Raw genomic sequence first — 55,668 nt, forward strand, 5'->3', positions numbered from 1 at the left:
GCGTCATTGATGTGGCTAATCGTTCCCTGCTTGTTGAGTTCTTCCTGAACCAACGTCATGGCGGGCTGGATAACCTCATCCATAAAGCGTTTCACAAGAGAACGCTTAGGCAGATAAGCAATATTACGCAACCTTCTCTGCCAGGGAATAGGGTTACGTGCAGCCGTCGGAGCTATAGTTGCCATGCTCAGGCTTTCACGCTTTGTCAAATCCCGTCTCAGGGCTTTTAACAGTCCGTATATGGATACCAGTAAGATCACTGAGAAGGGTAATGCACTCGCGATTGTCACCGTTTGCAGTGCGCTTAGCCCACCCGCAATCAGAAGTGCAATTGCAACAATCCCCATGAGCGACGCCCAGAAGATGCGTTGCCAGACGGGTGTGTTTGCCACTCCACCTGATGCCAGAGTATCCACAACCATTGCCCCGGAGTCAGCAGACGTGACAAAGAAGACGATGACCATCGCCATTGCAATGAATGACAGCACGGAGGAGAACGGGAAATGCTCCAGGAAATTAAACAGGGCCAGCGCAACATCCTGCTGAACGGTATTGGCGAGGTCAGTCGCCCCCTGGTTCATAATGAGATAGATTGCGCTGTTACCAAACACCGTCATCCACATGAGCGTAAAGCCGGCGGGAACAAACAGCACGCCGGTAACAAACTCGCGAATGGTTCGACCGCGAGAGACCCTTGCGATGAACATCCCCACAAACGGCGACCATGAAAGCCACCATCCCCAGTACAATAATGTCCAGCCCCCCAGCCAGTTGCTCGACTTAGGTTCATATGCGTAAAGGTTGAAGGTTTTACTCACCAGCTCCGAAAGATAACCGCCCGTATTTTCCACAAATGACTTCAGCAAAAGCACGGTTGGTCCCAGACACAGGACCAGCGCCAGCAGCAGCACCGCCAGGCCCAGGTTGAGCTCAGAAAGAATGCGTATTCCCTTGTCCAGGCCGGACACCACCGAAATCGTCGCTAACCCCGTGATGACAACGATCAGAATGACCTGCACCGTTTCATTGATGGGCACCCCGAAAAGATGGTTCAAACCAGCATTCACCTGCAAAACACCGTACCCCAGCGATGTCGCAACGCCAAAGACCGTGCCGATAACGGCGAAAATATCTACCGCATGGCCTATAGGCCCATATATGCGATCGCCAATAATGGGATAGAGTGCGGAACGCAGCGTTAAAGGCAGACCGTGACGGTAACTGAAAAAGGCCAGGATCAACGCCACGATGGCATAGATTGCCCATGCATGCAGGCCCCAGTGGAAGAACGTCAGGCGCATTGCTTCCTTCGCTGCCGCAACTGTCTCTGGGGTGCCAACGGGAGGTGAAAGATAATGCATCACCGGTTCAGCAACGCCAAAGAACATCAGGCCGATCCCCATCCCTGCCGAGAAAAGCATCGCAAACCAGGAGTGATAGCTGAAATCAGGTTGCGCATGGTCTGGACCCAGCTTGATATCACCGTAGCGCGAAAGTCCCAGGAAGGTGACGCTCAGTAAAATGAGGGCCACCGCAAGGATGTAGAACCAGCTGGCATTCGTGAAGATTTGTTGCTGTAGAAGTTTAAAATTTTTGTCGGCGATATCCGGGAATACAGCGGCAAAGGCGACAAGAAGGAAAATTAACAAAGCAGATGTAAAGAATACCGCTTTGTTAATCTGGCTTTTGGACTGCTTTGGGATTGTATCATTTTCACTCATAATTATTCATTCCATTAACTTAGATCCACTTAAGATGACAGGCATTGCCTCTCATAGAGTAGCAAAAACTAGCAGTAAATGGGGCATATAATCAGAAGTCATGTTGTGGTTATATTCTCATATGCTTTCTCCGATTTGGTCTGCTGTAATACTCTCTCATCATAATTGTAAGACTGAGGCACGTAGAAAGACTTAAATCAGCTTAGATACAGGAAATTTTTTATATAGCGTGCAAACTGCCACGTCATAAATTATTGCTACCTGCTTTCTTTCAACACCATTTGAAATGAGCCGCCCGGCCTGTGCCTTTGTTCAGCAGTTAACTTCGGACGCCTGCCGCCGATTCGCCCCTTTTCCCTCGCAACCGCCAAACCCGCCCGAGTGCGTTCCACTATCAACTCCCTCTCCATTTCTGCTAGAGCTGACATAATATGAAAAATGAAACGCCCCATCGGACTTGAGGTGTCAATGCTGCCAGTTAGGCTCTTGAAGTGAATACCCCGCAGACGGAGTTCGTCAACCAGTAGCACCAGATTTCGCATGCTTCGCCCGAGGCGATCCAGCTTCCAGACCACCAGCGTGTCCCCCTCATTCAGTGCCTTGAGAAGTTTTTTGAGTGCTGGCCTGTTTGCCACTGTTCCGCTCATTTTTTCTTCGAAAATATGCTCACATCCTGCGCGTTCGAGCGCCTGTCGCTGAAGATCTGTATTTTGGTCATTTGTTGACACCCTGACATAGCCAATTTGCATATTTTTCACCCAATTATTTTTGCAAAAAAATCAGGTGACGGTATCGGCATGGTTGCCAGAGGGCAATCTATAAAACGTCGGTTTAGGAAGTAGCGCGACAAAGGACGTTGGAACGGCTGCCGGGAACATCATGCAAGTGGGGGCTTTTGGAGTTGGAACATACCAGACTCCAAGGCCAAATGATGCAAACTCATCGTTTATCAGTGATGCTGACGGTAACACCAGTTGGGCTCCTGCCAATGGCTGTGGCTACCAAAGCTCTTATAACACTCAGCGCATAGCGCAAATGTGGGTTACCACTGGCGGAGCTGGCTATTGCCGTTTTCTGTTAAACACGAATCCTCAAACTGCAAAAACAGATGCTCCGTGGACGGTATTTCAGTCAGCGGGAACATCGGATATTAACTTTAAGAAAGTGACCGGGGATCTGGATCTAAACGAATCGCTGTCAAACATCAAGGCAATGGATTTTAAGACCTTCTACTACCTTGCTGATGAAGAGAAAGCCATTCGCCGCGGCGTTATTGCTCAGGAGCTGGAAAAGATAGATCCGCAATATGTTCACTCGGCTGAGGCGTCGGGGAAAATGACGCTCGACCTCAATCCTCTGGTGCTCGATGCGCTGGCGGCGATCAAAGCCCTGACAATCCGTGTCAGGGCTTTGGAAGAACAGGCTGTCACTAAGGTTTCAGTTAAGTAAGCTATAACGCGGATCGGGTCTTGAGTTCGGTAAGCTCACTCTCAATGCTTTTTATCCGGTTGGCCAGCTCCTTCATGGCCTCAACATACAGGGCGCTCATGGCACTGTAATCTACGGTTTTGAGATCGTTAATCTCCTCTCCATTCTGCATTGTGCCGGTGCCGCCTGAACTTACCGCAACAGGAAGAACACGCTCCAGTTCCTGGGCTATGATACCTGCGCTGCGTATAGACTCCGATTCTGTGAGATGAATGCCGAACGTGTAGCCCGTCAGTGAGCATATCTTCTTCAGAGCATTGCTGACGGGCTCTTTGTCAAATTTAACTCGTTCATCTGAAGTCTGATTTACACTAACGCAGGTAAATCTGCCATCAGCTCCGAATGTGAAGCTATAGCCATTTGCCCCACCATTATCATTATTATCAGGTCTTAGGCGCATTGAACCATCCTTGCCAGCATAGATAACCCCGCGTGATGAATTCCCTCCGGCACCGTAAAACCACACATGGGCGTTCTGCGTATCGCTGGAAGCCCATACGTTTGATGATGTGACCGCTCTCAGTGAGCCGCCTGCGTTAATGCTGCCTGAGGCCGTTATACTGTTCTGGCAAGTGAGAGGGTTTCTAAACTCGAAACTGTCTCCGATGAAAGTGTATTTTCCAGCATAAAACGTGAAATCGCCTTTCCCCATTCCTCCATCAGAATTCCCACCGCAAAGAATGCGTGCGTCGTAGTCGTTGGTGCCAAGAAAATGAAAATCAATGAAGCTTGCAGAAGAAGCTTTCTTTGCTCCAATTTCGAGGCTTCCTAAGTTAGCTGTGTCGCTACTTCCCAAACCGACCTTTATTCACCTTCATCCGTAGTCATTGCCAGTTCTGTGGCCCTGAGTTTTTGGTTGTACAAAGAATCGGCAGGCATCTCGACACGGACGGACAAAAACTGGTCATGGGGGATATCGACCGGATCGCCATTGTTGATACCCAGCAGTTCGTTCCTGGCGAACGCTGGCGCGTCAGGATACGTGCGGTGAAAGGTTTTCACCAGCACCGAGCCGTCAGCGTTAACCTCATAATCCAGCCAGATAAGCGGCTGCTTGTTACGGTCTGCAGGAATGTCAAAACCGCCATCGATTCCGCCCCAGGCTGCGTCAGAGTTCAACCCTTCACACCCTTCGATAAGATACTGCCCGACGTCCAGACGGATGACCTTTATGCCTTCGGATTCATCATTGGTTTGGTATGCACCATCCGAAAATACTTTCACCACGGGCGATGCTGCTTTCAGTGTTCCATCGCTGGCCCTCGTGGTATTGCCCGTGGTGTACGCCTCCTGATATGACCAGGACGAGCCACCGTAATACGAAAACCACGTCCGCCTTAGAATGTAGGCCTGATGAATACGGGTTGGTCGGCTGCCCCGATTGACGACTATAGACGTAATACCGGTATTTGCAGTTAACCCGAGCTGGGTCTGTCCGTCATTTTGATGGGAGGAGAAACAGGTCGGTGTAAATGCGTCCATAGCGTCCAACAGTGGGCCGTCTCCGTTGATAGTTCCAAGCCCAAATGCGCCCACTTGCATGATGTTCCCGGCAGCCGTTCCGACGTCCTTTGTCGCACTACTTCCTAAACCGAGGTTTGTGCGACTGCCTTCTGCAGTGGTTGCCCCGGTCCCGCCGTCAGCGATTGCAAGCGCACCGTTGCTCCCTTTCTGGGCTAGTTTACCGATGCCGGGGATGGTTACTGGCGTGCCGTTGATGGTTACGGTGATGCTCTGATTTGCCGATGTGGTGGCGAACGTCTCCCACGCACCGATATTCTCGTCATAGTCTTTAATGAGCTGTGACATGGCCTGCGCCAGACCGTCGACCGAGATATTGTCAGATACCAGAATGCCGTATTTCTGGCCGCTCAGCGCCGGGGAAGCAGCAGGCGTAACCGTCATTGACGTGGCGCTGTTCACGGATGAAATCTGAAACATCTGGACCGGGTTAGACATGACGATAATCGTCTGGCCAGCGCGTACCTGGCTGGCCGGTGCCGTCCAGTTTGTGCCAGTGCCGGTTGCGGTATTTCCGTTAATAGCGATAGTGCCAGTGTTATAAAGCATGAACTACCTCACGATAATAACGATCGTTTGAAACGATCAATCATGTAAAATTGATCGCTCATATCAATCTGACTATTTTTTAAACTCTAATAAAATGGATATTCCCGCATTTACAGGAATGTAGAAATGAAACGATTATTTGCTGCAGTATTTTTGCTGCTGGCTGGATGTTCCAGTAAACACACAGACAACGCATTCAGAATGGACTATCCGGTTGAAGCTGCCCGTTTATCATTGGGCGGTGATATTCACGTGAATATTGACTGCGCAACACGGGAAATGACGGTTATTTCTGACAGTAGCAATGGAATATTTAGCCGACATGTAAATAAACGGCTCAGTAATATTTGCTATAAAAAAACCGATAAACTTGATGTTGTTTATCGCTTCAACGCAGCGAAAGGGGTGAGACAAAATATGATTGCCACTCAGTACCCTCGCGTTCCCCCTGAGTCAAATACCGACAAACTGAGCAATGGGGATTCGTAATCCCCTGCCCTGAAATGTCTGGCTCCAGCTGCGCTGGTTTTTTGAAATGTACCGCCCCTGCAGCTGTGAGCCCGTCCATTTGAGCACTATCCCTGAATAGCCCGTAACGGTTCCATCATCGCTGAGATTGCCAGGGCAGTTATTTACCAGAATCCAGGGGTTAAAGCTCAGGCTCACGGAAAGCGTATTGTTCTGCAGATCATAGTTCGCCGGCACATCGAAGAACCCGACAACACGTGGCATTTTCGATGCGGAAGCTGCGCTCCATATGAGACTCCCTCCGCTGTCAAATACGTCAAGATAACCGCTCTGCATTCCAATATTACGTGCAGTCCGGATCATACTCCCCGCATTATCTTCAAGCAGGTCTGCACCCGGCATACCGTACCTGTTTGTGCCCAACTTCAGCCATCGCAATCTGCCGTCATTCCAGAATTGCTGCGGTGTAAAACCCAGCGTGCTGCCATTACCAAACGGGCTATCTAACTGGTAATACCCCTTACTCTCAACAGCTCCGAGTGTCCGCTGGTCATAAAAAAGGGTGGACCTGTTTTGTGAGTCCACCAGCAGTTTACCATCGCTGTTATAAACTTCGAATCCGCTCATTGAAAGTTATAAACCTCCACATTGAGTGTTATCGCAGGGCTTCCGGTTGTCGGCAAATAATAAGCAGTAAAACCGCCGTTATATGCGCGGCAGTGGTATTCATTGACCGTAGCGCCAGTAGACACAATCGAAATAAATGAGCCGTCCTGTGTTATTCCCCCGAAAGAAACGTTTTTCGACGTCTCCCCCGCAGCAAAAGTTACAGAGGTGCTTCCGATATACCGGATCGCATAATCGCTTAAATCAACTGCAACCCGCCCTGCACTATCCCAGCACTGCAAACCCTGTGGCATTACCATAACCCCATTCTGACGCGCAGCACATTGTTGCTGTCGTAGATGCGAATGAGAGTGCTGGTTATCAGCATCCTCCCGCCCCCGGCCACGCCGTTGATTTCGAACGTCCCTCCCTTATCAAGCTTCCAGCCTGCAGATCCAGCCACATAATTATTCGACTGGATATAGTTGCCGATTTTGGCATTCTCAATGGTGCCGTCCTGAATGAAACTGGCCCGAATGAATGTCTGCCCGTTCTGGATCACGAACGGCAAAGCCACACTGTTACCGGCTGCCGTGGTGACGGCGAAGCGATCAGCCAGGAAGATAACCTGCGACTGCATGCCGGATGGCGTATTCTCAACGCCGATCCCCATCCCCGCGGCGTAATACTGCCCGTTGCTGGATAACCCGACCTTAATGCTGTACATCGCCTTCAGGTCGCCGTTGACGTTCGCAATGGCCTGCGCATTGGTGGTGATCGCAGAAGTGTGGCCATTAACGGTCGCCGTGATGCTGTTTACCTGCGTGGCCATAGCCTGCTGGTAATCCGAGAACGTCTGATCCAGGTCGTTGATGGATGCTTTGTTGCCGTTAACGTCCGTCTGCAGGCTCAGCAGCGAGCGCGCCGTTGCTTCCTTCTCGTTAACGACAACCTCGTCAATACGGTCCAGCTGAGCGCTGTTACCGGCGACCGTTGCGGATAACCGTTTGCGTGTGGCCACCTGCGCCAGCCCGTTCTGGATAATAGCAATGGCTGAGTTCTTGACCCCGCCCGTCATGCCGTCCATAGACACACTGATGCTGTCGATTCGCTGGCCCAGCGCGGTATCAGCCGTCGCAACGGTCTGCTCAAGCTCTGAGAGAGAAGACGACACTTCACCGACCGTGCTCGAAAGCTCATTAACGCTAGTCTGAACCTTCCCTACGTCCTGGGCATTTTTGGCGATATTCTTCGCCTGCAGCTCCAGTTCGTCGTTGGCCTGTTTTATGTCATCAACCATGCCAGCAATTTTTTCATTTCTGTCGACGGCATTCTCAACGACATCCTTCAGTAAACCTGTTTCCTCCATCTCCTTGAGAATGGAATCGGTGATATCAGATACGTCCGTGCTCGACTGACCAAATACCCACTCGGTCCAGTCGCTCTGATTGCCGAGGCGATCAACGAGCCTTGCCCGGTACCAGAACGATTTTCCGGCGAGCAGCCCCATTTGCTGGTAGGACGATGAGGGATAAGGCACGTCTGCCAGCAGTAACGGAGAATCACCGTTAGCCGTGGCGCTGTAGTGCATTTCTGTCTTCTGCGTGTCCTGCGCTCCGGATGGAAATCCCCAGGAAATGCCGATCCCAAACACCAAAGGCTGTGTAGTGAGATTCACGGGCATCGGCGGTTTTCCGACCTTACCCGTAAGCTCTGTCTCTGCTGACGTTGCCCAGAGGGATGCGATATCGAGCGCGTTAACCGCGCGGATTCGGACCACGTAGCGCCCGGAGTAAATTCCATCAACCTCAAAGCGCGTGTTGCCGGTGCGCGGAACGTTAATCCAGTCACCGTTGTTCTGACGCCACTGCGCCTCATAGGCAACGGCATTTTTGACGGTATCCCACGTAACAACCATCGTGGTGATACCTATCCCCTGTTCAACGCGGTAAACACTGGAGAGCGTGATATTTTCCGGCATTCCCTGACCGCGTGGCGGCACAACGCTGACGGGCCTGTCTTCAATCACCGCGCCGTCATCAACGCGCGGAAACTTGTTCGGATTGTAAGGCAGACCGTTAATGGTGACCGTGTTATCCGAATTAACCATAAGCCGCTTAACGCGGAACAGCTGAATGGCTAAATCAGGCTGGTCAAGCACCCAGGCTGATTCAGCATTTGGGGTAACGCTGTACGCTGTCTCAACGGTCACTGCGCGTCCGGAGACGCTTTTCACCTTCCTGCCTTCGGATTTGCCGGTGGGAAGGTTAACGATAAGCGTGTCCCCCGCTTTCGCAGTGGTAATACGGTCAAGCGTGACTTTCGTTCCGGAAGCTGCGGCTACGCGACCGCCGTTCTCACGACCGGACAGCGGGGCGTTACTGATGCCGATCACCTTGCCTATACGCGGGATGCGCCCTTCCATCCCTGTTTTAAACTCCACGCCATTGTCATCGCGGTTGGTTTCAATAGCGTAAAGCCCGTGCCGCTGCGCTTCCGATTCCCGCGTACACCCGATGCGGGACAGCTCTATGGTGTTAAAGCCGAACCGGTTAGAGACTTCCGGCACCCAGGCGCTGGCCTGATCGTCCTGATAGCCGTTGGCCGGATTGCTGTAGGTGACGATTGCTGACGAGTAGTTCGTCTTTTCCGATGTGCTGGAGAAGTTAAACGCGCCCACGATATTCGACTTGTTGAACACAAAGTCGGGGTCCAGCTCGCGGGGCATATCGGCGTCAACAGACAGAAGATTGTTGGACCAGCTGATCATCCCCCGGAAGATGTTCGCCAAATCCATCAGCACGGTCCATGCATCGGTACGCTGGGAAATGTACAAATCGCAGAGGTACCGCGCCTCTTTCCCGCCTGCTCCGTCCGAAACCTGCGCATCGCAGTACTGTGCAATCTGGTACAGGGTCCATTTATCAACTAAATCAGCCGTGATCCGTTTTCCCAGACCGTATCGCTTGTTCAGCACCAGATCGTAAAAAATCCAGGCGGGGTTGTTAGTCCATGCCCACTTAAAGGTTCCATCCCAGGTGCCGCTGTAGGCACGGGTAACAGGATCGTAGTTCGCCGGTACGCGGACGATTATCCCCTTCATTTCCACGGTGACGTTTGGCGTTCTGCCGTCAAACAGCTTCGAATCAAACTGAATGAACAGCAGCGACGTGTGCGGATAGCGCAGCTTGGCATCGACAATATCGGTCATTGATTCAATGCGCGAAGTATCCGCATGCCGACCATCAGTGGTATTTTCCGTCAGGCGTCGGACGCGGATTTGCCAGCCGGATGCCGCTGCCGGCAGGTCAATTCGATAGCTCCGCTCATACCCGGCTGCGGCAATGCCGTCCGCCTCATCCGTGCCGTATTCAACGTAGGAACCGCCATCGGTTGAAATATCGATAGCGAACGCTATCCGGTAGCCATCCTTCCCGCCGCTGTCACGCAGTTTATAAACCCCGTTCGGAAATTTAAGCCGCAGGCGCACTGCAGAAAGCTGGGTGTTGTTAATGGATTTAACCCACGGCGTCCCGTATTTCAGCTCCGTTCCGACGCTGATTTCATTCTCTACTGCCGGGAAGCCAGCAATATAATCCTGATCCACGGTGCCGCTGCGCCACTCCCACGTCACGCCAGGAAAATTTTCATTGCCAGCATCATCAAGCAGTGGTGTGCCATCGAGATAAATATCTTTACCGGTAAAGTCTCCTGCAGCTTCCCCCTCGGTCAGCGCCAGCAGAATTTTCATGTACGCTACGGAGGCGATCTCGGTCCCCCGATTGCCGCCTTTATCACCGCCGCCACCGCCCCCTTTCGAACCCCTGATTACTGCCATATGCAAACTCCGGGCAAAAAAAATCCCGCCTGAGCGGGAAAATTAAACATGTCGCGAGATAAGCGTTATTGCTGTTCTTCTGCATAGATGCCGCCGCTGATAAGAACACCGGCAACAAGACGCTTACCGAAGAGAAGATTGACGCCATTTCCCGCTGCAGACTGGTTGATTGGGGAGCCAAACGAATAGCTTTTCCGGGTGTCTCCGGAGTCCATCGTCATGCCCTGTGTGCCGCTGGGCGTGAGCATCTGGACAACGCCCCCAAGCGCCATTGCCGCCCCCATTTTGTAGAGGAACGGCGAGGCCACTGCAGCTGGCGTAAAGCTCAGTGCAAAACCCACCGCTACAAGCACCGCACCGAATATGGTCTGGAACACCCCTGCCTTTTTACTGCCGATAATGACCGGCGCAATCCTGATAACGTCATGCACACCGTTCAGGCGCAGCTCTTCTGCAGGCACGTTGCGGGAGCCGTTAAACACGCTGTAGGTCACGCCGCGTCCTTCACTCGTATCGAGCCAGCGCTCAAAGCCGGGGAGCATGATACAAAGCGCCCTGATAGCCTCCCGCACCGAAGAAACGGAAAGGCGGTGCTCACGTCCAAATAAAGTGCCGAGCTTGCCATAGAGCCGCACAAGCACGATTTTCTCAACTGTGTTCATCGCCATTCTGGTACCTCAGTGTCAATATTGTTCTCTCGCGCCACATGCCGCCGTAGGGAACGACTTCGCTCAGTTTGCCGTACATGTGGTGCAGCATTTTCCCGTCGCCCAGATAGATGCCTGCATGGTTGATTACTTCTGCCTTGTACTGCATCAGGATCACATCCCCTACCTGCAGCTGGTCGGCGTGAGAATAAAATCCCGCTTCGGCATAGTGTTTTACGTAAAGGTTTTCGCCGCGCGTCCACCAGTTGTCGTCACGGTGAAAATCAGTCAATTCGATGCCCCGCTCCTGCTGATACCAGTCCCGGATGAGCCCGTAGCAATCCCAGCTGCCGTGTATAAAGGGCCGCTTGAGAATCGGCGGTGTATCTGCCGGTGTGGTCACCGTGTACTCACCGCCTGGCCACGACATGATCACCCAGGGCAATCCGGAGTCATGGCACGACTTCAGGTCGTCGGAGGAAGCGTGCGGCCCCGCATCCGGATGTGAATGAACGATGGCCAGCACCTCCCCCATATCCTCCGCATCGGCCCAGGCCTGCGCAGATATCATGAAGTGCTCAGAGGGATTTTCGTGTGAATTACTGCAGGGGATGTACCTGCGCTGGCGCGTGGCGCGAATAATCAGGCCACAGCATTCATGGGGATAGGCTGCAGCAGCGTGTTTTTCAATGGCGCTAATAAGTCGCTGGCTCAGCATGATTAAATCCTCGTGATCGCAATCGCCGGAAAGCCGCCAAACGGCAGTTGCTCATCTTCACCCCAGCGCAGCTTGCAACCTGCGACCGTTCCGGAGCAGACGTCATCTGCAGGGTTATCAACCGGGTTGCCGAACTTGTCGAAATACTTCGTGCCGGTGTAACCACAGTCCGCACCCCGATACTGGCCCTGCAGGCACCAGGCGCACCGGCTGGTCATTTGTCTGGCCGGAACCTTCTGTCCGGTCACGTCAACAGGCGAGCTCAGCTTGAACTGGACGTCCGTTTCGTTATCTGCCGTTTTGCTGTCGATGTAAAACACCTCCAGCTGCTCGGCAGTCGGATCGGCTTGTGAGTTCCCGTCTGGGAAATTACTGGCATCGAGGTAATGTGCATACGTTCGGTGGATGGTGACCTTTGCCTGCTTCATATCCTGAAAAAGGTGGCACAGCGCGGAGATCGAACCGTCCAGATTACCAACGGATAATTTTGGCGACACCGGCGTTCCGTCACCGTTGGCTTCAATATCCTCAATCTGGCATGGCCAGAGATCGTATCTGATGCCCTGCCAGTAAATCGGCTTACCCGTTAGCTTCGATTCATCATCACCGGCAGCAAGGACTTCTTCTTCTGTGTACGCTACTGCGTGGTTGTGGAAATAGAGAACATCGGCACCGAAGGCGGTGCCGTCAACTTCGAACAGGGTGATCTGATTGCCGGGCTCGAGTTTTTGATCGTCAGCAGTAATGCTCATAGCTTCCTCACGTACAGGACACTACACCAATAAAAAACCCCGTAATCCGGGGTTTAATATGAATGGATGAATAATTAATTGGTTAGCTTTGCACTATTGGCTCGGCCCGATATGCCGTCGCAAATGTGACTGTAATTGTCATTCGTGCAAAATCAAGAGCCGTGACCTTCAGTTGCGATGCGCGGTAGAGACCAAGTTCACCCAACGGGTTGGTCCATTTGAATGCTTTGACTTCGCCATGCTCGCGCAAAAACTTCAGCACCGGCTTCATATCCTCATTCATACCGGTGAACGTTAATGGCCATAACTGCGTCTCCGGGTTAATACCCTCTCCGGTTACCGCCTCATAGCCATCGCCGTATTGTACGCTGCTGGTTCGGTACTTAAAGTCTCCCGCGGGGCCATTACGCGGAGACCAGGTAAACGTCTGCAATGCCATCAGGCCGTCCTCATTTTGGTGTCAATCATGCCTCCGTTGGCCAGTTCGCGATCAAGCGTTTCAATAACAAACTGCTTGAGTCGGGCTTTGGTCTCGCTGGTCAGAAGCTCCTGACTTTTTGAGGAAGGTTCCTGACCCGCGCCGCCCTGCTGAATGACCTGCAGCGGAATAGTTAAAGAAAAATGGACGTTGCCCTGGCCAGCAGAGGGCTGCGAATACGAATCTCCGGATGGTTTTGCCACGCCACCACCGACCAGCCCACCTTCGGCGTAGCCGTTGCCGTAAGTAAGCTGATTCAGGAAACTGAGCATGCCAGGCTTCTTGACCACAGATTGCGGAACCACCCATTCGCCACGGTGTACCACACCGGCGACGTCATGCTTGCCGCCGTCGCCGGTATAACCCCCGTCAGCCCAACCGAACCAGCTGCTCACACCCAGCGCTGAAGCACCGGATTTGATAGCGTTCAGCATCAGCATCTTCGTGATCATCTTGCCAATATCGTCGATAACGGATACGGCCAGCGATTTGAACTCTCCCTTTCCCTTCAACGCAACATTCCAGAGGGCAGTACCTATGCCATCCATCGCGTTTATGGCAATGTCACGAACCTGGGTGAACTGGTTTTCAGCGTTAACTCGCCAGTCCGTCAGCCCTTTTTTCATCCCGTCAAACGATGACCCTTCTACCTGCTTTTTCCGCTCTGCGCCGCTACGGACAATCTCTAACTGTTTCTGCTCTTCGTCCCTCAGCACCTCAGTTTGTTTCCGGTACAGTTCGGAACTGTGATCGGCAATCGTTTTATCCTGCTCTTCCCGCAGCTTTGCAAAGCGCTCCCGGACCTGCTGCTCGGCAACCATCTGGTTATATGCATCGGAGCTCATGGTCATCTGGGCGACACTGTTCGCATATTCCTGCTGCAGCTGCAGCGTTGAGCGGTAAAGCTCCTGGTTCTGCTCCTGAATCTGAAGGCCGAGTTTGCGCTGCTGGTTGGCTTTATCCAGGCTGGCGTTAATTTCCAGCTGGTGACGCAGCTCCGTTTCCTGCGCCAGAATGCTGCGCTGGCCAGCGGTCAGGATACGCTTCTCCTTGAGGTCAGCGATTTCCTGGTTGAACTGCGCCAGTTTCTTTTCCGACTGCGTCAGCGTCTCGGTCTGTTCGTTCTGGGACCGCAGCGCGGCCTCTTCCTGGCGAAGCTGATTCAGCCGCGTGGTCGCAGCATCGTCGCTGTACGCCTTCTCGCGGGATTTTTTCTGCTCAGCATACATTTTGTCGATGCCGCGCATTGCCTGCGTGTATTCAGCCGTTCCTTTGGTGAAATTGGCATTAACAAGCGCAACGGCATCGGCCCGCTCTTTTTCACGCGATGTCCCGGCTTTTAGCAGCCCTGAAAGCGTGTTTTCGTCTTTCAGACGCTTCGAAATTTCTTCACGCTGCTTTTTCTGCGCCTGATATTGCTTTTCCGCCTTTTCACGCTGCTTTATTGCCGGGTCAGGAGTGGTATCGAGATCAACACCTGCACCGGCAGCCATCGCTTGCGCGGTGGCGATGTGCGCGTCTCCCATCGTTTTGAACGCATCTGCGACAAAATCTTTCAGCGATTTCCACGCGCTTTTCAGCCCACCTACGTTCGATTCCTGCTCCTTGAGTTTGGTATCAAGGTCATTCATCGCCGCCTGCTGCAGCAGCGCCGTTGCTTCAGAGGTTTTCCCCTGGCGCTCGAGCGTGACTATCTGGTCTATCATGCTGCCGTTGAGCAAAATTCCCTGGTCGGTCAGCTTTTGAAGCGCCTGCAGCGGATCGCCTTTCAGGCTCGACAGCAGCGACACGAGATCGTCGGAGCTCTGCCCGATTTCCTCCATTCGCGTGCCGAGGCTGGCGACCTGCTCCAGCATATTACCGCCGAAACCCGCCGACACGGATGCCGTAACCGCCTTTACGGCGCGATCTGAATCACCGAGGCTGGAGGTCAGGTTCTGCAGATACATCACCGACATAACGGACTGCTGTCCGGATTTCTGTAACGCCTGCGTATACCCCTTAATGACCGCTTCGCTGTTGGAGTAGGCCGAGTAAATCGCAGTCACCGCACCGGCGACGGCAATAACGGCCAGCCCGACAGGACCGCCGACCATCGCCATTGCGCCGCGCATCAGGCCCGCGCTGGCTGCAGCGGCTCGCTGGCCAAGAGATAACTCCTGGCTGGCCACGGCGAGCTGGCGCGTTGAGGTGGCCAGCTGCTGCTTACCGGCAGACTCGGCGATATCAGCTGCCAGCACCGTTTTCGTCGCTTCTGCAAGACTCCCCTTCGCCTTCGCTTCAGCAAGATTCGCCTCCTGAATGGTTCTGGCGTTTTTAACGTGCTCGGCCTCATAGCTGACGGCCAGCCCGTACTGCTTGTTCACCTCTGCCTGTTTGGCAAAATGCTCATCGAGCGCAAAGGCGCGCTCTCGGTCGGCACGGGCGGCTTCAATGGTCTTAACCGCGATGTTCTGCTTCTCGATAGCTTCAGCACGCAGCTGCCTGGCGTTCTCTATCGAGCCCTGCGCGGCGCTTATCTGCGCCTGGGTAAACTCAATCTGGGCCTGTCGCTGTGATTTCAGGCCCGTAATACTGTTATCCAGCGCGGTGCTCATACCCTCGCTGAGGGCCGAAACCAGCGCCGTGGTGATAGAACTTCCGGCAACCGTGCTGCCAGCTGAAATGTTGGCCAGCAGACCGCGCATTTCATCCAGCCCGGTCAGCCGTTTGTCGACCGTTTTGCCAAGCTTGTTAAAGTCGGCGTCCAGCCCGGTAATCCCCTTGCCCAGCCCTTCAAACGACTGCCGGGTTTTCTGATTGTCCGTCTGGACTTTCCTGTTAAATTGCTGGGCGCTGCTGTCCGCCGTTCGCATAGCATCAGCAAACTGTGATTTAAAGCTGGCGGAGTTGAGATGCAGCGCGACAGCCAACGACGCAACGTCAGCAGCCATGTCCTAATATCCTGAAGCAGTCAGCGAACTGCTGGTCGCTTTCAGATTGCGCAGCAGTCACCGGAGGAGAATGCACCGGCGCTGACGTTTCGGCCTCCGTTCTCAGGAGTTCGAAATAGGCCTGCCAGTGGGTCAGTATATTCGCCGGAAGTTCGGCTATTTTGCGGGGGTCCGGCTCGTCCCATCGGTCTGCCAGGATGAACAGCAGCCTGAGATGGGACGAGTCGGTTAGTTTTTTGTGGCTTCCTCCAGCGTGCCGTAAGAATGGCGCTGAACGAGTGTGACCGCGTCGAGAAGATCGGCGTTCGCGTGGGCGGCCATCAGCTGGTCTGCAGTGGGCAGTTCGCTGGCTTTTGGCTTGCTGCCGTCTTCATTGACCAGCGCCGCCAGAAACAGGTTGACCCCCATCGCGGACAACTCTCGCGACGGAAGCCTGGCCTGGCGTCCGGCTTCAACTTTGTCGTTATAGTCATCCAGCTCGGCGCTGGTCAGGCGGCGAAGATACACCTTCTGGCCGAGGAGCGTTTTTTCAACGGTGGTATTCAGTGGGTTGATAAGGGATTTGTAGTTCATGTTTTTTATCCTGTTTCATCAGTAAAAAGCCCCGCGACCGGCGCGGGGAAATAGAAGGTTACTCGCCGCCACCGGCTGGCTGCTCAACGGACCATTTAACGCTGTTCTGCTTGCCGTAGACCTCAACCTGCAGCACTTTGCCTTTCGGCGTGTCAACGGCCTGCAGGCTCCAGCCAGCCAGCACCAGTTCGACTTCTGAAATGCGCTTGTTGGGGAACTTCATGAAGAAGACCACCGTTTTTTTCGCATCGGCGTCACTCAGCAGCGCTTCCTGCACGGTATCGGAAGGATCGTCAATGAAGACGAGCGTTTTATCCTCGCCCTCGCCCATGTCGGCCATGTATTTCGGCTCTGTGTCGATGAGGCGCGTCACTTCGAGGAAGGTGCCTTTTTTCCCCGTGGCACCAATCCCCATCGCGCTCTGCAGAAGCGCGGCGGTAGCAATGGTCGCGCCTTTCTGACCGTAGCGAACCTCGGTACCCGCAGGGAGCACCGCGTACTCTGACGGCGATTTGATTTCTTGATCTGCCATTTACTCTCTCCTGATTGCTAACGCCCTTCGAGCCCCAGCCGGATTTCTGCGGCCAGCACTTTAAGGATTTTTTGAACGTTGTAGTCCATCGCCGGACGAATGAAGGGGGCGGCAACCTGTTTGACGGTACCGAACTCCTGCGCCAGCGCTTTCATGTGGTGAATTTTGCTGGGACCGACGCGCAGCGTAACGATGGTGTTATAGCGCGAGGTCTCTGCCACGTTGGTGCTGCGAATTTTGATGGAGTCGCGCATGTGCGGCCCGATGCTTTCCTCATCAAAACCGGCGTGCTGCCGCATGTCCTGCTCGACAACAGCAAGCGCGGCGCGTCCGGCATCGCGCAGGAGTTTCACCCCCACTTTTTTGTCGATGCTTTCCAGCAGCCGATCAAACTCCTTCCCGGTGGGGAATTTAATGTCCATCTGCATGGCATTTACTCCGGAACGGTGAAGATGAAGTCGCGAACCAGCCGGTACTGGATGCGGTTGTTGGGAAACGTGGTTTTCCCCTGCTGTATGCCTCCGCGCTCAACGTACTGGACGGGCTGACCTTCCAGCTGGCCATGAACAATTTCCTTCCATTCAGCCCAGAGCGCACCGTCGAACTGAAGCAGCGACGTGTACCTGTCGACAACATAAAGCGAAATCTGTATCCGGACCTCGGACAGCCCGGTCCGCCTCAGTCCGTCACCGACCTGCGGGTCGGAAATACGCTGGAACGTCGCGCCTTCCTGCACCGTATCCGGAAGCAGCAGCGGGTACGTATCCAGCCCGGTAATCCGCTCGACGGCGGTTTTAATTGCTGACTCGATCATGGCGTGAATCCGCCTCTCCGGTGATGATTATCCGATCCGTCAGGCGCTCGACGTTGCGAACGGTATATACCCGGTCCGCTGTCGATACCTTCCAGTCCACGTCAACCTTGCGCGGGTACAGCGTGAAGAGGCACGTTTCGACGACCTGCTGCTGGTCCAGCGTCCGGACCTTCCGCCCGGAGACCAGCTCCTTTATGGACCAGGCCTTTCCGGCGCTCACCTCACGGGCCGGAAGCGTCTCGCCGAGCTCCCCGCGTTCTGTTTCCATATAGCTAAGTGTTATCCGGCAGTTCAGCTCGCCGGGGCGCAGGGGGGCACTCATACGGTATGCTCCATTAGCGGGAACAGCAGGTACTCAACGCCCAAATCGGACGGCGAACCTTCTGCCGTGCCGGTGGGATTCAGATACCACTGCGAGACCATCATCTTCGCGGCCAGCTTGATATCTTCATCAATGATGTAACCCGTCTCACCGTCAGGCAGTGCGTCAAGCTGCGCCTGGTTCTCTACCAGCCTGCAGTAGTAGCTGCGCTCGATGCTGCGCTGAGCCGCGTCAATCAGGCTGGTCAGCAGGCTGTCGTGCTCATCAAAATCCAGCTCGAGGCGCAGCTGGGTTTTGGCTTCAGCCAATGTCAGTATCATGCGCGTCATCGTCCTTATTCGGTTGAAGGGCGCGTTCTGCATCTTTTGCCCAGACGGCGATATTTCGGTCCACCATGTCCTGAGCGACGGCGCTGTCAAAGCAGGCCACATCGCCACGGCTGTAGCGGCTGAACGGACCAAGGAACGTCACCGCGACGCGCCCGTTTTGTACCGAAGCGACTTTTCCAGTCAGTTTTGACATACGTTCCTCTGGGGTTTCGTCCTGTTTCGCATCATCACCTGATTCCGTATCGTCGCCGTCCGGACCGGGTTCGGTACCATCACCGGCATCGCCTGCAGAACCGGTGTTAACGTCTGGTGCCGGTGCCGAAGTATCAGCCGCCGCTGCGGTCGTTACTGCAGGCTCAGCGTTGGTGTCGGTGGCGGTATCGTCTTTCTGAGTGTTTTTGATTTTAGGAGCCATGATGTTCACCTGTAAAAAAGCCCGCACGGGGCGGGCTGTTAATCACGATTGTCGGAATATTACCAGGTAACGCCGGTACCCAGCGCCAGGCCTTCAATATGGCGGAAGCCGATATCGTGCTCCATGATGACGCGGATCAGGGACTGGTTACGCGCGAACGCGGAAACGGTGTTCCCGTCTGCATCGATGTAGGTCGCCTCGCGGGAGAAATCGACCACCATTGCGCCGTCTTCGCCAATCAGGACATCGTTGAAGTCAGCAAAGTAAATCTCAGACTCCTTGCCGCCCGTGCCCAGGTTCGCCGGAATAGCCGAGGTGCGCTCAATCGGATAGCCTTTCAGGTTACCCACTGCCATTTCCGGATACACCTTGTTGCCGTTCCCGTCGCGCAGGCCGAACAGCTTCATGTAGGTGCGGTTGGACATACCCCAGCCGCACTTCAACATGTTGCTGTTACCGTCCATCGCCATGAGGATCAGCGCATCAAGGTAGGTATCGATGGTCTGCAGGTTCACTTCTTCGTCCGCCACCCATGGGAGCGTGCGGCTACCCGCTGTGGCCACCGCTTTCATCCCTTTCGGGGTGTCGTTGGTGCCGTCGTCACGGAGAAACGCCTTATCTTCGCGGGTGGAGATGCCGCTGATGATATCGCCCAGCACCAGCTGCTCGACGTTGAATCCGGCGCGACCAATCAGCTGGTTGGAAAGCGGCACCATGGTGATCAGCGTTTTGGCGTTCAGTTTGACGTCATCAAAGGTCGCACCGCTCGCCTTCACATCCTTGCCTTCACCGACATAGCTTGCCGTTGAGCCGCTGGCCAGTCGCGGGATCGCCAGGTTACCGTTCGGCAGCGGGATGCTTCGCGCCCCGAGCTTACGCACGATGGTGCGGTCGCGCAGGAGCTCAATCACCTCGTTCTGCATGTTCTGCGGAACGAGCGCGCCGCCTGAATTGGCTGCGGTCGTGATAGCCATCGACAGCCCCTGATCGTTCAGGTCTTCCGCAGCGAACGAAGCGGCCTGCTGCAGATCGCCCTTACCCGCCGCGATGGCCATCACCATGCGGGTCATGCCAGCGCCTTTGTACTGAGCCGGTTCGGCTTTCACCTGCACCGCCGGTGCGTTACGACCGTTTTGCGCAGCCTTCACCGGAATTGCCGTGGTGGCAGCGAGGCGTTCTGCCGCTTCCAGACGCTCAATGGACGCCGAAAGCTCATCAAACTGAGCCTGCAGGTCAGTGAATTGCTCCAGCTGCTCCGCGCTCAGCGTGCCGCCGTTCATTTCAATCTGTGCCAGGGCCTGAACCTGAGTGTTAATACCCGCACGCTGGCGACGCAGTTCTTCGATTTTGTTCATCGTTTTTCTCTCTTTTACGCATAAAAAAAGCAGCCATCTGGCTGCTTACGGTGACGCTTCGCGTCGGGTTACATACGGGCCTGCTGATCCATAACAGCAGCACGTAACTGGATACTGGATTGCTGGGGCGAGGGTTTGTATTTCGCGGCAATCGCGTTGATGGCTGACTGAGGATCGGACATCTCATCTGCCAGCCCTGCCGCTATGGCGTTCTGCCCGAAATACAGCGCGGCCTGGGTGCCGATAACGGCGTCGATATCTATGCCGCGATACTGCGCGACGGAGGACGTGAACGTCTGGTATGCGCCGTCGATCATCGCCTGTATCTGGGACGTGGCCAGCTCCGTCAGCGGTTCATGTGGAGAGCCGTTGTTCTTGTTATCGCCGCGCGAGAACGTGGTAAATTTCAGCCCCACGCTCTCCTCCCATTTCGATGCTTCCATGTGCTCCAGGATGACCCCGATGGAGCCCACGCCGCTGGTTTCGCTGACGATAATTTTGCTGCAGGCCGACGCGATAAAGTACGCCGCAGAGAACGCGCTGAAGTTCACGATGGCCGTAATGGGCTTCACGCTGCGCGACTGATAAATGTAGTCAGCCAGCTCCTTACAGCCCGATACCGCGCCGCCGCCCGAGTTAATATCGAGCACGATTTCTTTAATGCCCGGGTCGTTCAGAAGGGAAGCCAGCTTGCCGCGAATACGCTCGTAGCTGTTCAGCTCCGTACACATATTCACGATCTGTCCACGCCGGGGGACCAGAATGCCGTGGACAGGAATAACGCCCACGCCGCCGCCGCTTTGCTGAGGTTCATTCGTTTCCTGTGACTCATCCGGCCCCAGGGCCATTTCCAGCGGGGCCACATTCATGCCCTGCAGGCGGGGAACCAGGATCGACTTCACCGAGTCCATGATTTGCCGCGTGGCGTAGTGAGGCACCCCGAACACCTGGTCAGCCAGGTGCGGCAGGTTGATTAATTTCGACATTGTGTATACCTGTGAGAGCCTGATAATCAGGTTTTATGCAGTTCGCTGCAGGATTGCGCTGATTTCGCTTATCTGCGCGGGGGTGGCTTTATCCAGCCCGTGAACGGTGCTGGTATCGACCATATTCAGCGGCGTCAGATACTTGTCGCCGCCCTCTACCGGGGCCATGTTCTCCATGCGCCGGATATCGTTTACCGACAGCCAGCCCCACTGGCGGCCCAGCGCGTAGGACTCGTAACGCGATTTCTGATCGCCGCGTAGTAGCGACGAGACGTTGAACTCGATGTAAAAGTCGCGACGCTCGCTGGGTAACAACAAATCGCGCATCATCGCCGCTTCATGGCGCTTCAGCCAGGCCAGCAGCGTGTACATCACGTACTGAAGCCCCTGGTGCTCGATGTTGTTGTTGGTCGATTTGTCGAGAAGTTGAATCATGTGCGGCGGGATTTTGTAAAGCCGACACACCTCGTTTACCGTCCACTGGCGCGACTGCAGCAGCTGCGCTTTTTCGTTGTCCTGCGACAGCTGCTTATAGCTCATGCCCTCCTGCAGCAACGCCACGCTGAAGGCGTTTCGCACACCGGAATACCGGTCCGTCCATTTGGCCAGAAGCTTGTCAATTGACGCCTGGCTCTTGATGGCTCCCGCCTCTTTGGGGCGCTCAATCACACCGGACATCGTGGTGCCACGGGCGAACACCTGCGCGGCGTGCTGCTCAACAGCCATGCCCAGCCCTAGAACGTCCGCGTTCGTCTGAATCGGTGAGGTGCCGATGTACCCGTCGAGCGAGAAATACTTGATGTGGTGCATCATGCGCATCGGCACCGTTTCACCCAGCTCAGGCAGCTCGTAATACGGCATCCCGTCCGGCCCTTTCAGGACGATGACCTTTTTGGGGTTAATCGGTATCAGTTCAGCGATATCGCCGTTGCCGTGCCGGTCAATCAGGGAATAGCTGTTCCCCTCAAGCCCCAGCACGCCCTGCTGCTGTTCGTAATACTCAAAGCTGGTGTCCTTTCTGTTCGGCTGGGAGTGGATTACATCGTACAGGGGATGATCCGTTGCCCTGCGCCGACCGCCTTTTTCGTCGCGCTGATAAAGCTCGACGGGCAGCTGGGCGATGGATTCGGCAAGGAGCGTTACGCAGGCGCGTATGGCCCCAATCCCCATTGCCGTTTCCGGCGTAACCAGCATGCCCGATGAGCTCTTGCTGGCGCTGACGCTCCCGAGAACCGTTGTCCAGTTACTCCCTCCCGGACGCGACCTGCCCCGGAAGAACTGAGGAATGAACATCAGTTACCCCCTGGAGAATCATTCGCAGGCGCAGCGGCTCTGGCAGCAAAATAGGATGCCAGAAGGCAAAACACGCCTGCAGCAATAACGCCTGCAGGCGGAAACACCATCCACGCGCCAAACGAGATAAGCGCCGCGCCGAACAGGCCGATCATAAAAGTAATAATTGCCGTTAACATGCGACGTCTTCCTCATCATAAACGGATTGATTGCTGGCCCGACCGTTCAGCATTGCGCGGCCGATAGCCATAAACAGCGCTGTCGCGCCGTCGATTTTTGACTGCTTGTCGCCCTTCGTCGGCCGGACGATATCGTCGCTTCCGGGGACATTTTTTCCGATAACGTTGCTGATACACCATGACAGGACCGGGTTCCCGTCATGGTGGAAACGACCGCCAGCGAGCGCCGCTTCCAGCTCCTTCATCGGCGGCGACATGTTGGTGTAGTCCTGCCGGATAGAAATGGGCTCAAACCCGTGGTCCTGCAGCTCGTGGCTGAGTGCCGTGGCCCCGCTGGGGTCGATGGGGATTTCGCTGACGCGGACCTTATCAATTTCCTGAAGGTCGATAATGCTGGCCAGGATTTCGCGATAGTCCGCTTCTGCCCCATCTGTCGCTTCAAGCGCCCCCATTTCGACGAACTTCACATACCGGTCTGCAGTTTTGGCAATTTTCGGGTCCGTGCTCCGGACCGTGTCCTCCGGTACCCAAAATTTCGGCCTGATGCAGTAGTAATGTTTCTTACCCTCAATTTCGCGGACGAAAACGCCAACACCCGCGTTAAGATCAAGACGCTGGGCGAGGTCCAGACCGAGGTAATAATCCTCTCCTGCAAAGTCCTCGTAGCGCAGGGATTTATCGGCGGCGGCATGCCATTGCGTCATGTTGTAGAACGCGGCTTTACCGGATACCCAGATATTCAGACGCTTCGTTTTAAAGGCGTTGACCTTGCGCGGAACCTGTTTAGCGACCTCCATCTCCGCCAGCAGATCGTCATACGATATCGACACGTTGAGGTTAGGGTTCGCTTTAATGAAGTTGGTCGGGTCGGTCCAGTCGTCCCCTTCATCGAGCTCGTAAACCAGGCCAAACAGGCGGTCGTTAGGCACATGCCCGTTGAGCATCTCCTTGACCTGCTTATCCTTGTCGTAGCATGGCGATTCCAGCGACGTACCCGCCGTGGTGATGATAAGCGTCAGCGGCTGCGAACGTGCGCCCATGCCCAGCGTCATGGCTTCATACATGTGATCCGTATCGTGCTCATGATATTCATCAATGATCGCGCAGTGAGGGCTGTCACCGTCGCCAGGCTTCCCGGCGATGGGCGCGAACAGCGAACCGTCAGGGCGGGTCAGGCTGTCAACCCAGACCGAAATATTGAATTTTGAACGGAGCGACGGAAGGCGGTCTGCCATCTGCCTGGCTGGGGTGAAGACCTTTTTCGCCTGCGCCATCGTGGTGGCCCCGCAGTACACTTCCGCGCTGTTTTCACCATCAGCGCAGAACATGTACGTGCCTATGCCTGCCGCGAAAAACGATTTCCCGTTCTTCCTGGCCACCCGGATATACGCTTCGCGAAATCGGCGCTTTTTGGTCTTTTTCGTAACCCAGCCGAAAATTGAGCTGAATGCAAACGCCTGCCAGGGTTCCAGCTTCAGTTTTTGACCGGCTAAATCACCGCTGGAGTGCGGTAAAAGCTGAACGAAACGGCAGGCACGTTCCGCCAGTTCACGGTCGAACCGGTAGGGATAATCCTTATCGAGAGAAATTTTCAGATCATTAAAATGGCGCTGGCATGCCAGCTGGATGCTCTTGCAGGTGAGTATTTTCCCGTTCAGCACATCCCGCGCATACTGGTTCGCCATATTGACGCTCGGGTACGCGGCCATAATAAGTCCCTAAGAATTGGGAAAATCGTCCCAATCAAAATTCGTCAAATTCATTGCCGGATTTACTTTCTTCGCCCGGCGCGCGTTTTCTGGCTCTGCTGTTGGGATCAAGTTTCAGAACTACGCTAAGACGGATAAGCTGTGAGATATACTTATCCCGCGCCTTTACTGCAGCTCCCATTTTCTGCCCACCGGCAGCAGTTTCATCCCCAATCCCATCAGCTTTTATTTCCTGGTTCGCGTCGTAAAGGAGCTGCACCGTATTGCAATATTCCATCAGCAGATAGCAGTCCTCCATTTCAAACGAACCACGATTAATCAGAATTTTACAGGTTCGTTTCCAGGCATCGATCGCCATCTCACCCAGCAGTTCATCCGGCGGTGAAACTGCACGAGTCAGAGAACTGACCTGCGTTCCGGTCTTCTTCGGCTTACGGCCTCCACCCGGCGATCTCACTCCGGTACTCATAGCGAAACACCTCAAAAATCATCAAAAAAAAATTCTTATTTCTCACGCGCAAAAAACTACCGGGAGCGGCAGTCCTTAAAAGCGAAAGGGGTTTGGGATTGTATCCCCCCCTCCCCATGCGCTCAGCGACCGAGTTTCACCTGAGACGTTCTCTTGCGGTCTTAGCTCTGTGGCATGGCCAGCACAATGCTTCCAGATTGAAATCATCATCCGTTCCGCCGTGAGCCTTAGCGAGGATATGGTCGACGGTACTCGCACGTCTTGCTATGCCAACGCGTCGGCACGCCTGGCAGATGTGTTTATCTCGCTGGAGAATACGTGCACGCCTGACTTCCCAGGGACGCCCGTATCCACGTTCGTGTCGGCTTTTGCCGTTCTGATAGTTGCGCCATCCTTCACCGGCATGCTGCTGCCGATGTTCATCGCAATAGCCGCTTGAATCATTTGTCAGAGCAGCACAACCTTTGTGCCTGCATGGCCTTTTGATACGTGGGGGCATACCTAACGACCAACCTTATGTTTGAGTTTGTTCATATATAGCGATTCCAGAGAGACTCGCTTTTCTCGTTGGTGGGGATAATTGCTGAGTTATCAGCAGTAAGGGGTAAGACATAATCACAAGTAGAAAGGAAGCAAAGGTTGCTGTCAGAACCTCATGAACAGCGAGAGCTTAGGAGGTCGCCGCCCCGTAACATGTCAGATAGCCGGAAAGGACCCGCGGCCCCCGGGTGCCCCTGAGGGGCAGCATCAACACGCTCTTTGTTGAACCCATATTGCACCGCCAAGCTTTAGCGCGTTGCGGATTGCATCGTTTACAGCATCGTGCATCGCTTGTTGCAGGCCGGTGAGCAGATATAACCACCGGCAGGTACACCAAAGCGCTTATTTACCAGGTACTTAATAGCACATCCCTGCCCTTCAGCAGTCAGGAAGGTGAAATAATTTTCCTTTTGCTACTCCGTCGCGGCATGGCGTGTTTCAGCGAATCCCAATTCTCGAAGCTCAGCAGCACCAGATTTAGCTGGCAGGTCACCAGACTGAAGCGCGCCATGGAAAAACAGGGCATACAGAACATCCGTCGCCGCACCGGATAACGTAATGATTTTCTGACCCATGGTTTATTTCCTTTTAGGCGGGAGCCTGTCGCATGGCAAAGCCTCCGAAAGTTAACGGGTTGCCCAGGCTCACAGCTGAAAGACTTTCTTATTTGTACGCATGCGATGCGCATAAAAAAAGCCACCAACGGAAGCCAGTGACTTTGGATTGTTGTGGTACCGAGTACTTACTGCAAACCTTAAATAAGCTTGATTTTGATACTATAACCCTGGAGGCCAGACATAGTTTCTATAGGAATAAACTCAACATCAGAGACTTCCTTCCCTGTTTTTTTTCTCAACTCAATCATTTTTTTTGAGATGAAAGACGAAATCTCTTTTTCGATTTCATTCTTGATGTTATCAGAATTCATTTTACCTCCTATAAACAACTCATTAACACTCAACTAAACACAAATCGTTAATGAGCGAATCAGATACTTATGTATAGATGATTCATGACATTATGGCAAATATGCACCACTCACCTATATGTACAGACCCACTAAAACGTCATATAACAAAAGCAACTAAAAAAACACCATTTAAGGCATATTAAAGTCTAGAAAAGTGTTACTTGCACACCTTTACAGCTAAATATTTATTTTCTGCTATGATTAATGCACCACACAATCCCAGGAGTATTTATGTTCACTAAATCCGCAGATAAAAACCAAGAGAAACTTGGTGATATGGAAGGAAGTTTTGGGGGGGCAATTAATCCATCAGAACATCCTGTAATAGAAACCGCAAAAAAATACGCAGCACAAACCAACGATGCCATACGCAGCCACTCTGACGATATAAAATCAAAAATAAAATCAAACCCTCGAACATGCATTGCAATATTAACCAGTGTAGCTTTTGCGTTAGGTTTTTTATTGGGACGTAGATAATAATAAGCATTCAGCCCAAACGTCAAAACCCTTCTCAAATACGTGTTTAATCATTCAGCTAGGCGCTGAGATGACCAATAAATAATCATTATATTAAACCGCCATTAGGCGGTTTAATTATTGTATGCTAATGCTGTAAATCTCTTTTATCATCGGGTTCAAGTGGACTTGATGGTTGTCCCTCTCCAGGAAGATCAAGCGGTTCCTCTTGAGGAGAAGGTTCTAAATCAGGGGCAGGATCATCAAAATCAGGACGTCCGGACATATATACTCCTTAATAATTCATGTGTTTTTTATTTCTGATCTCTTTTGGCCGATTTTTTATCCTGCTCATCATTGTTTCGATCTTTCCCTTTTTCTTTCCCATTATTCTTGTCCTGGGACCGCTCATTAGAGATGTTCATATGTTTAGCTTTCATGGGTAACTCCAGTGATAATGACAGCAAATTGCTGTTTATTTATTATAGTAGCAATATCGAGAATAAATCACACATTTGCTGTTACTAAAAATATCCCGACCCCATATCATTAATTACTGGGCATATTAAATAAAATACTTACAAATAAATTACAAATAGAGCATCCGCTCAGGGAGGTAAACTAATGGCCGCACCCTAAAATTTTGCATCTCCTAAACTAAACAGCATTCAATTGGTCCTAAGAAAGAACCATCATAGTTATGTTTTTTCTTAAGACTTCATATGCCTAACTTTGCCACCAGAAAGTAGAACAGTTTCCTCATTTTCTTCATCATTATTATAAACCTCTATGAATTCATCAGCATGACCATGAGCGCCTCCTTCATCTTCCCATTCATTTAACGAGTGTAGCCATTCCTCCTGAGTCATGACTTTACCTGTTTTGGTACTACGTAGATGAATATTCATAACACGCTCCCATTCTTTTACTCAACCAAGAGTATAGCTCAACGCAGTTAATCATCAGTTCGAAAACTCAATTAACCGCGTATAATATTTTGGTTATTTTTTATGGGGATATACCAATAACAACCTACTATTCGAGAAAATAATTTTCACCAACAGCCTGAGGCTATTCCTATTTCAACCGCTTGCGCTTGTTGATCTCTTGATTGCTGCCAGGCTATTCATGACTCTGATGAGGAGAATGCCAACTCCAGGGAAACATCGATAATAAGAGCATGTGAAACTGAGACTCCGGTAGCCCTCCTTGTGGGGACTTTTTTTCGGATTGATGCGCTTCGCTTGTTAAATATTGAGTCTTTTCTACAATTTAATGGTGCTTTGCTATGTCAGGTAAAGCCGTCGTTCAGGAATACCCGTGTGCTCAAGGACGAGCCATCCCTAGTTTTTTCTTTCCAGCTCTATCTGCCTTATGCCCGCGAAGTTGTTGTTACCCTTCTCAATAACGGCCAACAGAGACTTAATCCAGAGAACGGCCTGGCAATATGTCATTGCGCTGGTGGCAGCGGCACGATCATCGGCTTCATCAACTGTGTCGGTATCGGCGTGCATTGCGCTGGAACGTAAACGGTACGCGTATTCGTACAGCCCACCAGCAATGTCAGCAGGAACAGGCAGATCACAGGTTTTTTCACGGCGGAGAATCTCCCGGTATTCGATTACGGTTTCTTCGGTGCTGGTATCGATCAGGGAGTTAAGCCTGTTGGCATGTTCTGCAAGCTGATTGAACCGATTGAAGTTGAATGCCTGAGTGGCGAGCACTTGCCCCTGCAAAGAGTTGTCACTTCGCAGAACGTCATTATCGCTCTGAAGGCTACTGGTGTTTGAGCAACTCTTAACGAGAGCGACCGAAAGGCCAGCAATAACGACAACGCAGAAAAGACCCGGATTAATTTTCATTGATCCAGACCCCAGCACGCCAGCGCACTTTCCTGATCGCGCCGCTCGACCTGCCCATAGCAGCCATTCTTCTGGCCTTTGGTTAGTCGGCAATCACGGCCACCGTCTTTAATCCACCAGCGGATAGCTTCACAGGCCCCTTTTCGGTCACCGGCATTAATGCGCTTATAGAACGTGGACGGAAAGCACTTACCCGGTCCGATGTTGTACGGGCAGAAAGATGCGATCCCGGCTTTCTGCGGTTCGGTAAGCTGTACCGTAATATTGCGGTCAACCCACGCCAGAGCCTTATTTCGTTCGATTGCGTTCACCTGATTGCATTTGGTCTGAGTCAATTTCATGCCCTGCACAACCGGTTTACCATCAACCATTGTGGCACCGCGGCAAATAGTCCAGATGCCACTGCCATCTTTGTACGCCGTGAGGCTGTTACCCTCTTTCTCTTTCAGAAACTGATCGAGAATGACGGATGCAGGCGCACCAGCCAGTACCAGCCCCAGAACTGTCGCACTCAATTTTCCTCTGGTTCCCATCACTCACCTTCCTTTTGTAATGCCTCAACGACCACGCTTGCAGCAGCAGGACGTTCGTGAAGGGGTTTGTCACTAACGCCTTTCAAGTAGTCATTGACCATTTTTGTTCGCTTCTCGTCCTCTTTACGCCTGCGATGCGCATCAACACGCCCGTTGAGGTAGGAGGCAAGAGAAATAAGTAAACCGGTAGCGCCGAAGAACATGAAAACCAGATCCTGAGTGGTAAATCCAATAGCTGAGGCCACAGCAGCTACCCACGCAAAGAACTGCGTGAAGATATTTCCTGAGTCATTCATTTTCATTTCTCTCACCTCGCACGCTGCGAGTGTTAACAGACATAAAAAAACCACCATTAAAGGTGGTTTTTTTATAAGGTGGATAAGTTAATTGTTTTTTATTTCTTTGTTCAACTTAAGCTGGGCCAAGAGTTCTTCAATTGCCGCGGCAGTGATGCATAGTACTTTATGCTCTACTACACAGTAGTCTTTACCCTCTAATTTCTGAACTTCAACCAATCTCAGCAAATGTTTGGCAAGCTTCTGATATGCATCAAGATTCATACACACCTCCCTGAACCAAAACAATGAGACAAATGCTTATAAGGCCCTTACAGCATGAGTTGATCTACCATTTAAGAGTAGCATTGAACTGGAATATATCAGTAAAAAAAAGCCTGCTACATTAGCAGGCGAAAAAACTTATAAAGCAAGTAAGGTAGGCATGAGGTATACAGGCTGCTAAACAAAACGCTGTATCAAGGCGAATTGTCATAGCTGAAACATGTCGCAGGTGGCATAACTCACAATAACATATTAGCAATCAAACTAATCTCGTCAAAAAAATAGCCTACCATTTCTGGCAGGCTTTCAAAGAGTTTTAAACTGGTTGTAGTTATTGTCATGGTGCCGGGTGCCTCCCGGTGACCTTACCCCTGGTCAGTAAAGCCGCGCGCATACCTGCAGACAGCAGTTGACTGGAACGCCCCACCGTTTAGGGGGATTCACCACAAACAAAGTTTACTGGGTACTCAACAGGCCGGTCAAACAGAACAGATGCCAACTACCGACGGATTTTCAATCACTTAACAGAAATTATGCATTTTACCGTTGCGTTTTTTACTGTTAAATCCTAAATTCACTCCCCCCGTTCTCATCTAATAAGAAGTAGAAGGGAATTTTTTGTCGAGGGATGTGATGTCGCCTGTAGAGTCCCTCGTCTTTTTTTCTTTTCAATTTCCCTGGCTTTTGCATGCCAAATACCGCATCTATCCTTAATGTCTGGAGTCTTAAGTCACATAATCGCTTAAATGCATAAATTTGAGAGGCATCTCATCCAACAAACCACCCCTGATAAATTGGATTCGACGAGATGCTTTTGAATGAACACTAAACCCCAAGGTCAGTTTTTATGCAGCGGTCTAATAAAAAGCAGCGTTCATTCAAAACGAACTGAATAAAATGCTCCGGACAAGAAAAGCAGTACCACATAGCGAAACCACGATACAAATGACGCCTATCAGGCAACCTGAATAGGGTTAAATTTCAAAGTTTGGTTATCCTGCGTTAAAGAATTCTAAATGGTGCCGACTACCGGAATCGAACTGGTGACCTACTGATTACAAGTCAGTTGCTCTACCTACTGAGCTAAGTCGGCATAGGACCGCCATCGGGGCCTCGAATCTCGCACAATAACAACAGCAATGCTGCCTGCTCTTCCCGATGAGCTAATGGCGGTCTGGTGCCCCTTATTGGGCTTGAAGCAACGACCGGGCGATTATGAGTAGACGCTCTAACCACGGCTCTAAATGGCCGGGAGCGAGATAATACACAAGCGAAACTACCCTTGCAACAATAAGGTCTTATGAAAACCGACGATATGACAGGGGTACTGATGCAATGCACCTCGCGAATACCCCTGTCGTATCGCCGTAAAGCAAAAGCCCCGACTGGCGGGGCTTTTGTTATTTTCAAATTGTCGCTTAAGTTCGCTGCCATCGCGGCGCAGCTCTGCCAAGCATGAATGAATTATCTAAATTCCTGGCTCATTTTCAATATATAAATAGAATTAGAGCACGAAAAGTTAAAACCCAATCATTCAACTCTGCTCAGCCATGAGTTTCCGCGTAGATAAAAAGACCTTCGCCCTGAATATCTCCAGGCACCAGCGAACTCGTTTTCTGGCCTCCCAATCCGTTAGCCACGGTGCGATAGACTGTAGTTCCCGCGTAATGTCTGAGATTTTTTTGCGTGTGGTGTAATACTGCAGACCGACGATATAAACCGGGTCATTTACATCAAGCGCCTGTAGCACTGACTGCTCGACAAAATCAACGTCATCATTGTGCATAGCTTCATCAATGATGCTGGTGGCGGGCTGTGGCCACAAAATGGCGTGAGCACGATTTAACGCCTGCGGCCCTCTGAATCCCTCTGCTCGAGCTTGTTCTAGTGCAGCAGTAAAGCGAGACAATGCCTTGTCCGACCATCGCCCGCCCTTAAGAACGTCCCAGCATGCATGAGAGCGAGGCAAGCGCGGTGCTGTTCCACCGCTTACCCCGTCACCCCATGTTGTCAGCAGAGACTTAATCCATGCGGATTGAATACTGGTCAGGAGCATACTCTTACCTAACCAACTTTTGCGCGGCGCAGAGGCTGCTTTACCCAGGGCTTCAATGTGATTACGGCGTTGACGTGGTGTCATCCTATTAGCTCCTTACGCCAGAACGCCGAGCGCGTAGGCCCGGTCCAGCACTCTAATTATCATTTCCAGCTGCGAGCCATATTTGTGCTCGAATGCCAGGCGGTCGTTATGCAGTTCGGTATGATGTTTTCGGCAAAGTGGAATGGAGAAGATGTCATGCGCTTTTGTTGCCATGCCACCCTGCCCCCATCCGATTAAGTGATGCGGGTCGTCTGAATGCTGCTGGCAGCATTCGCAAGGCTGTGTTTTCACCCAGTTCAGATAATCGCGACTTTCCCAGCGCAGACGCTTTGGGCGCCGCATGAAAGACTGAGGCGGCTCCGGATCCACCATCACGCCCACCAGCGGTTCTGCAAGAGCATCAGGCAGCTCAACCGCTGAAACTAAATCCCCAAGGATGCTGGTGGCCGGTAATGAAGACGTAATATCGCTTTCGCGACCAATCTTGCTTTCTTGAGGTAAGCGAAGCGCTTCACGAACGCATGATTCTGGAAGCGCGTCCGTAACGCCCTTACGAACTGCCCACCAGCAGAGCTCTGCAAGTGAGATCTCCCGGCTTTTGTCCAGGCAGAGATAAATGCGGACAGAATCCAGAACAAAGGCAATTACGTTTATGTGTGCCAGTTCTGCCAGCGCCTCAGTATGTTGTTCCCGCAGCTGATTATCGCAATAACCACACAGTAAAATGGAACCCGGCTCATGGCGCATGATGGTTAGTTCGTGATAGTGGTAATCGCTATGAGCGTACTGGCAATTCCCACCACCGTACTTCAGCAACCAATAATCAAGCCCGCTTTTACCTCCAGCGGCAGTCAGAACCTTTTCATTCAAAAAGAAGCTTCGTAGCTGCTTATTATCAGCTAGTGGCTGCCGCGCATCCGAAACACGACCAGTTTGATAACCGGCCATACTTTTTGGCTGACGCTCGATCAGCACTCTTCCTGTGGTGAACAGCTCCATCAGATCTCTGCCCGGCTTCAACAGTACGACACCCAGTTCCCGTGCAAGAACTGGTTGAAGCAGCGCGCGCATCAGGCGATCTCCTTGATTATGATCTGACCCGTTTCCCCCCAGAGCTTTGTAATCCGCGCATCCCAGATATGAGCATCATCTTCATAAATTGCATCGGAAAGTGCTTTAACCAGGTTATCGAAGTCAGGTTTACTCTGGTGTGGCTTACCATCAAACTGCTGGCGCTTCTTCTTACTCCAGCTTTTTGGCATTGGAATGATGAAGGTAATGTGTGAATTAGATTCGGGCATAGTGACACCCAGGAGCCTGACATGGTCGCAGAAAGCCCGATAACGCATAACTTCCGGGCGCTTCTTCCACTTGTCTGCACGCGTCATGCGCGGCTTTCCCATCGGGAGGATGTTGTAGGCTGTCACAATCATCCCCATGTCCGTGAACGCATACTTTGCTGCGTCTTAGGTGCGGATTTTTGCTGCGGTAATAATGCGCTGACTATCCAAAGACGAGGGTCAATATCGAGGCTTTTCTCAACGGGAACGCCTTTAGACTTATAGCGCACCATCAGCTCATTGGCTTCTTCGGTTGTCAGTCCGGTGTGAGTGAACCAGCTTTTCTTCATGCCGCCTCCTGCAGGAGTGACATCAAAAGAAAATTGCTGGCCCTTTGAGGGGTCAGTAAGGATTTATTCTGGTTTGGTGTTTGCGCCATGGTATCTCTCCAGTGGCGCAGCAGGTATAGGGTGTTCAGGCCTATGACGGGAGTGTAACAGAATTCTTGGAAACACGATAACCAGCCCGTTCAAGCATCTGCGTAAAGAGTGTCGGTGTTCCTACTATCTCATCATCCTGTAACGGCATAAATGATACTTCATCCCCACGTCTGTACATGAGCGCGCGACCACTATCAGGAAATGAGTGCAGTCGTGCAACGATAACCCCATCGTTGCATCTGATAACCGCATAGCCCTTGTTTGGTAATTCTTCTTTTTGTTCCACCAATCTCCCCTCCAAACTGGAAAATTTCTGCATGCTGTTTCAATAAAACCAGTCGTCTGCACTTTCCCAGGTCTGCTGGAGGATTTCCTCAACCTTTTTCTTAGTTTCTTTTTCGCCACCGTAAACACTTAACCCATCGGAACCTGCGCGACGCACAATCAGACTGCAGTTACCGAACTGACTCTGGATCCGTTTTAATAATTCTCTCTCAAGTGCCGGGACTGCACCCTCTGGAAGTTCTTTAGTACGATCAATGGTTAATTCAACTTTCATAAGCGCCTCCACTGCAAAAGCTGTATGTTTATACAGTACACTTATGGAGAAGTTTGATCAACGCCTTAACAGCACGAATTGTTAAAGTATGATTATGTTGTTTACAAACGAGACAGTGGGCGTTAATGTCGAAGCAAGTATTATTCACCCAATAAATTCTTCATTAAATCAGCACCATATAACTAATCTTTTAATGGAGTCGACAAGCCATGACAATAGCCACTTCACCGAGACTCATTCTTCGTTCATTTAAAGAGAGTGATGCTTTAGCACTTCTGGACTATCTGTCTTCCCCGCGCACTCCCTGTTTTCAGGATGAAACGCTCAACTCAGTTGAGGATGCCGTAGAAGAAGTATGCAGAAGAGCAAATGATCCAAGCCAATTTGCTGTTTGCCTCAAAGACACCGACCTCGTTATTGGCCATTTGTTTGCAGAAAATAGTGGCGAGCCAGATGCTAATACGTGGTCCGTAGGTTGGCACTTTAATCAGCGTTATGAAGGGTACGGATATGCAACAGAATCAGTTGGGGCCCTATTTAAATATTTGTTCACCGTGAAACAGGCAAGGCGTCTCTATGCATACGTTGAAGACTACAACCTGTCCTCGCAAAAATTGTGCTCCCGCCTTGGCATGCGACAAGAGGGTTGTTTTAAAGAATTTGTTTCATTTATTACGGATGAAGGAGAGGAAAGATATGACAATACATTTGTTTACGCCTTATTAAAAAAAGAATTTAAATCAGTTGGCTAGATAATCAAATTATAATGCTAATCACATGAAAGTAGCTTTGTGTTTTATCAGATAAGTCACCTTTGTGCCAAGAGCAGACATTGCTAACATCTATCTGCATCAAGCTATGGGGAGTAGTTCACAGTACAGTCGCATTTCCGTTTGAACATAATTTGCTGGTTTTTCAAATTGCGGTCTGGATCTGTTACGCAGTCGTAGTCCCCATAAACACCTCGATTATGGCTTCATGTCGTCATACCATAAACCCCAGGGAGTCGATGAATCCCGGTATCTTTGCCAGCCGCATATTTTTTCAAGCTTGCGTCCTTATCTGACTGATGTACTTTTGAGTTATCTGGTTACCTGAAAACTGTTTCTATCACAGCGAGCCTGTCCCGTATGGAGCGTCGCTGATACACGGAAACACAGTCTCAATGAGACTTGGTTATAAACATAATCCACTACGGAAATTCAGTATGCTGCAGTCTTCACCCGTTCGCTTCAGGGGAGCGGTTATTCTCCAGGCCAGTATGGCACTCACCACTGCAGCTATAGTTGCCATCAGCGCTGGCTCCCCAGTGGGCACCTTCCATGAAATCATGTCCAGTCCGGGTTTATATATTGATGTATTCTTCCTGATACTCCTGATTTTTACCTTGTGGAATGTTGCCTCTGTTTTCGTTGACGGGCGCCCACTGAGCGTGGCGATTAACGGCCTCATACTCTGGATCGCTTCAGGTGCATTCGATGTAATGGATGAAATAATCAGTCAACCGCGATGGGTAGGTTACTTCTGCGAAGACTTGTTAAAGCTGTCAGGTATGCTTATCACCGTTATTAGCGTCTATCGCATCGTTCTGCGGATGAATTCCCGGTTTTCAGTTGCGCAGACCAGCGCCCTGCATGATGAACTCACCCGGCTTCCGAACAGGCGTTATTTTGTGGAAACCCTCAGCAACACGACCAGTAGACAGCTGTCCATGATGATCATCGATATTGATTTTTTCAAGCGCATCAATGACCGGTGGGGACATGATGCCGGTGATGAGGTTTTGTCAAGATTCGGCGATCAACTGAAGGATATCAGTACGCCTGAACTGAAAGTGTTCCGTATCGGCGGAGAGGAATTTGCGGTAATCGGCGAGGGGTTTTCCCGGTATGAGATGATTCGCCATGCAGAATCCATATCCAGGAATGCCCAAAACATCAGGTTGGGTGATGGACAGAATATATCCGTCAGTATCGGAATTGCTTTCAGGACACAAGGGGAAAACCAGGAGTCCTTAATGAAAAAAACCGACAAGGCGCTTTACCGGGCAAAGGAAAACGGACGAAACAGGATTGAACTGGCCGGCAATGAAAGGTCTTTATCGTAATCCTGTTAATGCATCTTCCAGACACGACGGTATTAGGTATGACCGCCTCTGTTACTGTATACCTGAAAAATGGCCAATGAACAGAATTGGTAGACTCTCGAGCGGTGCCCGGAGAGTCCTGAATATCCCCTGTGTGCCAGTAGAGGACAATGCTGACATCACTATGTGCCAGTAGAGGACAATGCTGACATCACTATGTGCCAGTTAACACGGAGCAAGTCACTCTATTGGAGACAGGAGAAAGTTGCCAAAAGTTATCGCCTGCTAACACCGCTATCGAAGATTTATGAGTGTACGCGTGATAGGTTTTAGTTGCTTCGCAAAGAAACTTGACTGCATTATCTGATAGTTTACAACTGATAATTGAAATGATGAGAAACCACATTCATACTTGATGTTTTACCAAACACATAAAACTATAAATGTCAAGCAAACTTTGCGTGAGATCTCTTGATTTTAATGAATAAATGTTATTTAATGTCTGATTGTACTAATTTAAGTAGTATCAAATAATATTGGTTTTCATCTAAACTTGTGATTTAGATTAGAGCCATTTTGAAGGCTAGTAGGGTAAACTGCGGTTTACTAACAAGATTCCAGATAGACTCAAAAAGAGGGATTTAGACTTGGGTACAATTCGCACTGAGGTAAATGAAAGTATTTTATCTGAATTTCCTGAACACAGGAACTTTTTGACCCCTTTTTTAAATGGCTTTTATGTTACCTGGGGAAGGAAACGTAGAGAATACAATACTGACTTATTCATTTACTTCCTTTCACCTGAGGAGCATTTTAAAGAATCATATGGTTTGGATAATGAAATATTATTAGTTTATGCTCCTTATACAAGAATGGAGCCTCGGACAATACAAGCTATTGAGCAGATAATGTCAACTTCTCCCGCCAAAGGAAGAGTGGAAACGCTAAGCTATTTTCTCATCACCGACTGTGACGAAATGGATGAATGGCTTGATGGATACTTATCATCAAGGCAAGAGTCTAGAATAATAGTTCCATTTTTAAAGTCAGATTTATTTGAAGCTAAAAGAAATGCAGATGACTGGTTTGTAAGAAATAAACTCAATAGCCAATATTTTGGTCGTGACCTTTTTAACTATACTTTACCGCTAATTGATGATGCTTACTTTTTTGGTCGTCAATCAATCATGATGGAATACTACGACTCTGTAAAAAGAAGAGAAAATAAAGCTGTATTTGGGTTGCGTAAAACCGGGAAAACATCTTTTTTATACAAACTAAAGCGATTGTGCGAAAATGAAGGAACTGCTGAGGTTTTTTATTACGACTGCAAGGTTCCACATATTAGAAAGTCACGGTGGTTTGAATTTTTAGAAGACATAGCTAAAGAGATTTCGGAAAAATTCGGTATTAGTTTCAAAGAGCAATATACGGAAAGAACTGCCTCTAAACATTTTGAAAAGCTTATTAAATCTTTGGACGCACAAGATAAAAGAATGTTATTTATTCTTGATGAAATAGAATATATCTCATTTGTATCTCCAAAAGATATTCATTGGGAAGATGATTATATAGAATTTTGGCAGACTATGTGGTCATGTCAAAGTCGATATAAAATATTATCTTTCATTCTGGCAGGCGTGAATCCTAGTGTAGTTGAAAAAGATCTTGTAAAAGGTGTGCAGAACCCTTTATTTGGCATCGTTTCTCATAAATATTTAACTGGATTAAATCTTGATGAAGTGCAAACAATGTTAAAAAAATTGGGTAAACGTATGGGTATAAAATTCCAACATGATGCCTGTAATGAAATTTTTAAATGGTACGGCGGCCATCCATTATTAACTAGGCAAGCTTGTAGTTGTATTAATACTTTTCTTTCAAGCACCTGCGATAAACCTATCGAAGTTACTTTTAAAGAGTTTAATGAAAATAAAGAGCACATTGATAGAGAATTGGTTTTTTACAGTGATCATGCTGTCTCTGAAATAAGACAGTTCTATCCTGACGAATATTATTTATTTGAACTTTTATCCATTGACCATAAACTTGATTTTAAAGAGTTATCTCGCGACTCTGCCGAGATCAAACACTTGATCGGTTATCAGTTAATACGAGATGAAAATGGTACGTATGAGATTAATATCCCTGTCATAGCTAAAAGAGTTGCATTAGAATCAAAAAGACTAAACGGGAGGGATATAGTATATCCAATAGTCGCAAAAGAGAATAGACAGTTATGGTTAGTGCGAAGATTGAATGAAATTTGCACAGAGATTAGGCATCTTGAAAGATTCATTAAGAATAGTAAACAAGATTTATTATTTGGTCCTAACTCCTTCCCCGAGGCTGATCAAATTAAATTGATCAATGTCGCTTCTGATGAAAGCACTTTTTCCTTTTTCATCAATGTAATCAATAGGTGCTTTGTAGAGTCAATTGATGTTTATGGGAAAAGTTTGAATGTAAATGACTACTATTGGAACAATATAAAAAATAGCTATCCTGAACTTTGGAGCGTTTTAGACAGGGTAAAAGTATATAGAAATGAGCGAGATCACCTGCATTTAAACAAAACAAATATAGATAAACTTGACTCATATTTGAAAGAGGATTTAGAAGGCAAAGCTTTTTCACAACTAAATGAGCCTTACTTTTTGTTACAACAAAGATTATTGGACCGTATGTTACTGGCCATATTAAATGAAATTGATAGGTATAATTAAATTATAACCTCAATATATTTATACAATAAGCGAATTAAAAGATTCGCTTATTGTTCACTCAACCAATTTAATATTGCAATCAATAGTTTTTCATAGTAAAGCTCAACATTAATCTTGATTTTAACCTTAACAAGATGATTTACGCATCCTTAAGTAGGTCAAAACAACAATTGCGGTTACTTTTTGTGGTATAAATAAAAGTCAAAAACAATACAATCATTTAACACTAAGTTATAGATTAGATTGTATTTGCCCTTATTATCGACTAGTTTCCACCACTTGAAGTGGCAGCTAAGACTTGCCATTTTAACAGATATTTCAATGTCCGCTTCTCGCTCATAGCGGACCTTCGAGAGCATAGAGATGCCGCGGCTAAGCGGCATTTTCATCTACTACATTCACCTTACTTTCTGGTGTGTGAAGCGTTTCAGGTCGAAATCGATTATTGTGCGTTGGTCACGGAAAATGCCGCAACGACCGTAACGGATCAATTCGCCCCGTGCAATGGCTATTCGTATGTATTTCTCTGCTGTGGTGCGATGCAGATCGAACATCGCAACGACTTCTTTCGTCGTGATACGGCCATCCTTTTTCACCAAGTTAATGACCCTCGAAATGATTTGATTGCGTTCACTCTGTGTTTTTGGTCTCGGCATCGGTTACGCCCTCCCCACCTGGCGCAGGCAGTCTTTACGACGCTTGGCGATACGAGCAACCTCAACAGCGTTCCCGGCGATACCAAACATTTCTGAATACACCGCAGCAGCTCTTCGCCACAGCCCCTTTTCCTCAAGTGCCTTCGCTTTATGTTCGGCAGCCTTCATCCTGACCGGATCGCTTTTTTCAACCATGCACGGGAGGATTACGTCTGGAATATCCGCGTGTGGTAACGCCCTGTATGTGTACTGAACGCTATCACGTGATCGAATGATCACGCCTTCGTCACTGAGCTCACGCAGCAACCTGCCGGCTGTACCGCCAGTCAAGTCCAGCGCTTCGGAAACATCGCCAACGGCGCAGTTCGGTTGATAGCGCACAAATACCGCCACCTTCTCTTTTTGTGTTAATGCTTTGGTCATTGGTCAATACTCGATTTGATTACTTAACAACCCGTAAATGGGTCACGTTTTTGCGATAACTTCCCCAGGCAAAGTTCACCCAGATACCGTTATCCATGGTTAAGCGGTCCATTACCCGCTCACCAAGAGTCTTCGATAATTCATCAAAATTCAGGTTAGTCAGGACGCCCACTGGTTTCATCGCCGCCATACGACGATCAATAATTTGATTGAGTAGAACCCATTCGTTTCGCGTTTCTCTTTGGACGCCGACTTCATCAAGAACCAGTAAATCTACTTTGCAAAGGTCATCCAGCAGCGCGGACTCTGATTGCCCCTCGTCATAGCACTTACGAGCGCGCAACATCAGGTCTGGTACTGTAACCACCAGAACGGAGTGATCACGTTGCAACAGGTAATTACCGATTGCTGCAGCAAGATGATTTTTCCCCGTCCCGCAGCTCCCACTGAAAATGAAACTTGTGAAACCAGATCCGAAGTTATGGGCATAGCTCTTAGCCATGGTGAGGGCATGCTTTTGCCCGTCGTTGCTGACCTGATAATTCGAGAAAGTGCACCCCTTATGCAGATCGCATATCCCTGAACGCCCAAATATCTTCTCCGCTCGCGCCCGCTGATTTAGTTTTTCCAGCTCTACTGCACGCTTCCGGCCTTCTTCCTGCTGCCAGGCCATCAATTCCTGACTGCTGGTAAACTTCGGCTGGACACCTGCAGGCATGATATTGCGGAGACGACCAAGCAAATCGTGCGTCGATTTCATAGTTACCCCCTGAATCCCGGTGGGATCTCAGTGTCTGGTTGTGAAATGCCAAAGCCTGCCTGACGGCGAGAAGATGACCCAGAGGTTGAGGTTTTGGCTCGGGATGTTTTCAGGCTCGAGGCGAAAGTCTGTTCCCACTGTAGGTGGTGTTTTACCTTCCCTTCGCACTTCCAATAATCGCGGAACTGCTGAAGTTCCACTGGGGTATAACCAGGGCGGTCACCGAGATTAATTCCCCACTGTGCGGCTTGCCCGACAAAGTCATCACTCGGCATCCAGTCATCGGTAATCGGGAATTTGCCGATTGGTGGCAAAAATAATTCTTGCGCGCTTAACCCTCTCTCTTGTTTCTCTTTTAGATCTGTATCTGTATCTGTATCTGTATCTTTATTAGTTGAGTTGCCGTTGCTGTTCTGTTCAAACGGAGCATTAACACCCGTTGAACGCTCGTTACTGTTTTGTTGGGTGTTTGCTCCTTTTTTGGCCTTTCTGGCCTGGGCGGACGCTTTACCTGCGGCCGACTTTTGACTGATTGAATTTTTCACAGCCTCCAGATCCCGCTCAATTCTCTCCTGCACCCATTCGGTGCCAGTGTCGTTAAAAAACTCTTTCAACGATGGCTCAACGGCATCCCAACGGTCGTTGCTTAGCCGTGCTATTTTCGAGAGGCGGTTTTTGGGGATCGGACGACCTGTTTGCCAATAATTGAACATCAGCAGCAGGTATGCGCCATGCTCTTCTGTAGACAGATGCATGGTGTCCGCCAGGTAATCAGCAATGTAAAGTTGCATGTAAGGCAGAGCTGCCATGGTTACTCCCTTGTCCGGTTTCCCGGTACGTAATGGTTATTGCTCAAAACTCGATTAAAAAAATTGCGGCGCTACGGCGCTGATGCTCGCCAGTAGTGGTCCCGCCGCGTCAGCAGGTAACATGTTGAATAAAGCGATTGCCGCTTCACGAATTTCTTTTTCAAGCTTTTGAAGGGGGGCGCCTAGCAGCTTAGCCTGATGCGCCTCACTGCATTCTTTGATTGCACTCGCCACCAGCTCGGATTCCGTTCTGGCGTTACTAAGTCCATGCTTTCTGGCTATCTCAATAGGCATAGCTGCGAGGATTGCGCCCGATAGCTGCATAATGTAAGCAGTGTATTTCTCCGATCCCCCTTCATTTTTCAGATAGCGGAATAAATTCTGCTTATTGACCGCGATGCCGCGGCCCCCTTCCCTAGCCCACTGCTCAGCCACCAGCAGAGCGATTTTTTCCTGCGCCTGGCCGGGCAAAGTGGATTCCCACTCTCGAACTGCAACCTGTATTGAACGGTGCTTAAAGCTATCTCGCCGATGAGCCATAAATTGATTTTGAGTTTTCAGCGGTCCGGCCAGGCGTTGGTTATGATGTTGATATGTATCTGACTGCATGATTAAGCCTCCTTCTGAGGTAAACCATCTTTTGGATTGGGATAAAGATCAGGACGTAATTCATTAGGAGTAACTTGCCAATCGACGGCCTTACTCACTTTGAGCACCAGTTCTCCGGGAATTTTGTTTTTGAACCAGCCGTTTACAGTTTGGGCTCTCCTTTTCATCCGGCGTCCTAGTTCAGCCTGACTGCAAATCGATAAGAGCTTTTTTTGAATTGATGTCTTCATCATTTGTTCTCAGTAGTTAACGATGAGTGACAATAAAACAAATTAAATCGATATCGTCAAATTATTTCGATAGTAAGAGCTACAGAAAAAATCTGTATAATTGCTGATAACTAGATGAATTGGATGAAGAGATGAACTTCGGTAAGAGATTGCAAAAGGCGATAAAAGATCTCGAAATATCACAATCTGAGCTGGCGCGCAGACTGGGAGTCAAAGCTCAATCTGTTAATGGTTGGTGCAATTCTGACATTTTACCCAGATCTGAAATACTGAATCTTCTTCCCGCTGCGACTGGGTATCCACTGTCATGGTTCTTCATGGAAGATGGTGAGACCCTCGAAGAGCACGATCCCTGGGCACCAAAACCACAAGTTAAACCTTCAACAGAACTTGAAGAAAGACTTCTAGAAGCATTCGAACAATTGCCAACAGATGATGAGAAAGAACGAATTATCAAGATTATAGACCTCAGACTTGAAGAGCTCGATAATTTTGCAAAGACTTATCTGCAGAAACGTAATCTGATACCGCCTACCAAATAGCCTTTCTTTTAATTAACTCTCCTGCTCGGGTCATCAATGACCCAGGCGTTCTTTCGCACCGATCTATCGATTTAAATTGACACATATCGATTGAATCGATAATAATATCTCTATCGCAACGTGTCATCGAGGCAGGACGCCCACGAAGTAGCTGCCGGCGGCATACGAAACACCGGATGAGATGGCAAGACAATCGCGCAGCAGGTTTACCGTTCCGCCAGCCTGGCGTTAAAGGCACACAGGAGTTAACCATGATCGATTTCGCACGCAAAAAAGCTGGCTGCCAAGCCGTTCGCTTAAATCTGTTTGAAGTTCTGGTTCGTAAGCTTTGCTACTTACTGGCCCAAAAAGGCAATCCAGAGCTAAAAGCATGAGCTCGTTCTTTGCCCTGATCGTTACCGTCTGTGCCCTCACTGGGGAATGCTCAGACATCATGCTCGGTGTATACAGAACCGAATCTGGCTGTGATGCAGCAGCCAAAGAGCAGCACATTAAAGGAGTGTGTTACCCATATAAACCGGCTGGAGACCAACAGCCTGCTTACAAGTTTTAATCGAGTTATGACCAATGGCTGTTACCAGCCCCTAAAAGCACAAAACCCGCGCAAGGCGGGTTGAGTACCCGGTCAGCCGACCAAAGCTTTCCGGAATCGAGTTTTGACCAATGACCACTACCCAAGGCGGCAATCACTAGCTGCGGGTATCTTACAACCAAAATTAAGGACCCGATATGGAATTCTTTCATTTAATCAAGGCAACGCAGAAATCCGGCAAAGAAGATGCCGTTATCTGGTTCACGGCTAAATCAGAAGCACGAGCCAATTTGCAGCTGGATGTAGAGCTGGAAGATGCTGGCATTGAAACCGGCCGGGGCAAGGATTATAGCAAGCCTGTCCGTACCGATTTCCCTGTTTACAACGACCTGCCGGAAGAAAGCACAGTAGATTACACCTGGTGCAAACGCTACGAACTGCAGGACGATGGACGCACCTGGCTGCCAAAGGCTGGTGCTGGATCAACTGAAGCCGTGGACAACACTGCCGCACCGGAACCGACCGTTAAAGTAGAAAGTACCGTCGAGAGTGTTCCTCTTGAAAACCGCACTCCAGCGGTCCGTTTTGCCGTCCACATGACCAGCGAAAAATACCAGTCACATATCACTAAAGAGCAGCAGCTGGCTGCCAGCGAAATGTCACTGGATGAAGGCAATACCTATCTTCAGAACATGCTGCTGGCGAAGAACAACATCCCTGAAGTTGCCGAACTCAGCCTGAACGCTGAGTGGAAACTGGTTCAGGCGATTAAGCAGGTATTCGCGCCAGATGAAGCGCACGAAACTGAAGATATCGCTGCATTCATGGCTGACTGGGCTAAAGCAGATGCCAGCGTTCACAACCAATTAGTTGAAGACTGGCGCAGTGGCAAATTTACCCCTCTGAAATCTGAAAGCACCAGTGACACCGGGGTTATAGCAGGTCAGGGTCTTGAAGCTGATAACGGTATCCAGATTGACAAGAATGATGACGAAACCACACGTTATCCAGTCGTTCGCATGCCCTTCCGCAAGCAGGTACTCGCCCAGTTCACCTGCGACGAACTGCGCCACCACTTAACCCGCGAAGAATACGAAGGTATCAGCGCGCTGGAGATGGACACTGACAATAGCTATGTCCAGAACCTGCTGCTGGCGGCAGAAAACTGCGAACAGGTTAAGGGTTACGACACCAAAGACCTGTGGCGCTATACCGACGCCATTCGCAAAGTGTTCAGCCAGGAAAAGCGTCACGAACTCGCTTTGGTTCTCCGACTCACCAGAATCTGGGCGGCGACTGATTACATTGACCGCGGCCTGCTGGTAAAAGAATGGGCCAAAGGCAATCGCGTTGCAGAAATACAGCGTACTGAAAGCGGTACGAATGCTGGCGGAGGCAACAAGACCGACAGAAACCCTGACCTTAAACATGATCTCGACACTCTCGATTTAGAGATTGCGCTGGCCACGTTACCAATGGATTTCAACATTTACGATATCCCTGGTGGTGTTTTCCGTCGGGCTAAAGAGATTGTTAGTAAGAAAGAAAGTCCGTTCAAGGAATGGTCTAAAGCCCTTCGTGCAACCCCGGGAGTTTTGGATTACTCGCGTGCGGCTATCTTTGCACTTATCCGTAGCGCTCACCCAGAACATTATCTGTATCCGGCACGTCTCAGCGGATTCATTAACGCGAACCTGACTGAAAGCGATCATTCTGCACCATCAGACGAAACTCTTGTTGCGGCACGCCATAACCCGGAGGTGAGCTGGACAAACGAGATAGTGACTGATTCTGCTTTTGAAACTGGCGGTCAGAATGAAGATGCACAAGTCGACGGCGGCACACTGCCGGTTCTCGAAAAAGTTGGTAATGGTCTTTTTTCTATTGAAGGGCTGGCCACCAGCAACGCTGTAATCGACCAACAAAATACCGCGGCGGAGTACGTTGATAATGTGCAGATGGAAGAAACTGGCAATGATGAAACCACGGACGGTACTGCGTTATCAGAAGGCACGGAAAAAACTATCTCAAGCGCAAGCGCTACTGAAACTTATAGCAGCACAACTGCCATAAATAATGATTCCGGTCATCATAATTATACCGAGCCTGAAATCCTCTATACACACCTTATGATCGATATTGAAGCTTTTGGTAAAAAAGCTGATTCACCAGTCGTATCTATCGGGGCCGTGTTCTTTGATCCATCTACAGGTAATACCGGATCGGAATTTTACAAAGTTATTAGCCTGGAATCTGCCATGGCCAGCGGCGGAGTTCCGGATGCATCTACCATAATCTTCTGGCTAAAAGCTTCGCCCGAAGCGCGCTCTGAGTTGGTAATGGATGACGCTATTCCGCTCGATGACGCCTTGCTACAGCTAAATGAGTTTATAGGCGAGAATGCGGCTAACGGTCCTGATTCTGTACAGGTCTGGGGGAATGGTGCCACTTATGACAATGTCCTGCTTGAGGCATCTTATGACCGGACGGGGATCCCCTGCCCATGGAAGTTCTGGAATAACCGGGATGTAAGAACAATTGTCGAGTTGGGTAAAGCCGTTGGCTGCGAGCCTCGCTATGAGATCCCATTTGAGGGAGAACCTCACAAGGCTATTTCGGATGCTCTTCACCAGGTCAAATACGTGTCAGCAATCTGGCAGCGTCTGACTGAACACTGATTTTTTAATTTCAGAATATGGCCCGAATAAGGGCCATTATGAGGTAAATCACATGCTTCAAATGCTGACTTTAGAAGAATGGGCTGCGGAAAAATACCGGAGTAACCCTCCAAGCCTGAATACTTTACGCCGATACGCTAAAGAGAGCATGTTCACTCCCCCAGCCACCAAAGAAGGAAGATACTGGCGGGTAAGAGAAGATGCCGAGATTACAGGTAATTTAACCCAGCCCGTTATTAAAAAATCTGATTCTCCTATGCTTCAAAGGATACTGTCTGATGGCTGCCCGACCACGTAAAAACAACGTTAAGATACCTAATCTTTATCCGCTCTATAGTCGTAAGGTAAATAAAATCTACTGGCGCTATAAGCATCCTGTTACTGGTAAATTTCACAGCCTGGGAACTAACGAGGCTGAAGCAACAGCAATAGCAATCGAAGCTAATGAGCGACTAGCTGAACAGCGCACCAGGCAGGTTTTGGCTATCAGTGACAAGATCGCCACCAGCAAAGGAAAGGCGATAACAACAAATACGTGGTTAGATCGTTATTGGAAAATTCAGGATGAAAGACTGGAGAATGGTGATATCAAGCCGAACACTTATAAGCAAAAGGCTAAACCCGTCGCCCTACTTCGCGAGAGCGTAGGAATGAAATTGATATCAGCCGTCGATGTTCGGGATGTTGCCCAGTTACTGGAGTCCTATGTTGCAGAGGGCCAGCCGCGAATGGCTCAGGTCATACGCTCAGTGTTAATAGATGTGTTCAAAGAAGCACAGCATTATGGCGAGGTACCGCCGGGTTATAACCCGGCTCTTGCTACAAAACAACCACGCCGACGGATTACCCGACAACGTCTTAACCTTGACGAATGGCAAAAGATTTTCGAGATTGCAAACGCTAATCACCAGTACATGGGGAACGCGATGCTTTTAGCCCTCGTTACTGGCCAGCGCCTCGGGGATATTTCCAACATGAAGTTTAGCGATATTTGGGATGACCATCTGCATGTCGTACAGGAGAAGACGGGGAGCAAGCTTGCGATCCCACTATCACTTAGACTTAACGCGATTGACTGGAGTTTGAGAGATGTAGTTGCGCGTTGCCGCGACTATGCAGTGAGTCCATACCTTATCCATTTCTTCCGGGCAACCTCAATGGCAGAACGAGGTGCACAGGTTAAGTCGAACACAATAACAATGAATTTTAGTAAGGCCCGTGATAAAGCAAAAATAAACTGGGGGGACGGCACGCCTGCAACCTTCCATGAACAACGATCTTTAGCTGAGCGTCTTTACAAAACACAAGGAATAGATACACAAAAGCTATTAGGACATAAAACTCCCAATCAGACAGCACGTTATCATGATGACCGAGGTAAAGACTGGTCGAAAATATTAATTAATAATTAGCCCCTACCACCGTTGTCATCAAGATTTAATATCAGTATAAAGAGTTGAAACTGCCAATGAAAAGATAATTAGCAGTTTCTTAAATAATTACCATGATGGCATTTTAAATAGTAGCCCCTCATCACCATCATCATGGAGAGTTAAGACAATTTCATCCTCGCGAAAAATCACATCGCTAGGTATATCAGAATCAATCACAGTAAGTATATATTGGACGCCGTAGATTGCTGGAATTAAACGGACATATTTTAAAAATTCTTTTTTCTTGCGGCTATCGAGGGTTTCCAACCCACCATCATGATAAATAAAGCGAATAAAGTTTTCTGTTGAATAAGCGATATTTATAGATAAGTCGAACCCCATACAAAGAATTTTCTTATAGCTGCAACCATCTGATTCACTTGTAAAGTTGAATTTTTCGTCAACAAATCCCGCATGGAATATTAAGTTTCCCTCTCCATTTTGCTCAGTAGAAATAAGGCCATCCTTATCTAAAACTAATCTTACAAAATCCGTAAAGTTAGTTTTTATAGTTTTATACACTGAAGTATCTGAGCGAGTTACTATATCTCTGTCAACTCTAATTTTCTCGATAACTTCATTTTTTTCTAACGTTAGCTCTCTTACATCTTGCTTCTTTAATTTAATCTGTTCACTTATGTCCAATTTGTTTTTTATGGCGTTTATTTCAGTGTTTATTATAACTAAGTGCTTTGATACTTCTTTATATTTATCAAAAATATAAGTATTTGAAAAAAATGAAATGCGTAATGCCTTTTCGTCATTGAGTTCTTTTAATCGAATAGACACATCAATTAATTGATGTTCTAACTCAACAATTTGTTTTTGTATAAACGAAACTCTCTCCGTAGTAATCGAACGGTTAAACTCTAATAGTTGCTCGTAAGATTTTTTTATTTGGTCACCAAATAATATACCAGCTTCTTCAAAGAGCTTTTCCGTTTTAATTAAACTGAAAGAGGCCGGTTTTTTTGATTCCGCTTTTTTTAATTTTTTTAAATTACTACTGACATAATATCTAATGCGGTTTAACTCCTCGATCTCGACATCAATATTGTCAGATAAACTTTCGATAGCATGCGCATCTGAGTCATTAAAGTTGAACTCATTGAGCTGATTTTCTAGGGCTTCTGCATTTTTAATTTTGAGGTTTAATGCATCTTTAAGCATTTCCTCCTCATTACCTTTAAATAGCCCTAACTCTTTTTGTAACTCATTCAGCACTACATATGCTTTGTCTATATTGTTTTTGAGCTCATAGTTTTTCTTTAAATTATCTGAATCAAATCCCAATAGATGACCAATGTATGGTTTCCAACTAATATGTTTAGGACCGAATTTTTGCAATTGAAATATATCATTAAAATCATCCTGACGTCTGAGCGCATAGCTTATTGCCATGCGATAATCCCACGGAGAAATACTAGTGAGATTGAGAATGCTGTCCAATATTAATTTTGCATTCCCTAGCGCCAAATTGGCGTAATCCCATTGTTCATCAATTAAATTAGTATAGTCTTGGTTTTTACTCTCATGCTTTTTAAGTGATATTTTTGTATTATTAATAACAGATCTTCTGATCGTTAAAAACTTACCATTATTTAACTTTATTTCGAAATAGAATACAAAATCACAGAATCTATCGTAATGCTTAAACAAAAAAGTAGAGCTACTTCTTTTTTTTAAGAATCCAAAATCAATTAATTCGGCGAGTTTACTTTTCCCTAGATTATGGGAATCCTTAGTTGTTTCCTCAGTAAGCTTAATTTTACCAATAATAACGTTAAACCCATCATTAAAAATGATAGGCTCAAATACACCAGGTTTATTAGAATAAATTCTTGATAATTTCATAATCCTGTATACTCAATTAAATCATTTTTAGGATGATATTGGATTAAATCTAGAAGAAATAGAAACTCGAGAGAAAGCTCAAGTAATGCAACAGAATTTTTATTGTAATCAAACAAAGCCAGTCTTAGCTCAGTAAATGTCTGGAATTGGTTTTTCTTTAGCAAGTTAATTAAAAATGCAGATGCTGCCATGATTGTGAGATCTGGATCAGCATTTTTATTCGGCTTAAGTAACATTATTCTCACCAATATCGCACTTATAATACATGTAATAAATCATTGTTCGAGTTAATGCTTTATTTCTTTTACAGTCATTATCTCTACTTAATATAAGCTCAATAGTATTCTCAATAACCTGATCAAATACATGCTCGTTGTTTTTGTATACACATATTTTCGCATGTAATTCTTCTGCAGTTTCGATATATTTTTGTTGGTATTCTTCATTTTCAGGCATTGAAAGAAAATCTTCTATCTCATAGAAATCTCCAAGTTTCTTCAAAATGGTAGATGCGTAGCTATTACTAAGATTATTAATCCTATTTTTAGATACGAAGTCAGTCCTTTCAAGGTTAGGTTCTAAATTTTTCTTCTTTAAATCAGGAAGAGCATCTTTGATAGAAACGATAATATCTGCCAAATCATCAGGCTGTATATTAAGAGGGAGATCATATGGATTTAAATCAATATTTTTAGAAATATGAGGGAAACGTTTAAAATAATTACCCATTGTTTCAACGCCCATTAAACCTATATTCTCCATTCCTAACCCAGACTGTTCAGAAATGTATGCTTTGATTTTCTCATTAGCGTTAGCTGGTAACTTCCTATTCGAGAATATTACATAGTTATCTAAACCATCATCACGAATGAGTTTCTTAATTTTTTGTGCTTCTAATGTAATAGTTGCATTTTCTGACGAAGGGTTGAAGAAATCCGGATCATTAAACTTACAATTATAACTCGTAGTGTGCTTAGCCTGTATAATAGTTAGACCGTCCCACGGACGGGTTGCTGAAGGATAAATCTGCGCCAATCCTTGGAATCTGGAGTCTCGACCGCCATCGGGACCATCGGAAAATGTTTCAGCCCCCATACCGAACAACTCGTAACATAGATGAATTACGAGGTGTTCAAATTGAGTAGGAGAAAGATCGGAATAATTATAATTCATTTGAGAACATCCACTTATTATAATTAATTTTTAATGATACTTAATTTATACCAACAATGTGCCCGTTTAACCAGTAATTTTATAAGGTCACTAGAGAAGTTTCTTCTCTTTGAACACTCAACAACAGGATACTTTTTGATAAATCTTTTTGATAAACTTTTGATAACCATTCGAAAACTAATAATAAAAACGGGAACCAAATGGCTCCCGTTCTTATTTAACCCAGCATCAGGATTACATGTTCGCGATGATCGCGTCGCCAAACTCTGAGCATTTCAGCAGTTTAGCGCCTTCCATCAGACGTTCAAAGTCATAGGTTACGGTTTTCGCGTTAATCGCGCCTTCCATACCTTTAACGATCAGGTCTGCGGCTTCGAACCATTCCATATGACGCAGCATCATCTCTGCGGACAGAATAATTGAGCCTGGGTTCACTTTGTCCTGGCCTGCGTATTTAGGCGCAGTACCGTGGGTCGCTTCGAACAGAGCGCACTCGTCACCGATGTTCGCACCAGGGGCGATACCGATACCGCCAACCTGCGCTGCCAGGGCGTCAGAGATGTAGTCACCGTTCAGGTTCATACAGGCGATCACGTCGTATTCAGCAGGACGCAGCAGGATCTGCTGGAGGAACGCATCGGCGATCACATCTTTAATGATGATCTCTTTGCCGGTGTTCGGGTTCTTGATCTTCTGCCACGGGCCGCCGTCGATCAGCTCACCGCCGAACTCTTCGGTCGCCAACTGGTAGCCCCAGTCTTTGAACGCGCCTTCGGTGAACTTCATGATGTTGCCTTTGTGAACCAGGGTCACAGAGTCACGGTCGTTGGTGATCGCATATTCGATGGCCGCACGCACCAGACGCTTGGTACCGTCTTCAGAGCATGGCTTGATGCCAATACCGCAATGCTCAGGGAAACGAATTTTCTTCACGCCCATCTCTTCGCGCAGGAATTTAATCACTTTTTCTGCGTCAGCAGAGTCAGCTTTCCATTCGATACCCGCGTAGATGTCTTCTGAGTTTTCGCGGAAGATAACCATATCGGTCAGTTCAGGGTGCTTAACCGGGCTTGGGGTGCCCTGATAGTAACGAACCGGACGCAGACACACGTACAGGTCCAGCTCCTGACGCAGCGCCACGTTCAGGGAACGGATACCGCCGCCAACTGGCGTCGTCAGTGGGCCTTTAATAGCAACGCGGTAGTCGCGGATCAGGTCCAGCGTTTCTGCTGGCAGCCAGACGTCCTGGCCATAAACTTGAGTCGATTTCTCACCGGTGTAAATTTCCATCCAGGAAATTTTACGCTCGCCTTTGTAGGCTTTCTCAACAGCGGCATCAACCACTTTCAGCATTGCCGGGGTAACGTCTACACCGATACCGTCGCCTTCAATGAACGGGATAATCGGATTGTGAGGAACGTTAATCTTGCCGTTTTGCAGGGTGATCTTTTTACCTTCCGCCGGAACAACTACTTTGCTTTCCATTAACCTCTCCTTCGAGCGCTTCTGGTTGTTACTGATCTTATGTTAATAAATTGTAATGAGCCCTTCGATAGTACCTGAATGTCCGACGCCATGAAAGGTCTTCGTTATTAGGCTATAATGCGGCAATTGATAACGCCTGAAAATACCATGAAGAAAACTTCTTTTACAAAACACCGGGTTGAGCGATTCAGCTCGCGACAAGCCACCAGAAGACCGCAAGAAACCCAGCCGACGCGGGTGATTCTGTTCAATAAACCCTACGATGTTTTGCCGCAGTTCACCGACGAGGCCGGGCGCAGCACGCTGAAGGACTACATCCCCGTGCAGGGCGTTTACGCCGCCGGGCGACTGGACCGCGACAGCGAAGGGCTACTGGTCTTAACCAACGACGGCGCCTTGCAGGCAAAGCTCACGCAACCGGGCAAACGTACCGGCAAAATTTACTTTGTGCAGGTTGAAGGTGAACCGGATGACGCGACGCTGGCGACGTTGCGCAGCGGCGTGACGTTAAATGACGGTCCCACCCTGCCCGCGGGTATTGAGCGCGTGAATGAGCCGGAATGGTTATGGCCGCGCAACCCGCCGATTCGTGAACGTAAATCCATTCCGACAAGCTGGCTTAAAATTACCCTTTACGAAGGCCGCAACCGTCAGGTTCGTCGGATGACGGCACACGTTGGCTTCCCTACCCTGCGTCTGATTCGCTACGCCATGGGCAGCTACACGCTGGATTCACTGGCGAACGGCGAATGGCGGGACGCTGTCCCTTAAGGAGAAACGATGTTCAAACCTCATGTTACGGTCGCCTGTGTGGTTCACGCCCAGGGCAAATTCCTTGTTGTTGAAGAGAGCATCAACGGCAAAGCGCTGTGGAACCAGCCTGCCGGGCATCTTGAAGCCAATGAAACCCTACTCCAGGCAGCGAAGCGCGAGCTGTGGGAAGAGACCGGCATTCACGCTGAGCCCCAGCATTTCATCCGTATGCACCAGTGGATCGCGCCCGATAGCACCCCCTTCCTGCGTTTTTTATTCACCGTTGAGCTTAGCGAAACGTGCGCCACTGAACCGCACGATGACGATATCGATCGCTGCCTGTGGGTGACCGCCGACGAGATCCTGAACGCGCCAAACCTGCGCTCGCCGCTGGTTGCGGAAAGCATCCGCTGCTGGCAGTCTGCGGTTCGCCTGCCGCTGGATGTCATCGGAGAATTTAACTGGCCGTTTACAGAGGGTGTCAACGGTGGGGGGGCGTGATAGAATACGCCGCCTTGAAGTTCAATGTCGTGAGTATTCCATGTCAGATAATAGCCAGAAAAAAGTGATCGTCGGCATGTCCGGCGGTGTCGATTCCTCCGTTTCCGCCTACCTGTTACAGCAACAGGGCTATAAGGTGGAGGGCCTGTTCATGAAGAACTGGGAGGAAGATGATGGTGAGGAATATTGCACTGCCGCGGCGGATCTCGCCGATGCGCAGGCCGTGTGCGACAAGCTTGGCATTGAACTGCACACCGTAAACTTTGCGGCGGAATACTGGGACAACGTCTTTGAACTGTTCTTGGAAGAGTACAAAGCGGGCCGCACGCCGAACCCCGATATTCTCTGCAACAAAGAGATCAAATTCAAAGCCTTCCTGGAATTCGCCGCAGAAGATTTGGGCGCAGACTACATTGCGACCGGTCACTACGTGCGTCGCGCAGGTGTGAATGGCAAAAGCCAGCTCCTGCGCGGTCTGGACGGCAATAAAGATCAGAGCTACTTCCTTTACACGCTGAGCCACGAACAGATTGCCCAAAGCCTGTTCCCGGTCGGCGAGCTGGAAAAGCCGGAAGTGCGTAAAATCGCCGAAGAGCTGGACCTGATCACCGCCAAGAAAAAAGACTCCACCGGCATCTGCTTCATCGGCGAGCGCAAATTCCGCGATTTCCTGGGACGTTACCTGCCTGCACAGCCGGGTAAAATTGTCACCGTCGACGGTGAAGAGATTGGCCAGCATCAGGGTCTGATGTACCACACGCTCGGCCAGCGTAAAGGTCTGGGGATTGGCGGGACCAAAGAAGGTAGTGAAGATCCGTGGTACGTCGTCGACAAAGATGTTGAAAACAACATTCTGGTTGTCGCCCAGGGCCACGATCATCCGCGTCTTATGTCCGTTGGGCTTATCGCGCAGCAGCTGCACTGGGTCGATCGCGAGCCGCTGAAAGGCACGCTCCGCTGCACGGTGAAAACACGCTACCGTCAGACCGACATTCCCTGCACCATTACCGCGCTTGATGACGATCGCATTGACGTGCGTTTCGACGAGCCGGTCGCAGCCGTCACCCCGGGTCAGTCCGCTGTCTTCTACAGCGGTGAGATCTGCCTGGGCGGCGGGATCATTGAACAGCGCCTGCCGCTGCCTGCTGTTTAATACGATTGCACACATAAAGGAGACCGTGTGGCGAAGAACTACTATGACATCACCCTGGCGCTGGCGGGAATTTGCCAGTCAGCCCGTCTGGTGCAACAGCTGGCGCATCAGGGTCACTGCGACGCCGATGCCCTGCACGTTTCACTTAACAGCGTTATCGATCTCAACCCGGGCTCTACGCTGGGTGTTTTCGGCGGCAGTGAAGCCAATCTTCGTCTCGGTCTTGAAACCCTGCTCGGCGTGCTCAATGCCAGCAACCGTCAGGGGTTAAACGCGGAATTAACCCGCTACACGTTAAGCCTGATGGTACTGGAACGTAAGCTGAACGCCGCAAAAGGCGCAATGAATACGCTGGGCGATCGCATTGCCGGGCTGCAGCGTCAGCTCGAACATTTTGACCTGCAGTCGGAAACGCTGTTGAGCGCGATGGCGGGGATTTATGTCGACGTCATCAGCCCGCTAGGCCCTCGCATTCAGGTCACCGGTTCTCCTGCGGTACTGCAAAGTCCACAGGTTCAGGCGAAGGTTCGCGCCTCGCTGCTGGCGGGCATCCGCGCCGCCGTGCTGTGGCACCAGGTCGGCGGCGGCCGCCTGCAGTTAATGTTTTCTCGTAATCGCCTGACCACTCAGGCAAAACAAATTCTTGCTCATTGTTAACCTTCCGGAGTTGCGAATTATGGAATTATCCTCACTGACCGCCGTATCCCCTGTCGATGGACGCTACGGCGATAAAGTCAGCGCGCTGCGCGGGATCTTCAGCGAATATGGTTTGCTGAAGTTCCGTGTTCAGGTTGAAGTACGCTGGCTGCAGAAGCTGGCCGCCCAGGCAGCAATCAAGGAAGTTCCTGCTTTTGACGAAAAGGCAAACGATTACCTTGATAAAATCGTTGCTGACTTCAATGAAGAAGATGCTGCGCGCATTAAGACCATTGAACGCACCACCAACCACGATGTGAAGGCGGTTGAGTATTTCCTGAAAGAGAAAGTGGAAAGCGTTCCTGCCCTGCACGCCGTGTCTGAATTCATTCACTTTGCCTGTACCTCTGAAGACATCAATAACTTGTCTCACGCGCTGATGCTCTCCACCGCGCGCAAAGAAGTCGTGCTGCCATACTGGCGTAAAATCATCGACGCGGTGAAAGCGCTGTCTGTGGAATATCGCGACATTCCGCTGCTTTCCCGTACCCACGGCCAGCCAGCTACCCCATCTACCATGGGTAAAGAGATGGCGAACGTGGCATACCGTATGGAGCGTCAGTATCGTCA

Annotated in this window: 66 protein-coding genes, 1 tRNA gene and 2 pseudogenes (1 of these 69 only partly in view); 17 read left to right on the forward strand and 52 right to left on the reverse strand. The window is 49.5% G+C overall.

Annotation, left to right across the window (positions count from 1 at the left end; genetic code table 11):
• Together HV355_RS21250 and HV355_RS21255 are read right to left on the reverse strand one after the other, a co-directional pair.
• Positions 1–1,721 (reverse strand): BCCT family transporter (locus HV355_RS21250; protein ID WP_182403344.1); only part of this gene is annotated, 1,721 nt, incomplete at its 3' end.
• 192 nt (positions 1,722–1,913) lie between these two features.
• Positions 1,914–2,470: pseudogene (locus HV355_RS21255) on the reverse strand (recombinase family protein).
• A 130-nt stretch (positions 2,471–2,600) separates the two neighbouring features.
• On the opposite strand from HV355_RS21255, the gene HV355_RS21260 reads away from it, so the two are divergent.
• A complete protein-coding gene (locus HV355_RS21260; protein WP_182403346.1) occupies positions 2,601–3,170 on the forward strand; it encodes a tail fiber domain-containing protein in 570 nt (189 codons plus the stop codon).
• A gap of 1 nt (position 3,171) precedes the next feature.
• On the opposite strand, the gene HV355_RS21265 is transcribed toward HV355_RS21260, so the two are convergent.
• Positions 3,172–4,005, reverse strand: coding sequence for a tail fiber domain-containing protein (locus HV355_RS21265; RefSeq protein ID WP_182403348.1), 834 nt, complete (start codon positions 4,003–4,005; stop codon positions 3,172–3,174).
• 8 nt (positions 4,006–4,013) lie between these two features.
• A complete protein-coding gene (locus HV355_RS21270; RefSeq protein WP_182403350.1) occupies positions 4,014–5,279 on the reverse strand; it encodes a phage tail protein in 1,266 nt (421 codons plus the stop codon).
• 126 nt (positions 5,280–5,405) lie between these two features.
• On the opposite strand from HV355_RS21270, the gene HV355_RS21275 reads away from it, so the two are divergent.
• On the forward strand, positions 5,406–5,768 hold the full coding sequence (locus tag HV355_RS21275; protein ID WP_156118172.1) for a hypothetical protein: 363 nt from the start codon (positions 5,406–5,408) through the stop codon (positions 5,766–5,768).
• Here the strand turns inward: HV355_RS21275 and HV355_RS21280 are convergent.
• The 24 genes from HV355_RS21280 to HV355_RS21395 all read right to left on the reverse strand — a co-directional run bounded on the left by HV355_RS21280 (position 5,733) and on the right by HV355_RS21395 (position 26,163).
• Positions 5,733–6,374 carry a hypothetical protein gene (locus HV355_RS21280; protein WP_182403352.1) on the reverse strand — a complete coding sequence of 214 codons (642 nt, stop codon included), beginning with the start codon at positions 6,372–6,374 and terminating at the stop codon, positions 5,733–5,735. The two genes, HV355_RS21275 and HV355_RS21280, sit on opposite strands and share 36 nt — an antisense overlap.
• Positions 6,371–6,673: a hypothetical protein gene (locus HV355_RS21285; protein ID WP_044865545.1), complete on the reverse strand. Its 303-nt coding sequence runs from the start codon at positions 6,671–6,673 to the stop codon at positions 6,371–6,373. Before HV355_RS21285 ends, HV355_RS21280 begins: the two co-directional genes overlap by 4 nt.
• Positions 6,667–10,191, reverse strand: a complete 3,525-nt coding sequence (locus HV355_RS21290) for a phage tail protein (protein WP_182403354.1) — start codon at positions 10,189–10,191, stop codon at positions 6,667–6,669. The genes HV355_RS21285 and HV355_RS21290 overlap by 7 nt, the downstream gene beginning before the upstream one ends.
• Positions 10,192–10,256: 65 nt before the next feature.
• The gene (locus tag HV355_RS21295; RefSeq protein ID WP_126313438.1) at positions 10,257–10,859 is read right to left on the reverse strand and encodes a tail assembly protein; all 603 of its coding nucleotides are present in this window, start codon (positions 10,857–10,859) and stop codon (positions 10,257–10,259) included.
• Entirely contained in the window at positions 10,840–11,556 is a 717-nt protein-coding gene (locus HV355_RS21300) for a C40 family peptidase (RefSeq protein ID WP_171863581.1), read from the reverse strand. Before HV355_RS21300 ends, HV355_RS21295 begins: the two co-directional genes overlap by 20 nt.
• A gap of 2 nt (positions 11,557–11,558) precedes the next feature.
• The gene (locus HV355_RS21305) at positions 11,559–12,308 is read right to left on the reverse strand and encodes a phage minor tail protein L (protein ID WP_171863582.1); all 750 of its coding nucleotides are present in this window, start codon (positions 12,306–12,308) and stop codon (positions 11,559–11,561) included.
• An 82-nt stretch (positions 12,309–12,390) separates the two neighbouring features.
• Positions 12,391–12,747, reverse strand: coding sequence for a phage tail protein (locus tag HV355_RS21310; RefSeq protein WP_182403356.1), 357 nt, complete (start codon positions 12,745–12,747; stop codon positions 12,391–12,393).
• Positions 12,747–15,719 (reverse strand): phage tail tape measure C-terminal domain-containing protein, encoded by a 2,973-nt coding sequence (locus HV355_RS21315; protein ID WP_182403358.1) that lies wholly within the window; start codon positions 15,717–15,719, stop codon positions 12,747–12,749. Before HV355_RS21315 ends, HV355_RS21310 begins: the two co-directional genes overlap by 1 nt.
• A 228-nt stretch (positions 15,720–15,947) precedes the next feature.
• A complete protein-coding gene (locus HV355_RS21320; protein ID WP_010433126.1) occupies positions 15,948–16,292 on the reverse strand; it encodes a hypothetical protein in 345 nt (114 codons plus the stop codon).
• Positions 16,293–16,350: 58 nt separating this feature from the next.
• On the reverse strand, positions 16,351–16,824 hold the full coding sequence (locus HV355_RS21325) for a hypothetical protein (RefSeq protein ID WP_058609091.1): 474 nt from the start codon (positions 16,822–16,824) through the stop codon (positions 16,351–16,353).
• Between the two features lie 17 nt (positions 16,825–16,841).
• Positions 16,842–17,246, reverse strand: a complete 405-nt coding sequence (locus tag HV355_RS21330) for an HK97-gp10 family putative phage morphogenesis protein (RefSeq protein ID WP_029485141.1) — start codon at positions 17,244–17,246, stop codon at positions 16,842–16,844.
• An 11-nt stretch (positions 17,247–17,257) separates the two neighbouring features.
• Complete coding sequence (locus tag HV355_RS21335) at positions 17,258–17,638, reverse strand: hypothetical protein (RefSeq protein WP_058609092.1); 381 nt, start codon at positions 17,636–17,638, stop codon at positions 17,258–17,260.
• Entirely contained in the window at positions 17,619–17,960 is a 342-nt protein-coding gene (locus HV355_RS21340) for a head-tail adaptor protein (RefSeq protein WP_182403359.1), read from the reverse strand. The genes HV355_RS21335 and HV355_RS21340 overlap by 20 nt, the downstream gene beginning before the upstream one ends.
• On the reverse strand, positions 17,957–18,280 hold the full coding sequence (locus tag HV355_RS21345) for a head-tail connector protein (RefSeq protein WP_042863344.1): 324 nt from the start codon (positions 18,278–18,280) through the stop codon (positions 17,957–17,959). Before HV355_RS21345 ends, HV355_RS21340 begins: the two co-directional genes overlap by 4 nt.
• Positions 18,261–18,704, reverse strand: coding sequence for a hypothetical protein (locus tag HV355_RS24300; protein ID WP_234449852.1), 444 nt, complete (start codon positions 18,702–18,704; stop codon positions 18,261–18,263). The genes HV355_RS21345 and HV355_RS24300 overlap by 20 nt, the downstream gene beginning before the upstream one ends.
• Positions 18,705–18,763: 59 nt before the next feature.
• Positions 18,764–20,059 carry a phage major capsid protein gene (locus HV355_RS21355; protein WP_058648156.1) on the reverse strand — a complete coding sequence of 432 codons (1,296 nt, stop codon included), beginning with the start codon at positions 20,057–20,059 and terminating at the stop codon, positions 18,764–18,766.
• Positions 20,060–20,127: 68 nt separating this feature from the next.
• A complete protein-coding gene (locus HV355_RS21360; protein WP_126313448.1) occupies positions 20,128–21,045 on the reverse strand; it encodes a S49 family peptidase in 918 nt (305 codons plus the stop codon).
• Between the two features lie 33 nt (positions 21,046–21,078).
• Positions 21,079–22,338, reverse strand: a complete 1,260-nt coding sequence (locus tag HV355_RS21365; RefSeq protein ID WP_050861117.1) for a phage portal protein — start codon at positions 22,336–22,338, stop codon at positions 21,079–21,081.
• Positions 22,338–22,517, reverse strand: coding sequence for a hypothetical protein (locus HV355_RS21370; protein ID WP_010433111.1), 180 nt, complete (start codon positions 22,515–22,517; stop codon positions 22,338–22,340). Before HV355_RS21370 ends, HV355_RS21365 begins: the two co-directional genes overlap by 1 nt.
• On the reverse strand, positions 22,511–24,226 hold the full coding sequence (locus tag HV355_RS21375; RefSeq protein WP_126313449.1) for a terminase TerL endonuclease subunit: 1,716 nt from the start codon (positions 24,224–24,226) through the stop codon (positions 22,511–22,513). The genes HV355_RS21370 and HV355_RS21375 overlap by 7 nt, the downstream gene beginning before the upstream one ends.
• Before the next feature lie 34 nt (positions 24,227–24,260).
• On the reverse strand, positions 24,261–24,695 hold the full coding sequence (locus HV355_RS21380) for a P27 family phage terminase small subunit (RefSeq protein ID WP_029485139.1): 435 nt from the start codon (positions 24,693–24,695) through the stop codon (positions 24,261–24,263).
• A 136-nt stretch (positions 24,696–24,831) separates the two neighbouring features.
• On the reverse strand, positions 24,832–25,194 hold the full coding sequence (locus HV355_RS21385; RefSeq protein WP_074439235.1) for an HNH endonuclease: 363 nt from the start codon (positions 25,192–25,194) through the stop codon (positions 24,832–24,834).
• 454 nt (positions 25,195–25,648) lie between these two features.
• Positions 25,649–25,810, reverse strand: coding sequence for a hypothetical protein (locus tag HV355_RS24305; RefSeq protein WP_249420886.1), 162 nt, complete (start codon positions 25,808–25,810; stop codon positions 25,649–25,651).
• 179 nt (positions 25,811–25,989) lie between these two features.
• On the reverse strand, positions 25,990–26,163 hold the full coding sequence (locus HV355_RS21395) for an addiction module toxin, GnsA/GnsB family (RefSeq protein WP_182403361.1): 174 nt from the start codon (positions 26,161–26,163) through the stop codon (positions 25,990–25,992).
• 273 nt (positions 26,164–26,436) lie between these two features.
• Between HV355_RS21395 and HV355_RS21400 the strand changes: the two genes are divergently transcribed.
• On the forward strand, positions 26,437–26,685 hold the full coding sequence (locus tag HV355_RS21400; protein ID WP_044859278.1) for a hypothetical protein: 249 nt from the start codon (positions 26,437–26,439) through the stop codon (positions 26,683–26,685).
• Positions 26,686–26,812: 127 nt separating this feature from the next.
• On the opposite strand, the gene HV355_RS21405 is transcribed toward HV355_RS21400, so the two are convergent.
• The 14 genes from HV355_RS21405 to HV355_RS21465 all read right to left on the reverse strand — a co-directional run bounded on the left by HV355_RS21405 (position 26,813) and on the right by HV355_RS21465 (position 33,999).
• Positions 26,813–26,950: a hypothetical protein gene (locus HV355_RS21405; protein WP_182403363.1), complete on the reverse strand. Its 138-nt coding sequence runs from the start codon at positions 26,948–26,950 to the stop codon at positions 26,813–26,815.
• 28 nt (positions 26,951–26,978) lie between these two features.
• The gene (locus HV355_RS24420; RefSeq protein ID WP_259331759.1) at positions 26,979–27,104 is read right to left on the reverse strand and encodes a hypothetical protein; all 126 of its coding nucleotides are present in this window, start codon (positions 27,102–27,104) and stop codon (positions 26,979–26,981) included.
• Positions 27,105–27,374: 270 nt separating this feature from the next.
• Positions 27,375–27,572 (reverse strand): hypothetical protein, encoded by a 198-nt coding sequence (locus HV355_RS21410; protein ID WP_182403365.1) that lies wholly within the window; start codon positions 27,570–27,572, stop codon positions 27,375–27,377.
• A 435-nt stretch (positions 27,573–28,007) separates the two neighbouring features.
• Positions 28,008–28,526, reverse strand: a complete 519-nt coding sequence (locus tag HV355_RS21415) for a hypothetical protein (protein ID WP_182403367.1) — start codon at positions 28,524–28,526, stop codon at positions 28,008–28,010.
• Entirely contained in the window at positions 28,523–29,059 is a 537-nt protein-coding gene (locus HV355_RS21420) for a lysozyme (RefSeq protein ID WP_182403471.1), read from the reverse strand. Before HV355_RS21420 ends, HV355_RS21415 begins: the two co-directional genes overlap by 4 nt.
• Positions 29,059–29,361 carry a hypothetical protein gene (locus HV355_RS21425; protein WP_023315846.1) on the reverse strand — a complete coding sequence of 101 codons (303 nt, stop codon included), beginning with the start codon at positions 29,359–29,361 and terminating at the stop codon, positions 29,059–29,061. The genes HV355_RS21420 and HV355_RS21425 overlap by 1 nt, the downstream gene beginning before the upstream one ends.
• A gap of 81 nt (positions 29,362–29,442) precedes the next feature.
• Positions 29,443–29,619, reverse strand: a complete 177-nt coding sequence (locus HV355_RS21430; protein ID WP_023315845.1) for a hypothetical protein — start codon at positions 29,617–29,619, stop codon at positions 29,443–29,445.
• Between the two features lie 1,017 nt (positions 29,620–30,636).
• Positions 30,637–30,712: transfer RNA gene (locus tag HV355_RS21435), tRNA-Thr, on the reverse strand.
• Positions 30,713–31,153: 441 nt separating this feature from the next.
• The gene (locus HV355_RS21440; protein WP_023315844.1) at positions 31,154–31,759 is read right to left on the reverse strand and encodes a hypothetical protein; all 606 of its coding nucleotides are present in this window, start codon (positions 31,757–31,759) and stop codon (positions 31,154–31,156) included.
• 12 nt (positions 31,760–31,771) lie between these two features.
• Positions 31,772–32,791 carry a DUF968 domain-containing protein gene (locus tag HV355_RS21445; protein ID WP_182403369.1) on the reverse strand — a complete coding sequence of 340 codons (1,020 nt, stop codon included), beginning with the start codon at positions 32,789–32,791 and terminating at the stop codon, positions 31,772–31,774.
• Positions 32,791–33,159, reverse strand: coding sequence for a RusA family crossover junction endodeoxyribonuclease (locus tag HV355_RS21450; RefSeq protein ID WP_182403371.1), 369 nt, complete (start codon positions 33,157–33,159; stop codon positions 32,791–32,793). Before HV355_RS21450 ends, HV355_RS21445 begins: the two co-directional genes overlap by 1 nt.
• Positions 33,150–33,350, reverse strand: coding sequence for a hypothetical protein (locus HV355_RS21455; protein WP_182403374.1), 201 nt, complete (start codon positions 33,348–33,350; stop codon positions 33,150–33,152). The genes HV355_RS21450 and HV355_RS21455 overlap by 10 nt, the downstream gene beginning before the upstream one ends.
• Before the next feature lie 130 nt (positions 33,351–33,480).
• Entirely contained in the window at positions 33,481–33,759 is a 279-nt protein-coding gene (locus HV355_RS21460) for a hypothetical protein (RefSeq protein ID WP_182403376.1), read from the reverse strand.
• 6 nt (positions 33,760–33,765) lie between these two features.
• Complete coding sequence (locus HV355_RS21465; protein ID WP_048962519.1) at positions 33,766–33,999, reverse strand: DinI-like family protein; 234 nt, start codon at positions 33,997–33,999, stop codon at positions 33,766–33,768.
• Positions 34,000–34,208: 209 nt separating this feature from the next.
• Here HV355_RS21465 and HV355_RS21470 point away from each other — a divergent pair, with 209 nt between their 5' ends.
• The 3 genes from HV355_RS21470 to HV355_RS21480 all read left to right on the forward strand — a co-directional run bounded on the left by HV355_RS21470 (position 34,209) and on the right by HV355_RS21480 (position 38,811).
• The gene (locus tag HV355_RS21470; RefSeq protein WP_182403378.1) at positions 34,209–34,751 is read left to right on the forward strand and encodes a GNAT family protein; all 543 of its coding nucleotides are present in this window, start codon (positions 34,209–34,211) and stop codon (positions 34,749–34,751) included.
• A gap of 455 nt (positions 34,752–35,206) precedes the next feature.
• A complete protein-coding gene (locus HV355_RS21475; protein WP_249420887.1) occupies positions 35,207–36,106 on the forward strand; it encodes a GGDEF domain-containing protein in 900 nt (299 codons plus the stop codon).
• Between the two features lie 626 nt (positions 36,107–36,732).
• Positions 36,733–38,811 carry an ATP-binding protein gene (locus HV355_RS21480; protein WP_182403380.1) on the forward strand — a complete coding sequence of 693 codons (2,079 nt, stop codon included), beginning with the start codon at positions 36,733–36,735 and terminating at the stop codon, positions 38,809–38,811.
• A 416-nt stretch (positions 38,812–39,227) separates the two neighbouring features.
• On the opposite strand, the pseudogene HV355_RS21485 reads toward HV355_RS21480, so the two are convergent.
• The 6 genes and pseudogenes from HV355_RS21485 to HV355_RS21510 form a co-directional block, all read right to left on the reverse strand.
• Positions 39,228–39,467: pseudogene (locus tag HV355_RS21485) on the reverse strand (DUF977 family protein); the annotation flags it as partial.
• 3 nt (positions 39,468–39,470) lie between these two features.
• A complete protein-coding gene (locus HV355_RS21490; protein ID WP_182403384.1) occupies positions 39,471–39,890 on the reverse strand; it encodes a PerC family transcriptional regulator in 420 nt (139 codons plus the stop codon).
• 19 nt (positions 39,891–39,909) lie between these two features.
• Positions 39,910–40,650: an ATP-binding protein gene (locus tag HV355_RS21495; protein WP_010433063.1), complete on the reverse strand. Its 741-nt coding sequence runs from the start codon at positions 40,648–40,650 to the stop codon at positions 39,910–39,912.
• A 2-nt stretch (positions 40,651–40,652) separates the two neighbouring features.
• On the reverse strand, positions 40,653–41,459 hold the full coding sequence (locus tag HV355_RS21500) for a DUF1376 domain-containing protein (RefSeq protein WP_182403386.1): 807 nt from the start codon (positions 41,457–41,459) through the stop codon (positions 40,653–40,655).
• Between the two features lie 54 nt (positions 41,460–41,513).
• Positions 41,514–42,068: a toxin YdaT family protein gene (locus HV355_RS21505; protein ID WP_182403388.1), complete on the reverse strand. Its 555-nt coding sequence runs from the start codon at positions 42,066–42,068 to the stop codon at positions 41,514–41,516.
• Positions 42,069–42,070: 2 nt separating this feature from the next.
• The gene (locus HV355_RS21510) at positions 42,071–42,298 is read right to left on the reverse strand and encodes a YdaS family helix-turn-helix protein (protein ID WP_029485136.1); all 228 of its coding nucleotides are present in this window, start codon (positions 42,296–42,298) and stop codon (positions 42,071–42,073) included.
• 131 nt (positions 42,299–42,429) lie between these two features.
• Here HV355_RS21510 and HV355_RS21515 point away from each other — a divergent pair, with 131 nt between their 5' ends.
• From HV355_RS21515 to HV355_RS21540, 6 genes are all read left to right on the forward strand, one after another.
• Positions 42,430–42,840 (forward strand): helix-turn-helix transcriptional regulator, encoded by a 411-nt coding sequence (locus HV355_RS21515; protein ID WP_010433053.1) that lies wholly within the window; start codon positions 42,430–42,432, stop codon positions 42,838–42,840.
• Positions 42,841–43,091: 251 nt separating this feature from the next.
• Positions 43,092–43,214, forward strand: a complete 123-nt coding sequence (locus HV355_RS24425) for a hypothetical protein (RefSeq protein ID WP_010433050.1) — start codon at positions 43,092–43,094, stop codon at positions 43,212–43,214.
• On the forward strand, positions 43,211–43,393 hold the full coding sequence (locus HV355_RS21520) for a DUF1482 family protein (RefSeq protein ID WP_182403390.1): 183 nt from the start codon (positions 43,211–43,213) through the stop codon (positions 43,391–43,393). Before HV355_RS24425 ends, HV355_RS21520 begins: the two co-directional genes overlap by 4 nt.
• A 176-nt stretch (positions 43,394–43,569) precedes the next feature.
• Positions 43,570–46,050, forward strand: coding sequence for an exonuclease (locus HV355_RS21525; protein ID WP_249420888.1), 2,481 nt, complete (start codon positions 43,570–43,572; stop codon positions 46,048–46,050).
• A gap of 52 nt (positions 46,051–46,102) precedes the next feature.
• On the forward strand, positions 46,103–46,348 hold the full coding sequence (locus tag HV355_RS21535) for an excisionase (protein WP_071785721.1): 246 nt from the start codon (positions 46,103–46,105) through the stop codon (positions 46,346–46,348).
• Positions 46,329–47,462: a site-specific integrase gene (locus tag HV355_RS21540; protein WP_182403392.1), complete on the forward strand. Its 1,134-nt coding sequence runs from the start codon at positions 46,329–46,331 to the stop codon at positions 47,460–47,462. The genes HV355_RS21535 and HV355_RS21540 overlap by 20 nt, the downstream gene beginning before the upstream one ends.
• 87 nt (positions 47,463–47,549) lie before the next feature.
• Here HV355_RS21540 and HV355_RS21545 read toward each other — a convergent pair whose 3' ends face one another.
• The 4 genes from HV355_RS21545 to icd all read right to left on the reverse strand — a co-directional run bounded on the left by HV355_RS21545 (position 47,550) and on the right by icd (position 51,995).
• Positions 47,550–49,337 carry a DUF2326 domain-containing protein gene (locus tag HV355_RS21545; RefSeq protein ID WP_182403394.1) on the reverse strand — a complete coding sequence of 596 codons (1,788 nt, stop codon included), beginning with the start codon at positions 49,335–49,337 and terminating at the stop codon, positions 47,550–47,552.
• Positions 49,334–49,573: an ABC-three component system middle component 8 gene (locus HV355_RS21550; protein ID WP_182403396.1), complete on the reverse strand. Its 240-nt coding sequence runs from the start codon at positions 49,571–49,573 to the stop codon at positions 49,334–49,336. Before HV355_RS21550 ends, HV355_RS21545 begins: the two co-directional genes overlap by 4 nt.
• Positions 49,563–50,510 (reverse strand): ABC-three component system protein, encoded by a 948-nt coding sequence (locus HV355_RS21555; RefSeq protein WP_182403398.1) that lies wholly within the window; start codon positions 50,508–50,510, stop codon positions 49,563–49,565. Before HV355_RS21555 ends, HV355_RS21550 begins: the two co-directional genes overlap by 11 nt.
• 234 nt (positions 50,511–50,744) lie before the next feature.
• Positions 50,745–51,995 carry an NADP-dependent isocitrate dehydrogenase gene (gene icd, locus HV355_RS21560; RefSeq protein ID WP_063142859.1) on the reverse strand — a complete coding sequence of 417 codons (1,251 nt, stop codon included), beginning with the start codon at positions 51,993–51,995 and terminating at the stop codon, positions 50,745–50,747.
• Positions 51,996–52,112: 117 nt separating this feature from the next.
• Here icd and rluE point away from each other — a divergent pair, with 117 nt between their 5' ends.
• The 5 genes in view from rluE to purB are tightly spaced (at most 40 nt apart) and all read left to right on the forward strand, a layout consistent with a single transcriptional unit that may run on beyond the window.
• Complete coding sequence (gene rluE, locus HV355_RS21565; protein WP_010430011.1) at positions 52,113–52,766, forward strand: 23S rRNA pseudouridine(2457) synthase RluE; 654 nt, start codon at positions 52,113–52,115, stop codon at positions 52,764–52,766.
• 9 nt (positions 52,767–52,775) lie between these two features.
• Complete coding sequence (locus HV355_RS21570) at positions 52,776–53,249, forward strand: NUDIX hydrolase (RefSeq protein ID WP_089599908.1); 474 nt, start codon at positions 52,776–52,778, stop codon at positions 53,247–53,249.
• A gap of 40 nt (positions 53,250–53,289) precedes the next feature.
• Positions 53,290–54,402 carry a tRNA 2-thiouridine(34) synthase MnmA gene (gene mnmA / locus HV355_RS21575; RefSeq protein ID WP_182403400.1) on the forward strand — a complete coding sequence of 371 codons (1,113 nt, stop codon included), beginning with the start codon at positions 53,290–53,292 and terminating at the stop codon, positions 54,400–54,402.
• A gap of 27 nt (positions 54,403–54,429) precedes the next feature.
• Entirely contained in the window at positions 54,430–55,059 is a 630-nt protein-coding gene (hflD, locus tag HV355_RS21580) for a high frequency lysogenization protein HflD (protein ID WP_126815342.1), read from the forward strand.
• Between the two features lie 19 nt (positions 55,060–55,078).
• On the forward strand, positions 55,079–55,668 hold the 5' end (the start) of the coding sequence (purB, locus tag HV355_RS21585; RefSeq protein WP_182403402.1) for an adenylosuccinate lyase. 781 nt of this gene lie beyond the right edge of the window; the window shows 590 of its 1,371 coding nt (coding positions 1–590); the start codon lies at positions 55,079–55,081; the stop codon falls past the right edge of the window.

This window comes from Enterobacter sp. RHBSTW-01064 (genome assembly GCF_014103035.1).
In the GTDB taxonomy this organism is placed as follows: domain Bacteria; phylum Pseudomonadota; class Gammaproteobacteria; order Enterobacterales; family Enterobacteriaceae; genus Enterobacter; species Enterobacter mori.

Coding starts and splice junctions, on each gene's coding strand:
- HV355_RS21260 (WP_182403346.1), top strand. CDS start 2,601: ATGCAAGTGGGGGCTTTTGGAGTTGGAACATACCAGACTCCAAGGCCA.
- HV355_RS21270 (WP_182403350.1), bottom strand. CDS start 5,279: ATGCTTTATAACACTGGCACTATCGCTATTAACGGAAATACCGCAACC.
- HV355_RS21275 (WP_156118172.1), top strand. CDS start 5,406: ATGAAACGATTATTTGCTGCAGTATTTTTGCTGCTGGCTGGATGTTCC.
- HV355_RS21280 (WP_182403352.1), bottom strand. CDS start 6,374: ATGAGCGGATTCGAAGTTTATAACAGCGATGGTAAACTGCTGGTGGAC.
- HV355_RS21285 (WP_044865545.1), bottom strand. CDS start 6,673: ATGGTAATGCCACAGGGTTTGCAGTGCTGGGATAGTGCAGGGCGGGTT.
- HV355_RS21290 (WP_182403354.1), bottom strand. CDS start 10,191: ATGGCAGTAATCAGGGGTTCGAAAGGGGGCGGTGGCGGCGGTGATAAA.
- HV355_RS21295 (WP_126313438.1), bottom strand. CDS start 10,859: ATGGCGATGAACACAGTTGAGAAAATCGTGCTTGTGCGGCTCTATGGC.
- HV355_RS21300 (WP_171863581.1), bottom strand. CDS start 11,556: ATGCTGAGCCAGCGACTTATTAGCGCCATTGAAAAACACGCTGCTGCA.
- HV355_RS21305 (WP_171863582.1), bottom strand. CDS start 12,308: ATGAGCATTACTGCTGACGATCAAAAACTCGAGCCCGGCAATCAGATC.
- HV355_RS21310 (WP_182403356.1), bottom strand. CDS start 12,747: ATGGCATTGCAGACGTTTACCTGGTCTCCGCGTAATGGCCCCGCGGGA.
- HV355_RS21315 (WP_182403358.1), bottom strand. CDS start 15,719: ATGGCTGCTGACGTTGCGTCGTTGGCTGTCGCGCTGCATCTCAACTCC.
- HV355_RS21320 (WP_010433126.1), bottom strand. CDS start 16,292: ATGAACTACAAATCCCTTATCAACCCACTGAATACCACCGTTGAAAAA.
- HV355_RS21325 (WP_058609091.1), bottom strand. CDS start 16,824: ATGGCAGATCAAGAAATCAAATCGCCGTCAGAGTACGCGGTGCTCCCT.
- HV355_RS21330 (WP_029485141.1), bottom strand. CDS start 17,246: ATGGACATTAAATTCCCCACCGGGAAGGAGTTTGATCGGCTGCTGGAA.
- HV355_RS21335 (WP_058609092.1), bottom strand. CDS start 17,638: ATGATCGAGTCAGCAATTAAAACCGCCGTCGAGCGGATTACCGGGCTG.
- HV355_RS21340 (WP_182403359.1), bottom strand. CDS start 17,960: ATGAGTGCCCCCCTGCGCCCCGGCGAGCTGAACTGCCGGATAACACTT.
- HV355_RS21345 (WP_042863344.1), bottom strand. CDS start 18,280: ATGATACTGACATTGGCTGAAGCCAAAACCCAGCTGCGCCTCGAGCTG.
- HV355_RS24300 (WP_234449852.1), bottom strand. CDS start 18,704: ATGGCTCCTAAAATCAAAAACACTCAGAAAGACGATACCGCCACCGAC.
- HV355_RS21355 (WP_058648156.1), bottom strand. CDS start 20,059: ATGAACAAAATCGAAGAACTGCGTCGCCAGCGTGCGGGTATTAACACT.
- HV355_RS21360 (WP_126313448.1), bottom strand. CDS start 21,045: ATGTCGAAATTAATCAACCTGCCGCACCTGGCTGACCAGGTGTTCGGG.
- HV355_RS21365 (WP_050861117.1), bottom strand. CDS start 22,338: ATGTTCATTCCTCAGTTCTTCCGGGGCAGGTCGCGTCCGGGAGGGAGT.
- HV355_RS21370 (WP_010433111.1), bottom strand. CDS start 22,517: ATGTTAACGGCAATTATTACTTTTATGATCGGCCTGTTCGGCGCGGCG.
- HV355_RS21375 (WP_126313449.1), bottom strand. CDS start 24,226: ATGGCCGCGTACCCGAGCGTCAATATGGCGAACCAGTATGCGCGGGAT.
- HV355_RS21380 (WP_029485139.1), bottom strand. CDS start 24,695: ATGAGTACCGGAGTGAGATCGCCGGGTGGAGGCCGTAAGCCGAAGAAG.
- HV355_RS21385 (WP_074439235.1), bottom strand. CDS start 25,194: ATGCCCCCACGTATCAAAAGGCCATGCAGGCACAAAGGTTGTGCTGCT.
- HV355_RS24305 (WP_249420886.1), bottom strand. CDS start 25,810: ATGGGTCAGAAAATCATTACGTTATCCGGTGCGGCGACGGATGTTCTG.
- HV355_RS21395 (WP_182403361.1), bottom strand. CDS start 26,163: ATGAATTCTGATAACATCAAGAATGAAATCGAAAAAGAGATTTCGTCT.
- HV355_RS21400 (WP_044859278.1), top strand. CDS start 26,437: ATGTTCACTAAATCCGCAGATAAAAACCAAGAGAAACTTGGTGATATG.
- HV355_RS21405 (WP_182403363.1), bottom strand. CDS start 26,950: ATGTCCGGACGTCCTGATTTTGATGATCCTGCCCCTGATTTAGAACCT.
- HV355_RS24420 (WP_259331759.1), bottom strand. CDS start 27,104: ATGAAAGCTAAACATATGAACATCTCTAATGAGCGGTCCCAGGACAAG.
- HV355_RS21410 (WP_182403365.1), bottom strand. CDS start 27,572: ATGAATATTCATCTACGTAGTACCAAAACAGGTAAAGTCATGACTCAG.
- HV355_RS21415 (WP_182403367.1), bottom strand. CDS start 28,526: ATGAAAATTAATCCGGGTCTTTTCTGCGTTGTCGTTATTGCTGGCCTT.
- HV355_RS21420 (WP_182403471.1), bottom strand. CDS start 29,059: ATGGGAACCAGAGGAAAATTGAGTGCGACAGTTCTGGGGCTGGTACTG.
- HV355_RS21425 (WP_023315846.1), bottom strand. CDS start 29,361: ATGAAAATGAATGACTCAGGAAATATCTTCACGCAGTTCTTTGCGTGG.
- HV355_RS21430 (WP_023315845.1), bottom strand. CDS start 29,619: ATGAATCTTGATGCATATCAGAAGCTTGCCAAACATTTGCTGAGATTG.
- HV355_RS21440 (WP_023315844.1), bottom strand. CDS start 31,759: ATGACACCACGTCAACGCCGTAATCACATTGAAGCCCTGGGTAAAGCA.
- HV355_RS21445 (WP_182403369.1), bottom strand. CDS start 32,791: ATGCGCGCGCTGCTTCAACCAGTTCTTGCACGGGAACTGGGTGTCGTA.
- HV355_RS21450 (WP_182403371.1), bottom strand. CDS start 33,159: ATGGGGATGATTGTGACAGCCTACAACATCCTCCCGATGGGAAAGCCG.
- HV355_RS21455 (WP_182403374.1), bottom strand. CDS start 33,350: ATGAAGAAAAGCTGGTTCACTCACACCGGACTGACAACCGAAGAAGCC.
- HV355_RS21460 (WP_182403376.1), bottom strand. CDS start 33,759: ATGCAGAAATTTTCCAGTTTGGAGGGGAGATTGGTGGAACAAAAAGAA.
- HV355_RS21465 (WP_048962519.1), bottom strand. CDS start 33,999: ATGAAAGTTGAATTAACCATTGATCGTACTAAAGAACTTCCAGAGGGT.
- HV355_RS21470 (WP_182403378.1), top strand. CDS start 34,209: ATGACAATAGCCACTTCACCGAGACTCATTCTTCGTTCATTTAAAGAG.
- HV355_RS21475 (WP_249420887.1), top strand. CDS start 35,207: ATGCTGCAGTCTTCACCCGTTCGCTTCAGGGGAGCGGTTATTCTCCAG.
- HV355_RS21490 (WP_182403384.1), bottom strand. CDS start 39,890: ATGACCAAAGCATTAACACAAAAAGAGAAGGTGGCGGTATTTGTGCGC.
- HV355_RS21495 (WP_010433063.1), bottom strand. CDS start 40,650: ATGAAATCGACGCACGATTTGCTTGGTCGTCTCCGCAATATCATGCCT.
- HV355_RS21500 (WP_182403386.1), bottom strand. CDS start 41,459: ATGGCAGCTCTGCCTTACATGCAACTTTACATTGCTGATTACCTGGCG.
- HV355_RS21505 (WP_182403388.1), bottom strand. CDS start 42,068: ATGCAGTCAGATACATATCAACATCATAACCAACGCCTGGCCGGACCG.
- HV355_RS21510 (WP_029485136.1), bottom strand. CDS start 42,298: ATGAAGACATCAATTCAAAAAAAGCTCTTATCGATTTGCAGTCAGGCT.
- HV355_RS21515 (WP_010433053.1), top strand. CDS start 42,430: ATGAACTTCGGTAAGAGATTGCAAAAGGCGATAAAAGATCTCGAAATA.
- HV355_RS24425 (WP_010433050.1), top strand. CDS start 43,092: ATGATCGATTTCGCACGCAAAAAAGCTGGCTGCCAAGCCGTTCGCTTA.
- HV355_RS21520 (WP_182403390.1), top strand. CDS start 43,211: ATGAGCTCGTTCTTTGCCCTGATCGTTACCGTCTGTGCCCTCACTGGG.
- HV355_RS21525 (WP_249420888.1), top strand. CDS start 43,570: ATGGAATTCTTTCATTTAATCAAGGCAACGCAGAAATCCGGCAAAGAA.
- HV355_RS21535 (WP_071785721.1), top strand. CDS start 46,103: ATGCTTCAAATGCTGACTTTAGAAGAATGGGCTGCGGAAAAATACCGG.
- HV355_RS21540 (WP_182403392.1), top strand. CDS start 46,329: ATGGCTGCCCGACCACGTAAAAACAACGTTAAGATACCTAATCTTTAT.
- HV355_RS21545 (WP_182403394.1), bottom strand. CDS start 49,337: ATGAAATTATCAAGAATTTATTCTAATAAACCTGGTGTATTTGAGCCT.
- HV355_RS21550 (WP_182403396.1), bottom strand. CDS start 49,573: ATGTTACTTAAGCCGAATAAAAATGCTGATCCAGATCTCACAATCATG.
- HV355_RS21555 (WP_182403398.1), bottom strand. CDS start 50,510: ATGAATTATAATTATTCCGATCTTTCTCCTACTCAATTTGAACACCTC.
- icd (WP_063142859.1), bottom strand. CDS start 51,995: ATGGAAAGCAAAGTAGTTGTTCCGGCGGAAGGTAAAAAGATCACCCTG.
- rluE (WP_010430011.1), top strand. CDS start 52,113: ATGCGGCAATTGATAACGCCTGAAAATACCATGAAGAAAACTTCTTTT.
- HV355_RS21570 (WP_089599908.1), top strand. CDS start 52,776: ATGTTCAAACCTCATGTTACGGTCGCCTGTGTGGTTCACGCCCAGGGC.
- mnmA (WP_182403400.1), top strand. CDS start 53,290: ATGTCAGATAATAGCCAGAAAAAAGTGATCGTCGGCATGTCCGGCGGT.